The 56,250-nt window shown below is 58.3% G+C and carries 53 protein-coding genes and 3 pseudogenes (1 of these 56 only partly in view); 27 read left to right on the top strand and 29 right to left on the bottom strand.

Features of this window, described 5'->3' with window-relative positions; translation table 11 throughout:
• Together ACIPIN_RS22110 and ACIPIN_RS22105 are read left to right on the top strand one after the other, a co-directional pair.
• Positions 1 to 129, top strand: partial view of a M20 aminoacylase family protein gene (locus ACIPIN_RS22110; protein WP_401122088.1) — the 3' portion only. Its footprint begins 1,041 nt before the window's first position; the window shows 129 of its 1,170 coding nt (coding positions 1,042-1,170); its start codon lies off the left edge, out of view; its stop codon occupies positions 127 to 129.
• Between the two features lie 95 nt (positions 130 to 224).
• Entirely contained in the window at positions 225 to 1,013 is a 789-nt protein-coding gene (locus tag ACIPIN_RS22105; protein WP_401122086.1) for an ABC transporter substrate-binding protein, read from the top strand.
• Positions 1,014 to 1,277: 264 nt separating this feature from the next.
• On the opposite strand, the gene ACIPIN_RS22100 is transcribed toward ACIPIN_RS22105, so the two are convergent.
• Complete coding sequence (locus ACIPIN_RS22100) at positions 1,278 to 1,556, bottom strand: DUF3303 domain-containing protein (protein ID WP_123425555.1); 279 nt, start codon at positions 1,554 to 1,556, stop codon at positions 1,278 to 1,280.
• Between the two features lie 262 nt (positions 1,557 to 1,818).
• On the opposite strand from ACIPIN_RS22100, the gene ACIPIN_RS22095 reads away from it, so the two are divergent.
• A complete protein-coding gene (locus ACIPIN_RS22095) occupies positions 1,819 to 2,160 on the top strand; it encodes a DUF190 domain-containing protein (protein WP_401122083.1) in 342 nt (113 codons plus the stop codon).
• Between the two features lie 165 nt (positions 2,161 to 2,325).
• Positions 2,326 to 3,237, top strand: a complete 912-nt coding sequence (locus ACIPIN_RS22090) for a pyridoxal-phosphate dependent enzyme (protein WP_401122081.1) — start codon at positions 2,326 to 2,328, stop codon at positions 3,235 to 3,237.
• Between the two features lie 63 nt (positions 3,238 to 3,300).
• On the opposite strand, the gene ppnN is transcribed toward ACIPIN_RS22090, so the two are convergent.
• Entirely contained in the window at positions 3,301 to 4,674 is a 1,374-nt protein-coding gene (gene ppnN / locus ACIPIN_RS22085; protein ID WP_401122078.1) for a nucleotide 5'-monophosphate nucleosidase PpnN, read from the bottom strand.
• A 271-nt stretch (positions 4,675 to 4,945) separates the two neighbouring features.
• Here ppnN and ACIPIN_RS22080 point away from each other — a divergent pair, with 271 nt between their 5' ends.
• From ACIPIN_RS22080 to ACIPIN_RS22060, 5 genes are all read left to right on the top strand, one after another.
• The gene (locus ACIPIN_RS22080) at positions 4,946 to 5,524 is read left to right on the top strand and encodes a hypothetical protein (protein WP_401122075.1); all 579 of its coding nucleotides are present in this window, start codon (positions 4,946 to 4,948) and stop codon (positions 5,522 to 5,524) included.
• A 1-nt stretch (position 5,525) separates the two neighbouring features.
• Complete coding sequence (locus ACIPIN_RS22075) at positions 5,526 to 6,215, top strand: ABC transporter ATP-binding protein (protein WP_401122073.1); 690 nt, start codon at positions 5,526 to 5,528, stop codon at positions 6,213 to 6,215.
• On the top strand, positions 6,196 to 6,873 hold the full coding sequence (locus ACIPIN_RS22070) for an ABC transporter ATP-binding protein (RefSeq protein ID WP_401122071.1): 678 nt from the start codon (positions 6,196 to 6,198) through the stop codon (positions 6,871 to 6,873). Before ACIPIN_RS22075 ends, ACIPIN_RS22070 begins: the two co-directional genes overlap by 20 nt.
• Positions 6,870 to 9,527, top strand: a complete 2,658-nt coding sequence (locus ACIPIN_RS22065) for an FtsX-like permease family protein (RefSeq protein WP_401122069.1) — start codon at positions 6,870 to 6,872, stop codon at positions 9,525 to 9,527. Before ACIPIN_RS22070 ends, ACIPIN_RS22065 begins: the two co-directional genes overlap by 4 nt.
• A gap of 112 nt (positions 9,528 to 9,639) precedes the next feature.
• A complete protein-coding gene (locus tag ACIPIN_RS22060) occupies positions 9,640 to 10,353 on the top strand; it encodes a class I SAM-dependent methyltransferase (RefSeq protein WP_401122067.1) in 714 nt (237 codons plus the stop codon).
• Between the two features lie 117 nt (positions 10,354 to 10,470).
• Here ACIPIN_RS22060 and ACIPIN_RS22055 read toward each other — a convergent pair whose 3' ends face one another.
• A complete protein-coding gene (locus ACIPIN_RS22055) occupies positions 10,471 to 11,343 on the bottom strand; it encodes an undecaprenyl-diphosphate phosphatase (protein WP_401122114.1) in 873 nt (290 codons plus the stop codon).
• Positions 11,344 to 11,677: 334 nt separating this feature from the next.
• On the opposite strand from ACIPIN_RS22055, the gene ACIPIN_RS22050 reads away from it, so the two are divergent.
• From ACIPIN_RS22050 to ACIPIN_RS22030, 5 genes are all read left to right on the top strand, one after another.
• Entirely contained in the window at positions 11,678 to 12,445 is a 768-nt protein-coding gene (locus ACIPIN_RS22050; protein WP_401122065.1) for a hypothetical protein, read from the top strand.
• Between the two features lie 29 nt (positions 12,446 to 12,474).
• Positions 12,475 to 12,921 (top strand): hypothetical protein, encoded by a 447-nt coding sequence (locus ACIPIN_RS22045; protein WP_401122063.1) that lies wholly within the window; start codon positions 12,475 to 12,477, stop codon positions 12,919 to 12,921.
• 148 nt (positions 12,922 to 13,069) lie between these two features.
• On the top strand, positions 13,070 to 13,735 hold the full coding sequence (locus tag ACIPIN_RS22040) for a response regulator transcription factor (protein WP_401122060.1): 666 nt from the start codon (positions 13,070 to 13,072) through the stop codon (positions 13,733 to 13,735).
• The gene (locus ACIPIN_RS22035) at positions 13,711 to 15,084 is read left to right on the top strand and encodes an ATP-binding protein (protein WP_401122058.1); all 1,374 of its coding nucleotides are present in this window, start codon (positions 13,711 to 13,713) and stop codon (positions 15,082 to 15,084) included. Before ACIPIN_RS22040 ends, ACIPIN_RS22035 begins: the two co-directional genes overlap by 25 nt.
• Positions 15,085 to 15,168: 84 nt before the next feature.
• The gene (locus tag ACIPIN_RS22030; protein ID WP_401122055.1) at positions 15,169 to 15,609 is read left to right on the top strand and encodes a hypothetical protein; all 441 of its coding nucleotides are present in this window, start codon (positions 15,169 to 15,171) and stop codon (positions 15,607 to 15,609) included.
• A 21-nt stretch (positions 15,610 to 15,630) separates the two neighbouring features.
• Here the strand turns inward: ACIPIN_RS22030 and ACIPIN_RS22025 are convergent, their stop codons facing one another.
• Positions 15,631 to 16,293 carry a BPL-N domain-containing protein gene (locus tag ACIPIN_RS22025; protein WP_401122053.1) on the bottom strand — a complete coding sequence of 221 codons (663 nt, stop codon included), beginning with the start codon at positions 16,291 to 16,293 and terminating at the stop codon, positions 15,631 to 15,633.
• A gap of 575 nt (positions 16,294 to 16,868) precedes the next feature.
• On the opposite strand from ACIPIN_RS22025, the pseudogene ACIPIN_RS22020 reads away from it, so the two are divergent.
• A pseudogene (locus tag ACIPIN_RS22020) lies at positions 16,869 to 16,961 on the top strand (LysR family transcriptional regulator); the annotation flags it as partial.
• Positions 16,962 to 17,352: 391 nt separating this feature from the next.
• Here ACIPIN_RS22020 and ACIPIN_RS22015 read toward each other — a convergent pair.
• From ACIPIN_RS22015 to ACIPIN_RS21975, 9 genes are all read right to left on the bottom strand, one after another.
• The gene (locus ACIPIN_RS22015) at positions 17,353 to 18,042 is read right to left on the bottom strand and encodes a response regulator (protein WP_401122051.1); all 690 of its coding nucleotides are present in this window, start codon (positions 18,040 to 18,042) and stop codon (positions 17,353 to 17,355) included.
• Positions 18,039 to 20,738 carry a two-component system sensor histidine kinase KdpD gene (gene kdpD / locus ACIPIN_RS22010; protein WP_401122049.1) on the bottom strand — a complete coding sequence of 900 codons (2,700 nt, stop codon included), beginning with the start codon at positions 20,736 to 20,738 and terminating at the stop codon, positions 18,039 to 18,041. The genes ACIPIN_RS22015 and kdpD overlap by 4 nt, the downstream gene beginning before the upstream one ends.
• 20 nt (positions 20,739 to 20,758) lie before the next feature.
• On the bottom strand, positions 20,759 to 21,331 hold the full coding sequence (kdpC, locus tag ACIPIN_RS22005; protein WP_401122047.1) for a potassium-transporting ATPase subunit KdpC: 573 nt from the start codon (positions 21,329 to 21,331) through the stop codon (positions 20,759 to 20,761).
• 12 nt (positions 21,332 to 21,343) lie between these two features.
• Positions 21,344 to 23,422: a potassium-transporting ATPase subunit KdpB gene (gene kdpB, locus ACIPIN_RS22000; protein ID WP_401122045.1), complete on the bottom strand. Its 2,079-nt coding sequence runs from the start codon at positions 23,420 to 23,422 to the stop codon at positions 21,344 to 21,346.
• 10 nt (positions 23,423 to 23,432) lie between these two features.
• Positions 23,433 to 25,205 carry a potassium-transporting ATPase subunit KdpA gene (kdpA, locus tag ACIPIN_RS21995; protein ID WP_401122042.1) on the bottom strand — a complete coding sequence of 591 codons (1,773 nt, stop codon included), beginning with the start codon at positions 25,203 to 25,205 and terminating at the stop codon, positions 23,433 to 23,435.
• Positions 25,202 to 25,294, bottom strand: a complete 93-nt coding sequence (gene kdpF, locus ACIPIN_RS21990) for a K(+)-transporting ATPase subunit F (protein WP_262116928.1) — start codon at positions 25,292 to 25,294, stop codon at positions 25,202 to 25,204. The genes kdpA and kdpF overlap by 4 nt, the downstream gene beginning before the upstream one ends.
• Before the next feature lie 380 nt (positions 25,295 to 25,674).
• Entirely contained in the window at positions 25,675 to 27,141 is a 1,467-nt protein-coding gene (locus ACIPIN_RS21985) for a heavy metal sensor histidine kinase (protein WP_401122039.1), read from the bottom strand.
• Positions 27,138 to 27,809, bottom strand: coding sequence for a heavy metal response regulator transcription factor (locus ACIPIN_RS21980; RefSeq protein WP_401122037.1), 672 nt, complete (start codon positions 27,807 to 27,809; stop codon positions 27,138 to 27,140). The genes ACIPIN_RS21985 and ACIPIN_RS21980 overlap by 4 nt, the downstream gene beginning before the upstream one ends.
• A gap of 143 nt (positions 27,810 to 27,952) precedes the next feature.
• Positions 27,953 to 28,225: a DUF2790 domain-containing protein gene (locus ACIPIN_RS21975; RefSeq protein WP_401122035.1), complete on the bottom strand. Its 273-nt coding sequence runs from the start codon at positions 28,223 to 28,225 to the stop codon at positions 27,953 to 27,955.
• Between the two features lie 272 nt (positions 28,226 to 28,497).
• On the opposite strand from ACIPIN_RS21975, the pseudogene ACIPIN_RS21970 reads away from it, so the two are divergent.
• Positions 28,498 to 28,623, top strand: a pseudogene (locus tag ACIPIN_RS21970) (IS110 family transposase); the annotation flags it as partial.
• A gap of 89 nt (positions 28,624 to 28,712) precedes the next feature.
• On the opposite strand, the gene ACIPIN_RS21965 reads toward ACIPIN_RS21970, so the two are convergent.
• From ACIPIN_RS21965 to ACIPIN_RS21935, 7 genes are all read right to left on the bottom strand, one after another.
• On the bottom strand, positions 28,713 to 29,804 hold the full coding sequence (locus ACIPIN_RS21965; RefSeq protein WP_401122033.1) for an alkene reductase: 1,092 nt from the start codon (positions 29,802 to 29,804) through the stop codon (positions 28,713 to 28,715).
• 36 nt (positions 29,805 to 29,840) lie between these two features.
• Entirely contained in the window at positions 29,841 to 30,323 is a 483-nt protein-coding gene (locus ACIPIN_RS21960; protein ID WP_401122031.1) for a nuclear transport factor 2 family protein, read from the bottom strand.
• Between the two features lie 103 nt (positions 30,324 to 30,426).
• Positions 30,427 to 31,416, bottom strand: a complete 990-nt coding sequence (locus ACIPIN_RS21955; RefSeq protein ID WP_401122029.1) for a quinone oxidoreductase family protein — start codon at positions 31,414 to 31,416, stop codon at positions 30,427 to 30,429.
• Between the two features lie 208 nt (positions 31,417 to 31,624).
• Complete coding sequence (locus ACIPIN_RS21950) at positions 31,625 to 32,509, bottom strand: LysR family transcriptional regulator (RefSeq protein WP_401122027.1); 885 nt, start codon at positions 32,507 to 32,509, stop codon at positions 31,625 to 31,627.
• A 107-nt stretch (positions 32,510 to 32,616) separates the two neighbouring features.
• Entirely contained in the window at positions 32,617 to 33,384 is a 768-nt protein-coding gene (locus ACIPIN_RS21945; RefSeq protein ID WP_401122025.1) for a metallophosphoesterase, read from the bottom strand.
• Between the two features lie 123 nt (positions 33,385 to 33,507).
• Positions 33,508 to 36,336, bottom strand: coding sequence for a 2-oxoglutarate dehydrogenase E1 component (locus ACIPIN_RS21940; protein WP_401122023.1), 2,829 nt, complete (start codon positions 36,334 to 36,336; stop codon positions 33,508 to 33,510).
• Between the two features lie 250 nt (positions 36,337 to 36,586).
• On the bottom strand, positions 36,587 to 37,639 hold the full coding sequence (locus tag ACIPIN_RS21935; protein WP_401122021.1) for a GlxA family transcriptional regulator: 1,053 nt from the start codon (positions 37,637 to 37,639) through the stop codon (positions 36,587 to 36,589).
• A 394-nt stretch (positions 37,640 to 38,033) separates the two neighbouring features.
• Between ACIPIN_RS21935 and ACIPIN_RS21930 the strand changes: the two genes are divergently transcribed.
• A complete protein-coding gene (locus ACIPIN_RS21930; protein WP_401122019.1) occupies positions 38,034 to 39,116 on the top strand; it encodes an NAD(P)H-dependent flavin oxidoreductase in 1,083 nt (360 codons plus the stop codon).
• Positions 39,117 to 39,378: 262 nt separating this feature from the next.
• Here the strand turns inward: ACIPIN_RS21930 and ACIPIN_RS21925 are convergent, their stop codons facing one another.
• The gene (locus tag ACIPIN_RS21925) at positions 39,379 to 40,299 is read right to left on the bottom strand and encodes a LysR family transcriptional regulator (RefSeq protein ID WP_401122016.1); all 921 of its coding nucleotides are present in this window, start codon (positions 40,297 to 40,299) and stop codon (positions 39,379 to 39,381) included.
• 156 nt (positions 40,300 to 40,455) lie between these two features.
• On the opposite strand from ACIPIN_RS21925, the gene ACIPIN_RS21920 reads away from it, so the two are divergent.
• The 4 genes from ACIPIN_RS21920 to ACIPIN_RS21905 all read left to right on the top strand — a co-directional run bounded on the left by ACIPIN_RS21920 (position 40,456) and on the right by ACIPIN_RS21905 (position 43,358).
• Entirely contained in the window at positions 40,456 to 40,671 is a 216-nt protein-coding gene (locus ACIPIN_RS21920; protein WP_401122013.1) for a 4-oxalocrotonate tautomerase family protein, read from the top strand.
• Positions 40,668 to 41,324, top strand: a complete 657-nt coding sequence (locus ACIPIN_RS21915; RefSeq protein ID WP_401122010.1) for a DsbA family oxidoreductase — start codon at positions 40,668 to 40,670, stop codon at positions 41,322 to 41,324. Before ACIPIN_RS21920 ends, ACIPIN_RS21915 begins: the two co-directional genes overlap by 4 nt.
• Before the next feature lie 41 nt (positions 41,325 to 41,365).
• Positions 41,366 to 42,076 carry an SDR family NAD(P)-dependent oxidoreductase gene (locus ACIPIN_RS21910; protein ID WP_401122007.1) on the top strand — a complete coding sequence of 237 codons (711 nt, stop codon included), beginning with the start codon at positions 41,366 to 41,368 and terminating at the stop codon, positions 42,074 to 42,076.
• Between the two features lie 193 nt (positions 42,077 to 42,269).
• Positions 42,270 to 43,358, top strand: coding sequence for an NAD(P)H-dependent flavin oxidoreductase (locus ACIPIN_RS21905; RefSeq protein ID WP_401122006.1), 1,089 nt, complete (start codon positions 42,270 to 42,272; stop codon positions 43,356 to 43,358).
• A gap of 43 nt (positions 43,359 to 43,401) precedes the next feature.
• Here the strand turns inward: ACIPIN_RS21905 and mug are convergent, their stop codons facing one another.
• On the bottom strand, positions 43,402 to 43,914 hold the full coding sequence (mug, locus tag ACIPIN_RS21900; protein WP_401122112.1) for a G/U mismatch-specific DNA glycosylase: 513 nt from the start codon (positions 43,912 to 43,914) through the stop codon (positions 43,402 to 43,404).
• Between the two features lie 55 nt (positions 43,915 to 43,969).
• Positions 43,970 to 44,593, bottom strand: a complete 624-nt coding sequence (locus ACIPIN_RS21895) for a TetR/AcrR family transcriptional regulator (protein ID WP_401122004.1) — start codon at positions 44,591 to 44,593, stop codon at positions 43,970 to 43,972.
• A gap of 253 nt (positions 44,594 to 44,846) precedes the next feature.
• On the opposite strand from ACIPIN_RS21895, the gene ACIPIN_RS21890 reads away from it, so the two are divergent.
• The 3 genes from ACIPIN_RS21890 to ACIPIN_RS21880 are packed head-to-tail and all read left to right on the top strand — an operon-like array spanning position 44,847 to position 48,992.
• Positions 44,847 to 45,986, top strand: coding sequence for an HlyD family secretion protein (locus ACIPIN_RS21890; protein ID WP_401122002.1), 1,140 nt, complete (start codon positions 44,847 to 44,849; stop codon positions 45,984 to 45,986).
• Complete coding sequence (locus ACIPIN_RS21885) at positions 45,983 to 47,482, top strand: DHA2 family efflux MFS transporter permease subunit (protein ID WP_401122000.1); 1,500 nt, start codon at positions 45,983 to 45,985, stop codon at positions 47,480 to 47,482. Before ACIPIN_RS21890 ends, ACIPIN_RS21885 begins: the two co-directional genes overlap by 4 nt.
• A gap of 19 nt (positions 47,483 to 47,501) precedes the next feature.
• Positions 47,502 to 48,992, top strand: coding sequence for an efflux transporter outer membrane subunit (locus tag ACIPIN_RS21880; RefSeq protein ID WP_401121997.1), 1,491 nt, complete (start codon positions 47,502 to 47,504; stop codon positions 48,990 to 48,992).
• 24 nt (positions 48,993 to 49,016) lie between these two features.
• Here the strand turns inward: ACIPIN_RS21880 and ACIPIN_RS21875 are convergent.
• Together ACIPIN_RS21875 and ACIPIN_RS21870 are read right to left on the bottom strand one after the other, a co-directional pair.
• Positions 49,017 to 49,103 (bottom strand): annotated as a pseudogene (locus ACIPIN_RS21875) (DNA-binding response regulator); the annotation flags it as partial.
• A 143-nt stretch (positions 49,104 to 49,246) separates the two neighbouring features.
• Entirely contained in the window at positions 49,247 to 49,501 is a 255-nt protein-coding gene (locus ACIPIN_RS21870) for a DUF2790 domain-containing protein (protein ID WP_401121994.1), read from the bottom strand.
• Between the two features lie 338 nt (positions 49,502 to 49,839).
• Between ACIPIN_RS21870 and ACIPIN_RS21865 the strand changes: the two genes are divergently transcribed.
• Entirely contained in the window at positions 49,840 to 50,535 is a 696-nt protein-coding gene (locus ACIPIN_RS21865) for an epimerase (protein ID WP_401121992.1), read from the top strand.
• 71 nt (positions 50,536 to 50,606) lie between these two features.
• Here ACIPIN_RS21865 and ACIPIN_RS21860 read toward each other — a convergent pair whose 3' ends face one another.
• Both ACIPIN_RS21860 and ACIPIN_RS21855 read right to left on the bottom strand, forming a co-directional pair.
• Positions 50,607 to 51,290 carry a hypothetical protein gene (locus ACIPIN_RS21860; protein WP_401121989.1) on the bottom strand — a complete coding sequence of 228 codons (684 nt, stop codon included), beginning with the start codon at positions 51,288 to 51,290 and terminating at the stop codon, positions 50,607 to 50,609.
• 509 nt (positions 51,291 to 51,799) lie between these two features.
• On the bottom strand, positions 51,800 to 52,687 hold the full coding sequence (locus tag ACIPIN_RS21855; RefSeq protein ID WP_401121987.1) for a LysR family transcriptional regulator: 888 nt from the start codon (positions 52,685 to 52,687) through the stop codon (positions 51,800 to 51,802).
• A 237-nt stretch (positions 52,688 to 52,924) separates the two neighbouring features.
• On the opposite strand from ACIPIN_RS21855, the gene ACIPIN_RS21850 reads away from it, so the two are divergent.
• Together ACIPIN_RS21850 and ACIPIN_RS21845 are read left to right on the top strand one after the other, a co-directional pair.
• Positions 52,925 to 54,124, top strand: coding sequence for an MFS transporter (locus tag ACIPIN_RS21850; protein WP_401121984.1), 1,200 nt, complete (start codon positions 52,925 to 52,927; stop codon positions 54,122 to 54,124).
• A 244-nt stretch (positions 54,125 to 54,368) separates the two neighbouring features.
• The gene (locus ACIPIN_RS21845) at positions 54,369 to 55,304 is read left to right on the top strand and encodes an alpha/beta hydrolase (RefSeq protein ID WP_401121982.1); all 936 of its coding nucleotides are present in this window, start codon (positions 54,369 to 54,371) and stop codon (positions 55,302 to 55,304) included.
• A 405-nt stretch (positions 55,305 to 55,709) separates the two neighbouring features.
• On the opposite strand, the gene ACIPIN_RS21840 is transcribed toward ACIPIN_RS21845, so the two are convergent.
• Both ACIPIN_RS21840 and ACIPIN_RS21835 read right to left on the bottom strand, forming a co-directional pair.
• Positions 55,710 to 56,060, bottom strand: a complete 351-nt coding sequence (locus tag ACIPIN_RS21840) for a hypothetical protein (protein ID WP_401121979.1) — start codon at positions 56,058 to 56,060, stop codon at positions 55,710 to 55,712.
• The coding region (locus ACIPIN_RS21835) for a hypothetical protein (protein ID WP_401121977.1) at positions 56,033 to 56,250 on the bottom strand (218 nt) is incomplete at its 5' end. The genes ACIPIN_RS21840 and ACIPIN_RS21835, both read right to left, overlap by 28 nt.

The raw sequence follows: 56,250 nt of genomic DNA, 5'->3' as shown, positions 1-56,250 counted from the left end.
CTGGTGATCGGCAATGGTCAGGGCGATGGCAGCTGTTTGCTGCACAATCCCGGTTACGACTTCAATGATGCCTGCCTGCCAGTGGGCGCAAGCTATTGGGTGAAGTTGGCCGAGGGGTTTCTGCGTTAAGGCGCACAGTTTTTGAACATCAATATTTTCGAGCATCACGGTTGTAAAAAAACGGTCGGTAACCCGACTCGGCGAACCCCTGGAGGAAAATAACAATGAATAAGATGATCGCGGCGGTTTCACTGGTTTTCTTGACGGCATCCGGCCTGGCCGGCGCGGCCGATTGGTCCGGCAAAGTGCTGAGACTGGGTGTCGACCCGACGTATCCACCGCTGGAATTCAAAAACCAGGATGGCACGCTGACCGGCTTTGGCGTCGACATCGCCGACGCGCTGTGTGCGGAGTTGCACGCTAAATGCGTCTGGGTTGAAAGCAGTTGGGACGGGATGATTCCGGGGCTGCTGGCGCGCAAGTTCGACGCGATCGCTTCGTCGATGACCGTCACCCCCAAGCGTCAGGAGCAGATTGCGTTTAGCGACAAGGTCTCCAACGCGCCGGCACGCCTGGTCATCAAGCGCGGAGCGGATGTGCAGCCGACCGTCGAGTCGCTCAAAGGCAAGCGTGTAGGCGTGGAGCAGGGCTCGACTCAGGAGGCTTTTGCGAAAGCCGTCTGGGGCAAACAGGGCGTGGAAATTCTCTCTTATCAAAATCAGGACCAGGTCTACGCCGACCTCGTGGTGGGCCGGCTCGATGCGGCTTTGCAAGGCTCGATTCAAGCCAGTTACGGGTTTCTGAATAAGCCGGTGGGCAAGGACTACGAGTTTGCCGGTGGTACGCTGGATAATCCGGAATTCTTCGGCGTCGGCGACGGTATTGGCGTGCGCAAGAATGATGTTGAACTGCGTGAAGACCTGAACAAGGCCCTGGCGACGATTCTTGCCAACGGCACGTACGCGAAGATCAACAACAAGTACTTCGACTTTGACGTCTACGGCGCGAAGTAAACCCCCCGCTCGACACACCCCCCGTAGCAGCTGGCGAAGCCTGCGTTCGAGGACGAAGTCCTCGCAAATCCCGTGCACACGGTTTGCCTGGAAGAACGCGTTGCCCGACTTTACGACTGCTACGCAGCCGAACGCAGCCTCGCGGGCTCGGCAGCTGCTACGGATTGAGTACTGGCTTAATGTTCATTGAAAAAGAGACAGGTTCATTCTGCGAAAAAGCGAAAGAACCTGTCCTTTTTTGCTCTGCGCCTTTTCAGGCGTCGACTACTTGCCCAGCGCCGCTGCCAATAGCGGAGCCGCCTGCTCATCCGTTAGCGCGGGGAGAATCTCCATGGCCAGGAGGTCACTCCATTCGAGCACCCATTTCTGTATCAGTGTGACATCACTGGCCTCTGCAACACCAAAACCGGTCATGCGTCCTACGGCATGCCAGCGTCCCAGCATGGTGACGCCTGCTGGTGGAGCCCCACCTGTCTTGAGAAAACGTTCGATCGCGCTATTACGGCGTTCCGGAGTGATTGACCAACTGACGATGTAGAGCATCTGCCACCTCCTGTCAGGGATTGGCACCGGTTTTTCTCTGCGCGCGCGAGGTTGGCGCCGCGACCATGGCCACGCATCGGTTTGCAGCTTGTCCCTTGGCTGGCTTGATCGAAAACTCCCATGAGAAGGCATAGCAGCCCCCCGAGCGTTGCGTATGACCGCTGATCCTCTTTCCCATCTCTAGAACAAATCCTGGGCACTTCAATATTTAGCAAGGCAGGTTTATGTTGAGTGATTGAGGTCATAAAAGAGGAGATCAGCCATGCAAGGTTTTCTGGTGATTTTCTTTACCCAGCAAAACCGTCGTCATCACGGAAAGATGCTCGGTGACTGGCTCATTGATCTGGCGAAAGAAATGGGCCTGCACGGGGCCACCCTGGCCACCGGCATCGAAGGCTTCGGGCATTCCGGGAAACTGCATTCCGCGCATTTTTTCGAGATGGCCGATCAGCCCGCCGAGATCCGTCTGGCGATTACCGAAGAGGAGTGCAATCGCCTGTTTGAGCGACTTGAGGCCGAAGACATCGCCTTGTTTTACATCAAGGCACCGGTTGAATTCGGAACTGTCGGCAAAAGGGCCGAGCCGTCCGGTCACCAGCCTTGATATCTCTGGCCCAAGCCGAATCAGCACGAACGTGGGTGAGGGCACCTACGTCTAAACTCAGGTGTACAGCCCGGTCCAGGGGCATTCCTCGAATGTGTCTTTGCCTGTTCGAATCAGCGACTGTGCCGGGTTTCCATTCATCCGTTTTTTATCAGGAAGCCTGTGATGCTGCATATAAGAACACCCTTGGTGCTACATCCGGGGCTCTCGACGCCGAGCAGGCGCATCTGGCTCAAGCTGGAAAACCTGCAACCCAGCGGTTCATTCAAATTGCGCGGCATGGGCCTGCTCTGTACCCGAGCGGCCGAGCAAGGCATGAAGAAAGTGGTCTGTCCTTCCGGCGGCAATGCCGGATATGCGACGGCAGTGGCCGCCGCAGCGTTGGGCCTGGAGGCGAGCATTATCGTGCCGCACACCACCCCTGAAAGCACTCGAGCGCGGATCGCCAAAACCGGGGCGCAAGTGATCGTGCACGGTCAGGTGTGGGACGAGGCCAACCAGTTGGCGCTGGAGCTCGCCAAAGAGCCTGATACCGAATATGTGCCCGCGTTCGACCATCCGACGCTTTGGGAAGGGCACAGCACGATGATCGATGAAATCCTCCAGGACTGCCCTCAGGTCGACACGATGGTGGCGTCGGTTGGCGGTGGTGGTTTGCTGGCCGGGATCCTGACCGGTCTGGAACGCCACGCTCGGCTGGATTGCCGGATCATCGCGTGTGAAACCGAGGGCGCAGCCTCATTCGCCGCAGCGGTCAAAGCCGGACATCCGGTCAGGCTCTCCGAAATCAACACCGTCGCCAGCTCACTCGGAGCGCTGCAAGTCGCGCAATGGCCGGTTGAGCACATCCAGCGCTTCCAGCACGCCTGTGTGGTGCTGACGGATGCCGACGCCATCATGGGCGTCGTTCGGTATGCCGATGACCTGCGCCAATTGGTGGAACCGGCGTGCGGTGTCTCGCTGGCCGTGGCGTATCTGGATCTCCCGGCGATTGCCGGTGCCCATGATGTGGTCATCGTTGTGTGTGGCGGGATCAGCATCAGTGCGCAGAAGGTTGCCAAGTGGGCGAAGTCTTGACGTGACGTCTGAGGGAAAGGCCCGGAACCGTACGGTCCCGAGCCTGTCGACACGAAGCTGCTTTTAACTGATGACCTGATAGCAGGGCACATACTCCGCGCCACCTGGCAGTTTCATGCGGTGTTGCGCGACAAATGCTTGCAGCAGTTTGTCCAGCGGTTGCATGACCGCTGCGTCGCCGTGGATCTTGTAAGGACCATGTTTCTCGATCAGGCGGATGCCCTTGTCCTTGACGTTACCGGCGACGATGCCAGAAAACGCGCGGCGCAGGTTCGCTGCCAGTTCGTGTGGTGGCAGGTCGTGGCGTAGTTGCAGGCTGGCCATGTTTTCGTGGGTTGGATCGAACGGACGCTGGAAGCCTTCGTCGATCTTCAGCAGCCAGTTGAAATGGAACGCATCGTTGCGTTCGCGGCGGAACTGCTTGACGGCCTTGAGCCCCGCAGTCATTTGCCGGGCCACCTCGGCCGGGTCGTCAATGATGATCTCGTAATGACTTTGCGCTTCTTCGCCCAGTGTGGCTCCGACGAACGCGTGCAGCTGCAGCAAGTACGGCTCCGCGCTCTTCGGTCCAGTCAGAATCACCGGGAAGGGCAGGTCGCGGTTGTCCGGGTGCATCAGGATTCCGAGCAGGTAGAGGAACTCTTCGGCGGTACCGGCGCCCCCCGGAAAAATGATGATGCCGTGGCCAACGCGCACGAAGGCTTCCAGGCGTTTCTCGATGTCCGGCAGGATGACCAGTTCATTGACGATCGGGTTCGGCGCTTCGGCCGCGATGATTCCCGGCTCCGTCAGCCCCAGGTAGCGGCCGTGGGTGATCCGTTGCTTGGCGTGGGAAATGGTGGCGCCCTTCATCGGGCCTTTCATCACCCCAGGCCCGCAGCCGGTGCAGACATCCAGGCTGCGCAGGCCCAGTTCGTGACCGACTTTCTTGGTGTACTGGTATTCCCCGGAGCTGATCGAGTGACCGCCCCAACACACCACGATCTTCGGCTCCACGCCGGGACGCAGAGTGCGGGCGTTGCGCAGCAGGTGGAAGACGTAGTCGCTGATGCCTTGCGAAGAGCTCAGGTCGATGCGCTGGCTGTCCAGCTCGTTCTCGGTATAAACGATGTCACGCAGGGCGCTGAACAACATCTCGCGGGTGCTGGCGATCATCTCGCCGTCGACGAAGGCGTCCGCGGGTGCATTGAGAAGCTCCAGGCGGACACCGCGATCTTGCTGATGAATGCGAATCTCGAAGTCCCGATAGGCTTCAAGGATGGTCTTGGCGTTGTCGACATGGGCGCCGGTATTGAGGATGGCCAGGGCGCACTGGCGGAAGAGTGAGTAGATGCTGCCCGATCCGGCGGCGCTCAGTTGCTGAACTTCGCGTTGGGACAGCGTCTCCAGGCTGCCCTTTGGGCTCACCGAAGCATTGATTACTTGTCTTGCGGTCATTCGATATTCCCTGAGAACGATGTTAGCGAGCCCGACAGGCTCAGTTACATCAGGATAGTCAGTGCTAGAGCGATCGTGCTGCGGTCATCTTCTCCGGCGACCGGGCGAGAATGCAAACTTCGCGGGCCGGTGCGAGCCAGATTGTTCGTTTCATGATGCACCGGACGGCCATCAAACAGGATTCCTGGCGGGCGGGCAATCGAAAGTCACCTACGCTTAGTCAGGTGACACGTGCTGTCACCTGCCTAGCAGATCGCGCGCCGAGGCCAGCATGAAAGGCACTGTTCGAGACTTTCCACAATTCGCCGTTAGCCAGCGTCTCACCGCGCTCATGGTGGCCGTTTGGTTATCAATTCCCGGTGTTTTCGCTGCTCAGCAGGAAAAGAATCCCCCCGGCGATATTCCTGACTCTCAGGTTTTTGTCAGCTACCAATCACCGCTTGGGCTTTCACTGAAGGTTCCAGAAGGCTGGGCGCGAACCGAGCGTGCAGACGGCGCGCGTTTCGCGGACAAATACAACGTGGTTGACGTGAGCGTTACTGCGGCAACAGTCGCGCCCAGCGAGGCGTCGGCCAGGTCTGTCGAATTGCCGGCACTGGTCAAGGCCGGAAACAACGTTGAACCGGGCAAAGTGGATAGCGTCACGCTGAAAGGCGGGCCGGCCATCCGCATTCGCTACAAAACTGACTCAGAACCTAACCCCGTGACCCACCGTCAGTTGCGTCAGGAACATGAACGCTATCTGCTCTTTCGCGATGGCCGGCAAGCCGCCCTCGATCTGTCGGCCCCGGTGGGCGCTGACAACGTCGATCAATGGCAGCTGATGGCCAATTCGCTTCGCTGGAACTGACATGCTGCCGCTCTCGGCCCGTGGGCTCTACCGCTTCTACCACAACGGTGATGTGGAGACAGCGGCGCTCAAGGGCGTGTCCCTGCAGATCGCTGCAGGCGAGTTTGTAGCGGTCACGGGACCTTCCGGCAGCGGCAAGTCTACGTTGCTGGCGTGCCTGGCCGGGCTGGACGACCCGGATGGCGGCATCGTCGAAGTGATGGGGCAGCGCATTTCCCGGCGCACCGAGCGCGAGCGCGCGGGTTTGCGTGCGCGGCATATCGGCATTCTGATGCAGTCAGGCAATCTCTTCGAACACCTTACCCTGGAGCGCAATCTGCGCTTGCAACTGAAGCTTGCAGGCTTGCGCGAGCGGACCGGGATCGATGCCATGCTGCAGGCCCTAGGGCTTGTTCAGCGTTTGCAGGCTCGCCCGTCGCAGCTTTCCGGCGGGGAGGTGGCGCGCGCAGGACTGGCGCTGGCGCTGTGCACTCGACCAGCGTTATTACTAGCGGACGAGCCGACCGCTGAAGTCGATGAGGCGACTGAGTCGGGCATCCTCGACTACCTGAAAGGACGTTGTCGTGAAGGGGGCTCGATGTTGATCGCGACCCACAGCCCGGCACTCGCGAGCAAGGCTGATCGCCTGCTGCGACTCGATGATGGACGGTTGCTTGAAAATGGATTGATCAATGACCTCGCCACTGGTTGAGGCCAACGGCCTGGGGCGTCGTTACCAGCAGGCAGGGGAGGCCGTGGTAGCGCTGAGTTCAGCGACGCTACGCATCTGGCCCGGCCAGCGGATCGCACTGGTCGGGCGTTCCGGCAGCGGTAAATCGACGCTGCTGCATCTGCTCGCCGGACTCGATAAGCCCAGCGACGGCAGCCTCACGTGGCCGACACTGGGGCTGGTCGAGTCGTTGCTTCCGGAAAAAATTGCTCTGGTATTTCAGGCACCGAGCCTGCTGGACTCACTCAGCGTGGCCGAGAACGTTGCCTTGCCGCTGTTGATGGCTGGCCGCAGTCAGGATTGCGACGCCCGCGTGACCTTTGCGTTGAACACCTTTGGCCTGTTGTCGCTGGCCGACAAATTGCCGCAGACGCTGTCCGGCGGACAGATGCAACGCGTTGCCATGGCTCGGGCTATCGTCGGCGAACCGCAGCTGATCCTCGCCGACGAACCCACCGGGCAACTTGACCAGGTCAGTGGTCATGCGCTGATTGACGCATTGCTCCGGCACCTGGCCGGGAGTGAGTGCGCCTTGCTGATTGCCACTCACGACCCGGTGATCGCCTGGAGGATGGAAACTCAGTGGCAGATGGAGCATGGCCGGCTGAGCGGCTGCGAGCGATCTGGAGGTTCGCGATGATCTGGCTCTGGCTCGGCGGCCTGCTTCGTGCGCGCAAGGCGCGCCTGGCTGGCAGCGTGGCCGGCGTCGGTCTCACGGTTGCGCTGCTGGCCTTGTTGGGGGCTTTTCTGACGCAGAGCGGTACCAGCATGACCGCCCGGGCGGTCAGGGAAATTCCCGTGGATTGGCAGCTTCAACTGGTACCAGGGGAGGCGGTTGCGGAGATCTCCAGCGCCGCCGCCAAAGCCGCTCGCATCGACCGTCAACAAACGGTCGGTTATGCCAGCGTGGAAGGCTTTCAGGCGCAAACGGGTGCAACGGTACAGACCACGGGGGCCGGTAAAGTGCTCGGGTTGGGCGAGGGTTATGGCCGGGACTTTCCGGGTCAAATCCGTCTACTGACAGGGACCGACGACGGTGTGCTTATCGCTCAGCAAACAGCCGCCAACCTGCACGTGGCACCAGGCGACAGGGTGACGATCCAACGGCCTGGGCTGACACCTGCTGAAGTGCAGATTAGCGGAGTGATCGATCTGCCCACCGCCGACTCGCTGTTCCAGGCCATCGGCGTACCGCCCGGCGCGGCACCTCAGGCGCCGCCGGACAATGTGCTATTGCTCGCGCTGCCGCTCTGGCATGCGTTGTTCGATCCGCAAGCGCATGTCCGGCCGGACTCCGTTCGGCTGCAACTGCATATCGCACTCGAACGTAGCCAACTGCCGGACTCCCCGGAAACGGCCTTCATCTTCAGTCAGCGTGCCGCGCACAATCTGGAAGCACGCATCGCCGGGCGTGGGGTTCTCGCCGACAATCTGGCCGCGCGGCTTGATGCGGTGCGCGGCGATGCGCTTTATGCGCGCGTGCTGTTTCTGTTTCTTGGCGTGCCGGGCTGTGTGCTGGCGATGTTTCTCACACTGGCGGTCGCCGCGTCTGGCAGTGAACGACGTCGGCGCGAACAGGCGCTGCTGCGCATTCGCGGTGCGGTGGTTGCCGATATTCTCTGGTTGGCTGCCGCCGAGGCAGTCATGGTGGGCATCGGCGGTTTGTTCGTCGGCGTGGCATTGGCCGTGGTGTGGGCACCGCTGCTGTTGACGGGCGGCTTATTGCAGTTGGCGAGTGTTGTCTGGCTGGGCATCGCCATGCTGATCGGCTTGCTGCTGGCGCAGCTGGCCATTGTGCTGCCTGCCTGGCACGACCTGCGGCAGGTGACCGTCCAGCAGGCACGCACGGAGGGTGTGCAAGGGCGTCCACGGATCTGGCAGCGTATCGGTCTGGATTTTATCTGTCTGGGGCTGGCGGGAGTGACCCTCTGGCGCACCTCAAGCAGCGGCTATCAATTAGTGTTGGCGCCGGAAGGTGTGCCGACCGCCCAGATCGATTACCAGGCCTTCCTTGCGCCGCTGCTGTTCTGGCTGGGCATGGGGTTGCTGATCCTGCGGCTCTGCGAACTTGCGCTCAAGCATGGCCGCCGACGCTTGGCGTACCTGTTGCAGCCGCTGGCCGGGGCCCTGGCGGATCTGGTGGCGGCGTCCATCAGCCAGCAGCGCCGACGTGTGACGCAGGGCATTGCTCTGGTCGCGCTGGGCTTTGCCTTCGCCACGTCGACGGCAATCTTCAATACGACGTACAACGCTCAATCGCGGGTCGATGCCGAATTGACAAACGGCTCCGACGTGACCGTCACCGGAACGATGCAGGCACCGGCCTCCAGTCGTCTGCCCGAATTGGCTCGGCTGTCAGGTGTGAAGGCTGCTCAGCCGTTACAGCATCGCTATGCATACGTGGGCAACGATCTGCAGGATCTGTATGGCATCGATCCCTTGCATATCGGCGAGGCAACACGGCTGGTCGATGCCTACTTTCAAGGCGCAAGCGCCGCGGCGCTGCTCGGCCTGTTGGCGACGACGCCGGACGGTGTGCTGGTCTCGGAGGAAACGGCACAGGATTTTCAGCTGCAGCTCGGCGACGAACTGAACCTGCGACTGCAGAGCAGCGTCGACCAGCAGTACCACAGCGTAGCCTTCCATTTTATCGGCCTGGTGCGGGAGTTTCCGACCGCTCCCCATGACTCCTTCCTGGTCGCAAATGCCACGTATGTCAGCCAGCAGACAGGGGCGCAAGGGGCTGAGATCGTCCTGCTGCGCAGCGATGCGGCGGATCTTGAGGGGCTGGCCAACGCTGCCCGAAAGGTGGTCGCCGACCTGCCGGGCAACAAGGTCAGTGACCTAGGCGAAGCGCGCCGATTGATTGCCTCCGGCCTGACGGCGGTCGACCTTCGCGGGCTCGCGCTGCTGGAATTGAGTTTCGCCGTGCTGATGGTGACCGGCGCCAGCGGGTTAATGCTGGCCCTCGGTCTGGCTGAACGGCGCCGAACGTTCGCCATTCTCTCGGCATTGGGCGCCAAGCCTCGCCAGCTCGGCGCCTTCATCTGGAGTGAGGCGCTGCTGCAGTTTGTTGCCGGCGCCAGCCTGGGGGCGCTGACGGGGTTCGGTCTGGCCTGGATGCTTGTCAAATTGCTGACCGGCGTTTTTGACCCGCCACCCGAGAGTCTCGAGATCCCGTGGCGCTATCTGATCGCCCTGATTTTTCTCGCGCTGCTGTCTATCGTCCTCGCGGTCTTGGGGGCTTTGCGCGATACGCGAGTGCCGGCGGTACAGCGAATGCGCGAACTGTAGGATTCTCAAAGTCGACGTATATTCCTTGCAGGAATGTGGTTTATAAAATTAATGAATTTTTATTATGGGAATGTGTGATGTAGCTTGATTTGAGGCCACATGGAGAATCGCCTTGAACTCATCCCCGCTCAATTCTGCTGCAAAATTTGATACGTCGCGTGCGACTGAATACGCCCAACAAAGCCGCATTGCATTGGCTGGATATGACGCCTGCCATGACTTGTCTGCGTGCATGCTGGCGGCAAGCCTCGCAGGTATCCGTTCAGTGAAAGTACTGGTGGTCGGCGCGGGCGGCACCGCCCAGGAAATTCTCGCAATGGCAGCGCTGGAGGCCAACTGGCGCTTTACCGCCGTCGATCCGTCAGAGCCCATGTTGGCGGCAGCGACGCAGCAGTTGATGGCGAGCCATTTGCTGGAACGAACGGATATCCATCTTGGGACAATCGACGACCTGCCTTCGGGCGAGTTATACGATGCCGCCACGGTGATCGGCGTGCTTCATCACCTCGAAGGGGATGATGCCAAGCGCCATCTGCTGCGATCGGTTCTGGACCGTCTCAAGCCCGGCGCACCGATGATTCTGGCGGGGAATCATTATGCTTACGCCAGCCAGCCCTTGCTGCTCGATGCGTGGGCGCAGCGATGGCGGCAGCAGGGTGCCCGTCCGGATGAAGTCAAAGCCAAGCTGGATAAAATTCTTCAAGGCGCAGACCCACCTCATTCAGAGGCCGCTGTTCAACAGCTGTTGCACGACACGGGATTTGGAGACGCCACTCGCTTTTTCTCCAGCCTTTTCTGGGGCGCGTGGCTGGTCCGGAAAATTTAACTAAAGGTGGAGCTGAATGTTCGTCTATGGCCGGATGCATTCGATCAACTGGACCGGTCCCTCGTTTAATAAAAAAGCCCGGCGCTGGGCCGGGCTCTATTAGCGTTTGAACGTTGTTTAGCTCAGAAGCCCGGTACTGACCGCGACAATCAGGAAAATACCCAGTGCCGCCCGGTAAATAACGAAGGGCCAGGTGGAAAACTTTTCCAGGAACTTCATCAGGCCCCAGATGGCACAAAATGCCGACACGCTGGCGATCACCAGCCCGAAAATCAGGTGCGACCACGCTTCGGCCGGGATCTGTGCATGAAACAGTACCCACAGCTCTTTCAGGCCGGCCAACGCGATAGCGGGAAGCCCAAGCAGGAAGGAGAAGCGTGCGGCTTCTTCGCGTTTGAAGTTAAGAAAAAGCGCTGCGGTGAGTGTGGAGCCGGAGCGGGAAACACCCGGTATCAGCGCGCCAACCTGCGCAATGCCGACGATCAATGCATCCCGCAGGCGCATCTCTCCCACGACACGCTGATGGCGGCAGCTGAGTTCGGCCGCAGCCAGCAGAACGGCCATCACCACGCATGAGATACCAATCACCATCAGACCTCGCAAGGGTGAATTGCAGGTATTGAGTAGCGAGGACAAGGCCAGGCCCGCGATGCCAATCGGGATGGTTGCCAGCACAATGGCAACGGCCAGCTTGAACGACTGGTTGCTGTAATCACGTTGTCGTACGGCACCGATGCTTCCAGTGACGACTTCCCGTACGTCACGCCAGAAATAGCTGACGACCGCGGCCAGTGCGGCCAATTGCATGGCAGCGGAAAACGCCGAGCCAGGATCGGGCCAGCCGAGAAGGGCAGGTACGACTCGCATGTGCGCAGTGGATGAAATGGGTAATAGCTCGGTGATGCCTTGAATGATGCCCAGGATGCCAATTTGCATGTAATCCAGAGAAGCAAAGCCAATATCAAGGCCGCTGGTACAGACGTTTGTCAAAATACTTTCCTTAAGAAGTAAGGCTTCTCCACTACCCCGAAACCACGCTCGGAAAAGCTCGGCAGTGGACAAAAGATCCTGGACTGAACCGCTCTATCAGACGGTCGTTCATGGTGACTGCGAGCTGAATGATGGCCTTATTTGTAACGGTTTGCTACCGGCTGTTGACATCATTTTTCTAACAAAGAGCACCCACGAAGCCCTTGTGCATTGGTCTGGACGGGCTTTTATGTTCAGTTCATGGACGACATTCGACGTTCCTCAGTCCCAGCTAAGTTTGCCTGCGTAGTCTCTCCTTACGCCAATTGCAGCACCGTTAAGGAGAAGCACCCACATGAAGCCGCTTACAAAAGCCGACTGGCTCAACAAAGTCCCCGAAGTGACGCTGTCATTCTGGGTCATCAAAATCATGTCCACCACCGTGGGTGAAACCGGCGCCGACTTTCTCGCTGTCGATGCAGGTCTGGGGCAGAGTGTCACCAGTATCGGCATGGCCGTACTGCTGGCGATCGCACTGTTCGGCCAACTTCGCACACGCGCCTATACCCCCTGGATTTACTGGCTAACGGTGGTGCTGGTAAGTGTCGTCGGGACGCAGATTACCGATGTGCTCACCGACAAGCTGGGCATCAGCCTGTATGCCAGCACGGCGGTATTTTCCGTATTGCTGGCGATCAATTTCATGGTCTGGTACAGGTCGGAGCGCAGCCTGTCCATCAATGAAATCGTCACGCCGCGCCGGGAGTTGTTCTATTGGACGACGGTGCTTTGCACCTTTGCGCTGGGCACGGCAGCCGGCGATCTGGCCACCGAGGCACTGGGCCTTGGCTTCACACTGGGCGCGGTAATTTTCGGCACACTGATCGCCGTGACGCTCGCCGCCTGGCGCCTGGGTGGCAATGCGGTCCTGACCTTCTGGATCGCCTACATCCTGACCCGTCCGTTCGGTGCCTCCCTGGGCGACTTGCTGACTCAAGCCAAGACCTATGGTGGCCTCGGCATGGGCGCCATGTGGACCAGCGCGATTTTCCTCAGCGTCATCCTGATTTTGGTAGCCGCCGCGCAGATGAACGTCGGCAATCGCAACCTCGTCACTGAATAACTCGTTCAAAAGCCTATCAAGGAAAAATTATGTTTTGCATTCAAACCGCTATTCGTAAAGCCGCCATCCTTTCCACCATCGTCGTGTTGGGTCTGGCCGCCGGGTGTTCGAAGCCTGCTGACGCTCCTAAAGTGAGCGCTACTTCGGGCGCGGCCAGCGTTCAGACTGCTACGATCCAGAGCTCGGCCTCGAAACTGGGCGACCTGTCGGCGTTCCAGAGCATTGCAACCAGCGTTGCCGGCCTCGTCGACAAGAGCGACTTGCCAGGCGCGAAAGCCCGGATCAAGGACCTGGAATTGTCCTGGGACTCCGCCGAAGCCGGCCTCAAGCCTCGTGCTGCCAGCGACTGGCATGCACTGGACAAGTCCATCGACAACGCACTTGAGGCCTTGCGCGCCAGCAGCCCGAAACAGAGCGACTGCAAGGCGGCAATGGATGTATTGCTGAAAACCTTCAACTCGCTGCAAGGGAAATAATGACGGCAAGCCGCGAAGCGGACGGCTTTCAATACCAATAAATAGCTTCGCGCACGCTTGAACAGGTGATTCAATGCAGGCTCGATACTCATTGCGCAGGTGTATACCCGCGTGAGTGTCGAGCCTCACTTATTCACCGGAGAGGGACATGCGGATATTACTGGTCGAAGACGACCCCATGATTGGGGACGCGATCCAGGGCGCATTGAAGGATGCCAGTTACGCCGCCGACTGGGTCACGGATGGTCTGACCGCCCTTACTACGCTGGACACTCAACATTATGACCTGGTGCTGCTTGACCTCGGCCTGCCCGGCAAGGACGGACTGTCGGTACTGAGCAGCATTCGTGCCCGCAACAACGGCGTTCCGCTGCTGATCATCACGGCCCGTGACAGCCTCGATGATCGCTTGCGCGGTCTCGATGGCGGCGCTGACGACTACCTGCTCAAACCCTTTGAAATGGCAGAGTTGCTGGCCCGTATGCGTGCCGTTCTGCGCCGCAAAGGTGGCAGCGCGCTGCCCGTGTTCAGCAACGGCGTGGTGTCGCTGGACCCGATCTCGAAACAAGCCAGCACCGAAGAAAATCCTGACATCCAGCTCTCCAGCCGCGAGTTCTCGCTGCTGCAGGCGCTGTTGATCAGGCCGGGCGCGATTCTTTCGCGCAGCGAGCTCGAAGACCGTATCTATGGCTGGGGCAATGAAGTGGAGAGTAATGCGGTGGAGTTCCTGATCCATGCGCTGCGTCGCAAGCTGGGTAGCCACGTCATCAAGAATGTCAGGGGTATGGGATGGATGGTTTCAAAAAGCGACTGAGTGAGTCGATCCAGGTCAGGCTGTCTGTTTCGCTGTCGCTGGCCATCCTGATCGTCGCTATCGTGGCCGGTATTTTCGCCTTCGTCTCGGCATTTGATGAAGCCCTGGAAATGCAGGACAACACCCTGCATCAGGTGGCCGTGCTGTTCGAGCGTCAGAAGATGACCCTGGCCTATCCGCAGCATGGCGAGGGTATCGAGGGCGACGATGAAGAATCCAGGGTCATCGTTCAGTACCTGAACGATGGCAACAAGGCGTCGGGCACCGTTGACGCCGGCGCACCGTTGCCACTGCCGACCACGCTGGCCGACGGCTTGTCGACGTTTGAGGTCGGTGGCGAACCGTTTCGTGTGCTGGTCAAGACCCTGGCCAGTGGCGAACGCATAGCCGTTGCGCAGGAAACCGGCGCGCGCGACAAGGACGCCCGCGAGAGCGCCTGGCGCGGCCTGCTGCCGTTTCTCATCCTGTTTCCCGTGCTCTTGCTGGTGGTTGCCGATCTGGTACACAAGCTATTTCGACCCATTGCGGTACTGGCTTCTGAAATCGATCAGCGCGGCGAGCAGGAACTTCACCCCATCGACGAAAACCATCTGCCCGCGGAAATCCGCCCCTTCGTGCTCGCCATCAATCGACTACTCAACCGTGTGGATCAGTCGATGGAAACCCAGCGCCGCTTCGTCGCCGACGCCGCCCACGAACTCCGGTCGCCGCTGACGGCCCTGTCCCTGCAAGCTGAACGCCTGGCTGCCGCAGACATGTCGACATTGGCCCGGGAGCGTCTGTTTCCGTTGCGGCGGGGAATTGAGCGCGGCAAGAATCTGATTGATCAACTGTTGGCGCTGGCCACCGCACAATCGACCTCGATGCTGCCCGCATCGCCGGTCTCCGTGCATGGCGTCTATCGTCGCGTGCTGGAAGACCTGCTGCCCCTGGCCGAGATCAAGCAGATCGACATCGGCGTCGAGGACGAACAGGATGTGCAGGTGCTGATCAATGAGATCGATCTGCTTGCGGTGGTCAAGAACCTGGTCGATAACGCCATTCGCTATACACCTGTGGGCGGGCGGGTGGATCTTTCGGTGGGCATGGAGGAGGGCGGGGCGCTGTTGCAGGTCAAGGACTCCGGCCCCGGGATTGCCGCTGAGGAACGGGAGCGTGTGTTCGATCCGTTTTATCGCAGCCTGGGGAGCCATGAGGTGGGGTCCGGGCTGGGGCTGTCCATCGTCAAGGCGATAGCGGATCGCAACGGGGCACGGATCCGCCTGGGATTTTGCGATGAGGTGGAAAGAAGCGGGTTGTGTGTCTCGGTGTGGTTACCGTCAGCGATTTCCCGCAGCACTCCACCGTAGGTGCGGATTGATCCGCGGAAAGAACACATAGCTGGCTCATACATACCCCTTGGCCAGCCATGGATACTCATAAAAGGATCACCCATGCTTTTAAGCAAACGCGATCAGGCGCGAATCGAGCGTCGCCTGGTGGTTACCCTGACCGAGGCTTGCGAGACGGCCAAAGCGGAAATAGTGGGGTTCTCCTGGCTGACCCACGAGGTGGATTACACGGCGTTCCCCGCCAGCCTGATGGTGACCTGGGTCTTTGATACGCTGGCCAACAAGAACCAGGCCCTGGCCAGTGGGCAAGCTGAACGCATGGTCGAACTGACTGCCGTGGCGTTAAGTGAAGCGGATATTCTCGTCAGTCCGGTCTCGGCCCATGTGCAATTTGATACTGAAGAGCAATGTCAGCGCGCCAATGCCGGAAACTGGCAGCAACGCTTGGCACGCACGCACGCACGCGCTCGACTCGGGGTTGAACCATGGCCAAGGATATCGAAAACCCGTGTATCGCCGTCAACCGCTCGTGCGGGCATCTAACGTGCCTGAGTGGGGCAAGCGCTAGTTCGTATTTTTCCTCATTGTGGCGCTGATCAGATCATAAGCAAGATCCTGATTGACGCCGTCGGGGTTTTCCAGATCCTCACGTTTATACCATTCTTGATCTGCCTCGGGATGCGGGCCTACAAGGCCGACAGTGCCTTCCCCGAAGTTATATATTGCTGCGGCGATATCGTTGTTGGGGTATCTGGCAAGAACGAGTGGGGTGGATCCTTGCGGATCAGCAGGAAGAGCCGGGCCATCCTGGAAATACATCCATCGTTTCTTACCACGCCAAATGACGGGTGTAACCGTATCAGCTGAGTTGTGGACGAGCGAATCAGGTCGATTCACTTCGGAATCAACCTTTGCATTGACCAACCCGAAACCCACGTTCCCGGCCAGATAGGCCCCCATGCAAACCCCCAGGTAATGCCCGCCATTGCGGACATAATTCTGCACGGCAGCCAGCGATGCATTACCAATGCTGTAGCTGGCAGAAACGTCATCATCGCCACCGCCCGGTTGGGCATACAACGCCGCCTTAGCCAAGTTGGCTTCAGTGATTTTCAGTTTCTCGTTCGGGCCGACATACTGAATTCGGAAATGGTACTTCGAGGTTTTCAGCACCTCGACCACCGCCTCAGAGCAGCCCTCACACCCCGCCGGACCGCGATAGACCAAGGCGAGGGGGCTGAGTCGTCTTGCTGAATGTCCACAGTCGATTGCGCCTGGATGCCGATTGACAGGCCCATCAACATGGCAAGGGTCGTGACGGTGAGGAGGAGACGTTGACGCTTCATTGATGTGTCCAGTCTTTGTGGCGTATCGCCAGTCGGGTGCCGCTTTTCTTTCGGGGCGGCGCTATCCTGCTCCGCAGCCATAGGTTTGCGCAGCAGGAATATGATATTTGATTAGCCGGTTAACGATGGGTTAAGGCCGATCACACTGGAGACGCTCGAGTATAGGGAGGGGGGGCAGAAGGCGGTTGCAGGACTGAGTGCAACACCTTAACTGTGATCCGCAGCATCTGGCCGGGGGTGGTGCATCAAAGGAGTTTGTATTACCCGAATCTTGACCGTTAGGCATCGTCCTGGGCTCTAGTTAAGGCGCGTGTCCCTGCCTGTTACGTCTGACCGAAATCGACCCGGAGTGTGTAAAAACTCTGAGGGATTGCCGCGGATTCGCTACACCGCACTGCACTGCACTGCACCGCACTGCACTGCACTGCACTGCACTGCACCGCACTGCACTGCACCGCACTGCACCGCATCGACCGCCAGTTCGGGCTGAACCAGAACGTGGCGCAACTGGCGCTGGAGTGCTGTGATTTCTCTCGGCTGTTGCTTTAGGCAGGCGTAACGCTTTTTCGAGCTGAGCCTTCGCCGTCATGGCTTCAATCAGTGAGTTGTTGCTCAGACCTACACAACGCTCTGCTTTGGGCGACAGTGGCGGGCCCTCATCGAGGCAAGCAGTGATAGACGGTATCGGTGTGTTGAACTGATCCGTATTTTTCTTTGCTGTCTGCTTCTGTAACGAATCCAGCCCCCGCCTCACAATGACGGTGCGACCATAGACTGATGATTCTGGAGGGCTGATGTTGAAGATGGCAATTTTTCTGGGTGGATTTCTGGCGTTAACCATCGTGATTGGTGCCCTTGCCACAATCTCTCCGATTTAACCGGAAGAAAGCGAGTCAACTGATTGAGGATGTCTTTGTCGTCAGCATTCCGCTCGATGGCTTCAAGGAATAAACCGGTAACCAATCCCCGTTTCGGTAACGAGGTGTCGTGGCTGCGACGGGTCTGCTTCGATTTTTTTGCGCAGGCCTCCCATGAAGACCCGAAGGTACGGCGTATCGGTGGTGTGCGAAGGACCCCATACGGCTTTGAGTAGCTGCAGGTGCGTCAGCACCCGGTCCGGATGCGAGCACAGATGAACCAGCAAACGGTATTCCAGCGGTGTGAGGTGCAAAGGAGCACCGGCGCGTTCCACGACGCGTCGATCCAGATCAATTTGGATGTCGGAGAAGGCCAGAACCGCGCGGTTCTCGGCATCTTTCACGCGCCTGCGTAACAGGGCGCGGACGCGGGCGAGCAGTTCTCCGGTGCCGAAGGGTTTCACCAGGTAGTCGTCAGCCCCGGTGTCCAGGGCGAGGATCTTGGCGGACTCGGCGCCACGGGCAGACAGGACAATGATCGGCACCTCTGACCAGGTCCGCAGATCCCGGATGAGGTCAACACCATCACCGTCAGGAAGTCCCAGGTCGAGCACGATCAGGTCCGGCCGGCGCGTCCCCGCGTCGATCAGGCCGCGCTGAAAGGTATCGGCTTCATGCACTTCCAGGCCATCGGCTTGCAGGGCCATCCGCACAAAACGGCGGATTTCCTTCTCGTCTTCAATCAGCAGGACACGCAGTACGGGCTCGCTCATGGTGGGTCCTCGTCAGTCTGCTGCGCAAACGCTTCGATGATCGGAGGCTCTTCGCGAGGCAGACGCAATGTGAAGCGCGCACCGCCTTCCGGGCGTGTGATACCCAGCATGGTTCCTCCATGAGCCTGGGCAATGGCCCGGCAAATGGCCAGGCCCAGCCCGACACCGGGAATCGAGCTTTCCTTTTTGCCACGCATGAATTTGTTGAAGATCGCTTCTTCGTGACCGTGGGGCAATCCCGGCCCCTCATCGGCGACCCATAATTCGATGCTCTCGGGCGTAGCGCTGGCTCCCAGAGTGATGGCGGTGTCGGGCGGGGTGTACTTGACGGCGTTCTCGATCAGGTTGATGAGGATGCGCTCGATCAGTACGGCGTCGATGCGCACCGGTGGCAAGTCATCTTCCAGTGCTACCTGCACCGAGCGCTCTCCCAGAATCGGATGGATAGCTCTCAGGGCGCTGCCGACCACGTCTTCGATGGGTTGCCACTGACGATTCAACACCACCTTGCCAGATTCGAGGCGAGCCATGTCCAGCAGGTTATTGACCAGCGTATTCATGCGCAGCGCGGATTCACCCACCGCCGTGGCGATCTCGGCGGCGTCTCCGGTCAAGGGCGGCCTGGTCAGCTTGAGCGCTTCGGCGAGCCCGACCATGACTGAAAGAGGCGTCCGCAGGTCGTGGGAAATAGCCGAAAGCAACGAGTTACGTAACCGCTCGGACTCCATCTGAACCGTCGTGTCCTGGGCTACATGGATGTAGTGAATCCGTTCGAGCGAGATGGCCAGCAACGACGCACAGGTGTCGAGCAGGCGTCGCTGTTCTGGCACCGCTAGCCGGGTTGCGTCTAGCGGTTGCACGGCCAACACCCCGCGTACCCGCATGGGCGCCGACAGGGGCAGGTAAAGCGTTGTGCTTGAGGGCAGCGTATCGGTGCCGTATCCGGCCGGTTCGGTTTTATCGAACGACCACTGGGCAATGGCAAAGTCGACTTGCGGTGCGTCCCCAGTGACCATGGGGGCTTGCAGTTTATTGTTGTCGTCAGCGACCAGCAGTGCCGACCTCGCGCCAAACTCGGCGGTCAGAAAGCGTGCGCCGATTTCGGCGACCTGCTCGGTCATCAGCGCGGCGGACAACAGGCGCGACATCTCGTACAACGCCCGCATGCGGTCTTCGCGCCGTTGCGCAACCCGCGCCTGGAAGGTCAGGCCGGCGGTCATTTGCCCGATGACCAGAGCGACAACCAGCATGACACTGAAGGTCACCAGGTACTGGATATCGGCAATGGCGAACGAAAAACGCGGCGACACAAAAAAGAAGTCGAAGGCCCCGACTGACACAAAGGCCGCCAGAATCGCCGGGCCGCGCCCAAAGCGCACCGCGACGGCGACGACGGCCAACAGAAAGATCATGACGATGTTGGCCTGTTCCAGCACCTGGAACAGGGGCATGGCCACCAGGGTCGTCACCGCACAGAGCGCCACGCTCCATAGATAGGCCTGCCACGCGACCGGGTTCTCGTTCGCCGTGGACGTGGTTTCGGCCTGCGTGCGCTGGCTGCTCGGCAGCGAGACCTGAATCACGTCGAGATCGGCACCGAGCACACCAATCTGATCGGCAAGCACCCGCCGCCAGAGTCGGTGACGCGGACGTTCGTCACGGCCCAGCACGACTTTAGAGAGGTTGTACTGCCGTGCGTACTTGACCAGTGTTTCGGCAATGTCCTGACCGGCCAGGGTCGAGATCTGTGCGCCCATGTTCTGGGCCAGTTTCAAGGTCGCCAGAACACGACGACGCTTTGCCTCGGGCAGGCGCTGCAACGCTGGGGTTTCGACATACACGGCGTGCCACGGCACGCTGAGTTGAGCGGCCAGGCGCGCCGTCGAGCGTACGGTTTTTTCTGCCTGTTCATGGGGGCCGATACAGGCGAGCAGCGAGTCGCGGGTTCCCCAGACCGGTTTGACCGCACTGCTTTGGCGGTACTGCAGCATGTCGCTGTCGACACGGTCGGCAGTTCGGCGCAACGCCAGTTCGCGCAGGGCGATCAGGTTGCCTTTGCGAAAGAAATTCTGCACCGCACGCTCGGCCTGTTGCGCCAGATAGACCTTGCCTTCCTTCAGGCGCTGCAACAGGTCGTCGGGTGGCAAGTCGACGATGACCACTTCATCGGCGGTGTCGAAGACATGGTCGGGCACGGTCTCCCAGACGCGAATGCCGGTAATGCCGCCGACAATGTCGTTCAGGCTCTCCAGGTGCTGAACATTCATCGTCGACCAGACATCGATACCGGCGCTGAGCAGTTCCTCTACGTCTTGCCAGCGCTTTGGGTGCCGGGAGCCAATGGCGTTGGAGTGCGCCAGTTCGTCAATCAGGATCAAGCCCGGTTTGCGCGCGAGGGTGGCGTCCAGGTCGAATTCGGTCAGTGTGCGGTTCTTGTCGACGATCTGTTTGAGGGGCAGTTGTTCGAGACCCGCTGTCAGTGCCTGGGTTTCGGCGCGGCCGTGGGTCTCGATCACGCCGATCAGCACATCGATGCTTTGCAGCTTCGCGGTCTGGGCGGCCGCCAGCATCGCGTAGGTTTTGCCGACACCCGCACTGGCGCCGAAAAAAATCTTCAGCCGACCGCGTTTGGCTTGCGCTTCTTCTTCGCGAATCTGGGCCAGTAGCTGGTCCGGATCAGGACGTTCTTCGGCCATCAAGCTCACCGTGTTAGTGCTCAGTGTGCGGCGTCGAGTGCCAGGTTCAGAGCCAATACGTTGACCCGAGGCTCGCCGAGGAACCCGAGCAGCATGCCGTCAGAGTGTTCGTTGATCAGATCACGAACCTTCTCGATGGGCAGGTTGCGTACCCGCGAAACCCGGCCCGCCTGATACAGCGCTGCGGCAATGCTGATATGCGGATCAAGACCACTGGCGGAACTGTAGACCAGGTCGGCGGGGACCGTGGCGGTGTTGCCCGGATCAGCTGCGCGCAACGCGTCGATGCGACCCTTGATTGCATCTGCGAGTGCCGGGTTCAGCGGTCCCAGGTTCGAGCCTCCCGAGGCCAGCGGGTTGTAGGCCATGGGGCTGGTGGCGGAAGGGCGGCTCCAGAAGTATTTCGGATCACTGAAGCCCTGACCGATCAACAGCGAGCCCACGGTTTTGCCATCTCTTTCGACCAGGCTGCCGGCGGCCTGATGGGGAAAGACCAGCCTGGCGATCCCGGTGGTGACCAGCGGATAGGCCAGTCCGGTGATCAGTGACAGTGCAATCAACAGGGTCAGCGCCGGACGCAGCAGAGATACCATGACAGTGCTCCCTCAAGTCAGACCGACAAGGGTTAACGCCATGTCGATCATCTTTATGCCAATAAATGGAACGATCACCCCACCCAGCCCGTAGATCAACAGGTTGCGGCGCAGCAGCAGGGCTGCACCGACCGGGCGGTATTTCACGCCTTTGAGCGCCAGGGGAATCAGGAAAATGATAATCAGCGCATTGAAAATCACCGCCGACAGCACCGCTGAGTTCGGGCTCGTCAGGCCCATGATGTTGAGTGCCGCGAGCTGCGGGTAGGTGGTGACGAAGGCCGCCGGCACGATCGCGAAATACTTGGCGATGTCGTTGGCAATCGAGAAGGTGGTCAGCGAGCCACGGGTCATCAGCATCTGTTTGCCGGTTTCCACCACCTCGATCAATTTCGTCGGGTTGCTGTCCAGGTCCACCATATTGCCGGCTTCCTTGGCAGCCTGAGTCCCGGAGTTCATCGCCACGGCAACATCCGCCTGCGCCAGTGCCGGGGCGTCGTTGGTGCCGTCGCCGGTCATGGCCACCAGCCGGCCTTCGGCCTGATAGCTGCGGATCAGCTGCAACTTTTGTTCGGGTGTCGCTTCGGCAAGAAAGTCGTCGACACCGGCCTCGGCGGCGATGGCGGCGGCGGTGACCCGGTTGTCGCCCGTCACCATGACCGTCTTGATCCCCATGCGACGTAGTTCGACGAAGCGCTCCTTGATGCCGCCTTTTACGATGTCCTTGAGTTCGATGACACCCAGCACCTTGGCCCCGTCGGCGACCACCAGCGGCGTACTGCCCCGACGCGCCACTTCTTCGACGACGGTCTGTACCGCCTCTGGAAACTGCCCGCCCAGACTCTGGACATGCCGCACGATCGCTTCGCCGGCACCCTTGCGCAGTTGCCGGTCATCCAGGTTGACACCGCTCATGCGGGTCTGCGCTGAAAAGTGTACGAAGTGCGCGTGGAGCGCAGCGATATCGCGTTCTCGCAGGTTGAACCGTTGTTTGGCCAGGACCACGATGCTGCGCCCTTCAGGCGTTTCGTCGGCCAGGGACGCGAGCTGCGCCACATCCGCCAGTTCCGCCTCCTTGATGCCCGGCGCCGGTAAAAACGCCGAGGCGTGACGGTTGCCGAGGGTGATGGTCCCGGTCTTGTCGAGCAGCAGCACATCCACATCACCGGCGGCCTCCACGGCCCGGCCGGAGGTGGCGATCACGTTGGCTTCCATCATGCGACTCATGCCCGCCACACCGACCGCTGACAGCAGCCCGGCGATGGTTGTGGGAATCAGGCACACGAGCAGTGAGATGAGCACGGTGATCGACACCGGCGCCCCGGACTTGGCTGCCGCAACCCCGAACAGGGAGAAGGGCAAGAGTGTCACCGTCACGCCGAGGAACACGATGGTCAGCGCGACCAGCAGGATCGACAGGGCGATTTCATTCGGGGTCTTTTGCCGTTTGGCGTTCTCGACCATCGCGATCATGCGGTCGACGAAGGTTTCGCCAGGGTTGGTGGTCACGCGGATGACGATCCAGTCCGAGAGCACCCGCGTGCCGCCGGTCACTGCCGAGAAGTCGCCGCCAGACTCACGTATCACCGGGGCCGATTCGCCGGTAATGGCCGACTCGTCCACCGAAGCGGCACCTTCGATCACTTCGCCGTCGGCGGGGATCACCGAGTCCGCTAGATCGCCAGCCTCAACGACCACCACATCGCCTTTGCACAGGTCACTCGACTGAGCCAGTTGCCACTCGGCGCCGTAGTGCGGTTCGTGCAGTTTCTTGGCCCAGGTTTGCTTTTTCAGGTCGCGCAGGGAGGCCGCCTGGGCCTTGCTGCGGCCTTCAGCCAGCGCTTCGGCGAAGTTGGCGAACAGCACGGTGAACCACAGCCATAAGGCAATCGCGAGGATGAACCCGGTACTGGCCTCACCCTTGCCGCTGAGGGCCTGGACCCACAGGCCGGTGGTGATGATCGCGCCGATGTAGACGACGAACATCACCGGATTGCGCCACTGGATTCTGGGGCTGAGTTTGCGCACAGACTCGACCATGGCCGGAGTTATCAGTTTCGGGTCGAACAAGGAGAACGCTTTGCGTGTCATGTTCGTGGTCTCACTTGATCATGATGAGGTGTTCGACGACGGGCCCCAGCGCGAGCGCCGGCACATAGTTCAGCAAGCCGACCAGCAACACCGTGCCAATCAACAGAACAACGAACAGCATCCCGTGGGTGGGCATCGTTCCGCCGGTCACCGCCAGGCGTTTCTTCGCGGCGAGGCTGCCAGCGACCGCGAGCACCGGCACGATGACGCCGAAGCGGCCAAACCAGCTGACGATCGCCAGCATCGTGTTGTAGAACGGAGTGTTGGCCGACAGACCGGCGAAGGCACTGCCGTTGTTGTTGGCCGCCGAGGTGAAGGCGTAGAGGATTTCCGAAAAGCCATGGGCGCCGGGGTTGGCGATCCCCAGCTTGCCGGCCTCGGCCATGACCGCGATGGCGGTCCCGAACAGCACCAGCAGCGGCGTCACCAGAATCGCAATGGCGACCATCTTCATCTCGAAGGCTTCGATCTTCTTGCCCAGGTATTCAGGTGTACGGCCGATCATCAGGCCGGCGATAAACACCGCGAGGATGGCGAACACCAGCATGCCGTACAGGCCCGAGCCGGTGCCGCCGAACACCACCTCACCGAGTTGCATCAGCACCAGCGGCACCGCACCGCCCAGCGGAGTGAACGAGTCGTGCATCGCATTGACCGCACCGCATGAGGCTGCTGTCGTCACGGCTGCGAACAGGCTTGAGGCGCTGATGCCGAAGCGCAATTCCTTGCCTTCCATGTTGCCCGCCGCCGTATCGATGCCCAGCGCGGAAAACTGTGGATTGCCGAGTTGTTCGTAATGAGTGACGGCCACCACGGCGATCACGAAGATGATCGTCATCGTCGCCAGCAGCGCCCAGCCTTGGCGTATGTCACCGACGACGTGGCCAAAGACGAAACACAGTGCCGTCGGGATCAGGAAGATCGCGATCAGTTGAAGGAAATTGGTGAGCGCTGTCGGGTTCTCGTAGGGGTGTGCCGAGTTGGCGTTGAAGAAGCCGCCACCGTTGGTGCCGAGCATCTTGATCGCCTCTTGCGAGGCGACCGGCCCCATCGCGATGGTCTGCTTGTCAGTGCTGCTGGCTACAGTCACCGGATTGCCCTGAGCATCGAGGGTCGGCAGGCCGGCGGCATTGAGCACGGGCGCCTGGTACTGCATGACCTCCATCGTCGTGACTTCCTTATAGGGGTCAAGATTCTGGATCGCCCCCTGGCTGACGAAGAACAGCGCGAATATCAGCGACAGCGGCAACAACACCCACAGCGTGATGCGGGTGAGGTCGGTCCAGGCATTGCCAATGCTGTCCGCGCTGTGGCGTGCGAACCCGCGAATCAGGGCAATCGCCACCACAATGCCGGTGGCGGCGGACAGAAAGTTCTGCACCGTCAACGCGAGCATCTGGGTCAGGTAACTCATCGTTGATTCGCCGCTGTAGCCTTGCCAGTCGGTGTTGGTGACAAAACTGGCCGCAGTATTGAACGACGAGTCGGGCGTGACGGCAGCAAACCCCTGCGGATTGAACGGCAGGACACCTTGCAACCGTTGCAAGGCATACACCGCCAACAATCCGAGGGCGTTGAACAGGATCAGGGCGAGTGCGTACTGAAGCCAGCCCATCTGCGTTTCAGGCTTGACGCCAGCCAGGCGATACAGCGGCGACTCGATGCGTGAACCAAAGGCAAATTTGCCCTCCATCACGGTGGTCAGCCAACGTCCAAGGGGCCAGGCCAGAATGCCCAGCGATAGAAGAAAGGCCCCGAGCAGGACCCAGGCTTGAATAGTCACAGGAAGTCCTCCGGAAACAGCAGCGCGGCGATGAGATAAACCAGCAAACCGGCTGCTATCAGGCCGCCGAACAGATAGAAACCCGTCATGACCGTCTCCTGTTAAGCGCCGCACAGCCATGCGCCAAGCCGACCAGAATGATGAAAAACAGTGCACCGAGTAGCAAAAAATAGAAGTCCATGGCGTTCCCTCCTGCGATGAGGCAAGCCTAGTTGGACGTTTAGTAAGTTGTTAAAAGAATTGGGGGGCGGGAAATAAAGATCTGATAAAGACGCCATTCAAGTACGACGACCCGATCGAATGCCGGCAGATGAAAGGTCCAGGACTGCATCAACACAGGTCCTACATCAACCTAAGAGTCCCTCACCTCGACCTGCAGACACAACAATTGAGTGCCAGTGTCGGCCTCGTCAAAGTGCTCGGTGGGGGATGGGTCTCCACCGAGCTTGCTGTGGAAGTTCGATGAAGGTCAACCGGGGGAGGGGCGCTTCGCAACGATGCCGAGGCGAGGGGCGTCTGGGCCGGTTTGAAAGCCGGCCTGAGGCTCTTGATGATCCCGCATGGGGAAAAACAGCTCGAAACAGGTCACGCCATTCTCGCTGGTGACGCTGTAGCGGCCACAATGCAGCTGCATGATAGTGGCTACGATCGAAAGCCCCAGGCCATTGGACAGGGCGGAGCGCTCGCGTGATTGATCAACGCGGTAGAAACGCTCGAATAATCTTGGAAGGTGTTCCGCCGGGATGGTTGTTCCGTAGTTGCGCACGCGCAGATTGATGCCATCCTCGGACGGCGTGGCCTGGATCAACAGTTCGGAATGAGGTGCACCATATTTAATCGCATTGGCACACAGGTTAGCCAAGGCGCGGCGTAGCAGCGTTGGCTCGGCCCAGATAAGGCCCTCGCCCTCCGTGCGGATGGTGATATCGACGTCCGCGGCCAGACCTTCAAAGTAATCGGCTACGCGTTCCAGCTCGTCGGCGGCGCTCAGTTCCTGGCGCTGATCACGAGCGCTACCGGGGTCAGTACGAGCGAGGAACAGCATGTTGTCGAGCATGCGTGTCAGGCGTTCGAGTTCTTCGACGTTGGAGGCGAGCAACTGCTGGTAATGTTCCATGCTGCGGTTCTGCTGCATGGCGACCTGGGTTTCACCCAGCAAGTTGTTGATGGGCGTGCGTAGTTCGTGGGCCATGTCAGTTGAGACCTGGCTCAGTTGCGCAAAACCCTTGGCGAGTCGCTCAAGCATGGTGTTGAAAGAGTCGATCATCGGGAGCAACTCCTTCGGGGCGCCTCGGCCGTCGAGTCGCTCTGTCAGATTGCCAATGCCGATACCGTGGGCTTGATGCGCCAGGCGTCTGAGGGGCAGTAAACCGCGGTGAACCATTAGATATCCAGCCAGCGCCAGGACAATGGCCGCGAGACCGGCGAGGACGTATACGCTGAGACGATAACTGGCGAGCACTGCGGTTCGCTCGGTCATCAGGCAGCCAATGGTCATTTTCAGTTTGCCCGAGTCGATACTCGCGGAGATGGCCGCGAAGGGGGTACCGTTCACGGCAGGTAGATGCTGTACATCTGTCAGTGCCAGGGAGTGGTCCATTGCCACGGGAGTGAGGTCGGGAATCTCGATATCTCTGGGATTGACCTGTAGTAAAGGGGCTTCCCCTGAAACGCCAACAGTGAGTACGTACTCGCGATTGCCCAGCATGTTCTGAAACAGCACAGGTTTGGTCCTGATCAGTTCCAGCGTATTGCTGCCATTGAGAAAATTACGCAGCTGATCTACGCGGTAGACCAGGGTGGACTCGTCGCGTTGTATCAGTTCGCGTTCAAGATCGCGGTACAGTGCGACGCCGGTGGTTGCCAGCAGGGCGAAGGCCAGCAAGGCAAACACCACAGCCAGGCGCAGCGTCAGGGAGTAATGGCGAAGGTTCATGGTTGCGTATCAAAGCGGTAGCCAATGCCCCGCACACTGTGGATCAGCTTCAGCTGGAAAGGGTCGTCGATTTTCAAGCGCAGGCGTCGCACAGCCACGTCCACCACGTTGGTGTCGCTGTCAAAGTTCATATCCCAGACCCGGGAGGCGATCAGTGAACGAGACAGCACCTGATCCTGATGCGTGGCGAGCAGGTGCAACAATGCAAACTCCTTGTTTGTCAGCGTTACTCGCACGCCGGCGCGGGTGACGCGGCGTTTGATTACATCAATCTGCAGGTCAGCGATCTGTAGTTGCTCTTCTTCCCGGGTCGGACCTCGGCGGGTCAGCGTGCGCAGGCGTGCGACCAGTTCGGCGAAAGAAAAGGGTTTGATCAGGTAGTCGTCGGCCCCCAGTTCCAGGCCTTTGATTCGGTCGGCGATGTCATCCCGCGCGGTCAGGAACAGTACCGGCGTGTCGGCTTCCTTGCGCAGGCGGCGCAGCACTTCCCAGCCGTCCATCTTCGGCATCATCACATCCAGCACGATGACGTCGAAAGACATTTCCAGGGCCTGGTGTAAACCATCAACGCCATCGCGGGCCAGGCTGACGGAGTATCCCTGCTCCTGCAGACCATTGAGTAAGTAATTGCCCGCCTTGGGTTCGTCTTCCACTACAAGGATGTTCATAAGAATTACCCTGGTTCAGTTTCGGTATTCGATCCACAAAAAACGGACCTGAAAGCCGCGAGCAGGCTACACGCAAGTTTAGCCCAGTCATCAGGTTGTGTTGCGTATTGCCCGCTCCCGGACAGTCATATGAAAGCATCTCATCAGTTTTCGTTCGTGCAGCGTCCTTGAACCCGATAGTCCAGCACATGTTCCCGACCCTGATGATCCAGGTAATCGAGACGGGCCGGAATTACGCCGCATTGGTCCGAGATGTCAGTCATGGATATGACTTTCGCAATGTCCATGTGGACGAAGAATCCGGTCTCGTCGTGGATCACCGCCGAGGTGTCGGTGGTGCCGGTAGTGCCGGTGGTATCGGCGAAGGCTGAACCGGCGGCGAGGAGGGTGGTGAACCCGAGGATGAACAGTTTCATGGCAGTATCTCCCTGGTTACGGTGGGCTGCCTGTTGTTTGGCAGTGAGTTCACAGTAACAAGGCAACTCAAACAGCCGACGAACAGCACAATTACAAAGTTGTAATGCAATCTTGTCCGAGCTAAGGCTAAGGCTGATGTGCTCCAGCGGCATGTCGCTGAGGTGATCAAGTCTGCTTTGCAGCGCTGGATTGATCAGCACCGGTAGGAGCGAAATGGCGTTACCTCGTCGAGCAACGCGCTGATAGGGGCGAGTCCACAAGCGTGGATTGTCTGAAAGCCAAAGGGAAGGCTCCCAAACAGATCATCTGTGCTGCGATGCGCAAGCTGTTGCATCTGGTTTATGGCGTGCTCAAATCAGTCATACCGTTTGACCCAAACATCGCTATTGCGCGATGAGGTTCAAGACGGTATCTACAGGTCTAGTGTCATGCCCTTACCGACCGACCGACTGACCTGCACAGCGTCAGTCGGCCTGCATGCAGGATTTAAACCGTAGCGAACGGGTAGTCGTTGTAGCCGCGGTGATCGCTGGTGTAGAACGTGCTGCGGTCGTAGGCATTCAGCGGCAGGCCGTTCTGCACGCGATGCGGCAGATCAGGGTTGGCGACGAAGTCTCGGCCAAAGGCGACCAGGTCGGCGTCTCCATCTCGGACCGCAGCGGCAGCCGACTCGGCATCAAAGCCACCGGCGGCGATGATCGGGCCGTTGAATATCGCTCGCAGATGCTGTGCAGCCACCGGCGCTCCGCCTTCGCGAATATTCACCTCGCCTTTTACGCGGGGCTCGATAATGTGCAGGTAGGCGACGCCCAATGGGTTGAGTTGACCGGCAGCGTAGCCGAAGGTCGCCATCGGATTGCTGTCCGCCATGCCTCCGAATTCGCCGGCCGGCGAAAGGCGCACACCCACGCGATCTGCACCGAACACCGAGATGGCTGCCTTGGTCACGTCGAGGAGGAAACGGACACGGTTTTCCACCGGGCCACCGTAGGTGTCGGTACGCAGGTTCGTACCATCCTGGATGAACTGATCGATCAGATAACCGTTCGCACCGTGGATCTCGACGCCGTCGAAGCCGGCAGCGAGTGCGCGCGTGGCGCCCAGGCGAAACTCTTCGATCGCGACGCTGATCTCGTCCAGGGTCATCTCACGAGGCATCGAAACCGGCTGCCAGCCGCTCTTGGTAAGAGCCATGCCGTCAAAGGAGAGGGCGGAAGGTGCAAGTGGTTCATCGCCACCGGGCTGGAGGTCGCGGTGCGACTGACGGCCTGAGTGGCACATTTGCAGGAAGATTCGGCCGCCTTTTGCATGAACCGCATCAACGACGTTCTTCCAGCCGGCGACCTGTTCGTCGGTATAGATGCCGGGCGCGCCCAGATAGGATCGACCGCGAATCGACACCGCTGTGGATTCGGCAATGATCAGACCGCCCTGGCTGGCGCGTTGTGCATAGTGTTCGACCATCAGGTCGCCCGGGATACCGCTTTCCATTGCACGCAGGCGGGTGAGCGGGGCCATCACGACGCGATGGGCGACGGCATAGGGGCCGATGTGGACGGGTGAAAAGAGTGCAGACATGTAAATCACCAAATAACAAAGACAGCGTGGAGGAGGTCAGGACGGCAGCACGAGGCCGTTGCCGGGTTCACCACCAGCGATGTCGGGCTTTGGCCAGATGACGTCCAGGCGTGTGCGGCTGATCAGCCATTGACCATCGACCCGGCGGTACTCGTCGGCATAGATGCCCATGAGTATCAGTGGGTTTACCTCGACGGCTCGTTCGGTCGCCAAGAACTGCATGTGGCAGCGTCCCTCGGCGTGGTTTTCGTCCAGTAGTTCAACCCACTGGTTGGAAACCAGGTGAACGAACGGGTAGGCGCCGCGCAGTTCGACGTCGTACTCGGCGAAGGCTATAGACAGGCCGGCGTGGATCTCTTCACGACCTCTCCAGCAGCCTCGATCCACTTGGAGAATGCCATCTTCGGTGAATAGCTTCGTGAGCGAGTCGATCCGGCCACTGTCCAAATGGTGGCAGTAGAGGACTCGTAAATTTCTGATGGCTTCCAGCGAAATCAGTTGGTTCAGTTTGGTGTTCATGGGTGCCCCAGGGACATAACTCAAGGTGTAGCTGCAGCCTCATGATTGAGTAGGGGCTGCCGCGTCGTTTGCACATCTTTACTGGCGGGTGATCCGTGATCGGCTAAACGCGCATCACCACAGAACCGGTCGTGCGTCGTTCTTCAAGATCCTGGTGCGCTTGCACGACCTGTTCGAACGCATAGACGTGGCTCGGATCGACTTTGAGGATGCCCGATTGAATGGCCCCCAGCAGGTCGGCGGCAGCCATTTTGAAATCCTCCACTGACGAGGTGTAGTGCGGCAGGATCGCCCACGTCAGGTACAGTGCTTTTGGCATCAGCAAGAAAGGGTCGAACGGTTCCGGGAAACCAGACGCTTTGCCAAACTGCACCAGCGTACCGCGTGGTTTGAGTACGGCCAGTGAGCCGAGAAAGGTGTCCTTGCCCACGGAATCGAATACCGCGTTCACACCTACGCCGCCAGTCAGCTCGAGAACACGGGCAACGAAGTCTTCCGTGGTGTAGTTGATGACCTCATCGCAACCCGCATCGTGCGCGACTTGAGCCTTGCTGTCAGTGGACACCGTGCCGAATACGCGCAGCCCCAATGACTTGGCCCACTGCACGAAGATCTGCCCAACGCCGCCAGCGGCCGCGTGGTAAAGAATGGTGTCGCCCGGCTTGAGTGCCACGACTTCTTTCACCAGATAACGCGCGGTCAGGCCCTTGAGAAAACTGGCTGCAGCCTGCTCGTCGGTGACGCCTTCGGGGATGACCATCACCCGATCGGCCAGGTGCAGCTTTTTGCTGGCATAGGCGCCGAAGTTGATGTGGCTATCGCCATAAATCACTCGGTCTCCGACCTTGACCGAGGTGACATTTCGGCCAACGGCTTCGACGATCCCAGCGGCCTCGTCACCGACAATCATAGGGAACTGCGGTACAGGCAGCGTGCCACGACGGAAGTAGACGTCAACGAAATTCACGCCGATTACGGTGTTGCGCACCAGTACTTGATCGTCGCCCGGTTCGGCAATCTCGATCTCTTCAAACTTCAGGGCTTCTGGGGCACCGTATCCGTGGATAACGGCGGCTTTGGCGGTAACTGGCATGATCATGTTCCTCAGTAGGGTTACGAGCTAACCCGATTTAATGAGGTACAGTTTCAGGTGTTTTTGGAGGGACGATAAGCCGGTCAAAGTCGATATCACCTTTCGCGATTTGCGAAAAATAAAATCAGTTTTGAAGATGAGAAAAGGTACCGAGTAAATGGATTTGTGTTCCCAAATGAATGGAATCCACGGATTGGAATAAGCCGGGCTACGCAAATCCTGCCAATTCCCGCGCGAGAAAGTCGAGGAACGCGGTGACCCGACGACTCGCCACACCTTCAGCGGTAACGGCATACAGGTTAGCCTCATCGGGAAGAAACCCCTCCAGGGCAGTCGACAGCACACCGGCTTGCAGTTCTTTGCGGATATTCCATAACGGACTCATGACAACACCGTAGCCTTTGATGGCCCACTGTCGGAGCACTCCGCCATTGTTGGCCATCCGATTCCCCGACACCTTCACCCTCAGCCGTTTACCGCCCTCGGTAAATGACCAGGTTGAAAATGAGCGGTCTGGTCGCGAGATCACTAAGCAGTTGTGACGCGGCAAATCCTGAGGGCAAGTCGGTTTGCCATGAGCGGCCCAATAGGTCGGAGCCGCAGAAATCACTCGACGTCCTGAAACCAGTAGTCGAGCCCTGAGCGAAGAATCGGACAAGGGGCCGTGACGTAACGCGAAGTCCAGATGGTTCTGAACCAGATCAAGCACGTCTTCGGCCAATAGCAGGTCGAAACGAATGCCGGGATGCAACTCCAAAAAACTGTCGATCAAGGGAGCAACCACTTCGCTGCCAAAATCCTGAGTGGTCGTGAAGCGGATGAGTCCTGTCAACGGCCCCTCTTTGACGCCCTCAAGTGTGGCGTCCCACACGGCCAATATCTTTCTTGCCTCACACAGGAATTGTCGGCCCTCGTGAGTGAAGCTCAGTCGCCGAGTGGACCTCGTGATCAGCCGCACCCCTGCGTTCTGCTCCAACTGCTGCAAGGCACCACTGACTGTCGAGGTTGCCAGCGAATGTTGGCGTGCTGCACCACTCAGACTGCCGGATTTATCGATACTGACAAAGATTCGCAACGCGTCGATCGTGTCCATATTTCGCGAATCCAGAATAATGGGTGGCCAGAGCGGTTCGCTCTGTTTCGTCGGAAAGGATGTTGAACTGTTTGATACGCTGGATCTGTTGATCTGATGGTGTTGCCTCAGATATCCAGATCAATCACGTATGAGTCATCAAAATCAGGGTTTTCATTAACGCCGTTTTTTGCATAGCCCCGGGCATTGCAAATGACGCGGGTGTTGCCCACCCGATAGTCAAAGCTCCCGTGGGTGTGACCATGTAGCCAAAGTGCCGGCTGCCAGTCTTTGATCCGGTCTTCGAGGTCTGAAACAAAACTCGAATTAATCGGAGAACGCCTGAAAAGCGGGCTTATGCTCAACCGTGTCGGTGCGAAATGGGAAACCACCACGGTGGGCATGGTTCTGTTTTTGGTGAAGCAGTCTTCCAGCCAAGCGACTGTCTGTAAAAAAACCAGTTGGGAAATCGCTGGAGTGAACAGGTCTTGAAAATCAGGGGAGATTTTTATGTGGGTGAAGTCCCGAATGACCTTCGTCGCCAGATCAATGCCCTGTGCCCGATCCTCTGCGGAATCGAAAAGACGATAGTCAGACCACAGGGTGCAACCCAAAAACCGCACACCGTTGTGGACATACTCCGAACGTTCCAATACGTGGATCTGTGTGCCTTCCGACAACCTGTTCAAGTGCTCGTAGGTAGAGATCAGGTCACTGCCATAAAACTCGTGATTGCCTGCCACGTATACGACCGGAGCAGGGCAGGATTTGGCCCACTCAATGGCCGCTGCCGGTCGGGAGATGTCTCCGGCGAGCACTACAACATCGGCATCCACATCGGGAAAAGGTAATGCGTTGACGGACAAGTGGATATCGGACAGCAAGGCGATGCGCATTGATCAACTCCTACCGGTTTTAAATGGCAGCCCATCCAACTTACGCGTTGATCACCTCTTGCGACAAGCCTGGCGACTCCCTCTCGACACCACGATGGCGACGAGAGGGCGCGAGAGTGTTCCCTAAGAAAACGCGCTTTGAATGACCAGCCGTTGTTGCTCAAGGTGCATCGTCATATTGCCAGGCGCCGTGGATGCACCCGGTGGTGGTCCCGCGTAACGAAGCGAGGCCGATTCCGGGGTAATGTCACGCAGATAATCATCGACGAAACTCCACGCACCCTGATTGCGGGATTCCTCCTGGCACCACACCATCGATTTCAAGTTGTTGTAACGACCGAGCTCATCAGCCAGCGCCTCGTAAGGAAAAGGAAAGAGCTGTTCCAGTCGAACCAAAGCGATATGTTCAGCATTGGCAGCACGGCGGTGTGCCAACAGTTCATAGTAAATTTTTCCGGAACAGGCGATCACACGGGTCACCTTTTCCTGTTCCGCAGGAGTGGTATGCATCTCTCCAATGACTTCCTGAAAAGATCCCTGAGAAAACTCTTCTAGCTCGCTCACAGCTTCGGGATGCCTCAACAAGGATTTCGGAGTCATCACAATCAATGGCCTAGGGGCGGAATGCAAAGCCTGACGTCGTAGCAAATGGAAGAACTGAGCCGGCGTCGTCGGCTGACAAACCCGCATGTTGTCTTGCGCACATAATTGCAGGTATCGCTCCAGTCTGGCTGAAGCGTGTTCCGGACCCTGACCTTCTTGCCCGTGAGGCAACAACAGGGTCAATGCACTTTGCTGACCCCATTTGGCAGCGCCAGCGGCAATGAACTGGTCAGTGACGACCTGCGCGCCGTTGGCGAAATCTCCGAATTGAGCTTCCCACAGAACAAATGTGTCGGGACGAGCAATGGTGTAACCGTATTCAAAGGCCAGGACCGCAGCTTCGGATAACACCGAATTGATGACCGTGAAATTGCCTTGCTGCCCTGGGGCAACATGATCCAGGGGCCGATATTTACCCTGTCCACGTATCTCACGATTCTGCGGATTCAAGACGGCGTGCCGATGGCTGAAAGTGCCTCGCTCGCAATCCTCCCCACTCAGTCTGACATCGACACCAGCGGACAACACGGATGCGAAAGCAAGGTGTTCCCCCATGCCCCAATCCAACGGCTTTGCGCCTATTGCCATCTCGTGCCGGCCATTGATGACCTTGGAGACAAGAGGGTGCAACTTGAAATCCGCAGGAAGCTCGGAGATTCGGGCAGCCAGCGCTTTAATTTGCTCGAGTGTCGGTGCCGAGTAAAAGCTGGTAGTCGGACTTTGTGAGTGATGTTGAGCCGTGTGTACGGCCAGTGAGGTGTCTTCCGTACTTTCATTTATCGCGTCAGACTGAGCATTTTCCAGACCGTCGCGGTAAGCGTGCGCGATGGACAAAACCTGCTCGTCAGTCACCAGTCCTGAAGCGACCAGCTTATTTGCATAGATTTGACGGATGCCCGGATGGGCACCGATCGATCGGTACATCAGTGGCTGAGTAATGTTGGGTGTGTCTTGCTCCTGATGGCCGTGCCGCCTGAAGCAGACCAGGTCGATGACTACGCTTTTGCCAAACTCTTTGCGGAAATCAAGGGCGAGCTGTACCGCATTGACAACGGCCTCAGGATCATCACCGTTTACGTGCAAGACCGGCGCCTCAATCATTTTTGCAATGTCAGTACAGAAAAATGAGGACCTGGTTTCTTGTGGGTCAGAAGTGGTAAAGCCAATCTGATTGTTCACAACGATATGCACCGTTCCTCCGGTGCCATACCCTTTGGTGTAACTCAGACTCAGGGTTTCCATGACAATACCCTGTCCGGAAATCGCCACATCGCCATGGATTTCCACCGGCAGCACGCGCCCACGCTGGGAGGCTTCAAACTCCTCGCTTTGAGCCCGAGCCATTCCTTGAACAACCGGGTTGACGATTTCCAGGTGAGAAGGGTTGAAGGCCAGCACGACTTTCACCGCGCCGTTTTCCGTCTTTATGTTCCCCGTGAACCCCTTGTGGTACTTCACGTCACCCGCCGGCAGAACATTCGCAGCCTTGTTATCAAACTCATCGAACAGATAAGCCGGTGGCTTACCAACCGTGTTCACCAGAACATTTAAACGACCACGGTGGGCCATGCCCATGACGACATTGCATACACCATTTTTAGCACCATGGCTGATGAGCTCATCCAGAAGGACGATCAAGGACTCACCGCCTTCCAGAGAAAATCGTTTTTGCCCGGTGTACCGGATATGTAGATATTTCTCGAACCCTTCCGCTGCCGAAAGGCGCTCAAGAATGCGAAGTTTTTTCTCGGGACCGAGCGCCGGTTTTGATCGTGTGGACTCAAGACGGTTCTGCCACCAATCGCGTTGCAACGGGTCGCTCAGGTACGTGAACTCTGTGCCTAACGTTCCGCAGTACGTTGCCTCTAACGCGGATACCAGGTCAGCGATAGACGCTTCGCCTTTCCAGAATGGATTGCCTGGTAGCTCGATTTTTTTTGCCAAGTCGGCGCTATCCAGTCCGTGAAACACCGGCGACAGCTCCGGCATGGGAGGTAATGGAGCCCATCGCAGAGGATCAAGGTCGGCCCGACGTGCGCCGACCATTCGAAAGGCTGCGATTAATGATTGAGCTGCCAACTGTCTGCGAGCAGTTTCCAGGTCTGGCGCAGCTACCGACAAAGCCTTGCGCCCGGCACGTCGCGCAAGCTGCACAAATTGCTCAATTATCGGCGCGTGTGCGATGTCATCTATCTGAAGCCCGCCCTCTCCGAGGGGCAGACGAAGTGATTCAAAATAGGTGCGCCATTGATCTGAAACGGCCAAGGAGTCAACGAGAAACCGCTCATATAACTCTTCGACATAGGAGGCGTTGCCGCCATGTAAGACTGAAGTTTTTTGGCTTTGCATCGTTAACTCCTCGTTTCTCTGTCCTCGAATAGTTAGAGCAATGCTAACGAAAAAGTAACTTCAGACAGGTAGTAGGTGTTGCTGTTCAAGGCCAATAAAAGTCGATTTTCGGCCAAGCGTCCGCACGAACAAGACCCGCTCGTATTTGACCGGAAAGTGATTGAGTCTGGCCTGAAATCGATGCTTTATAAACTTGATGTGAATGAGTGTCGGTGCCATCGTTGTGTATCGAGCGCCGCCAAATGGGTGATTATTCGCTGGCGATTGCTATTTTATGCCGCTTCGATTTTTTTGTGGTATGTGTGATCGATTGCGAGATCTCCATGTCTATTGTTTTTGCGCTTTTCTCAGTACTTCTGAAGTTGCTCCGATATTCTTTCGGTGTGGTATTCAAGCGCCGTGAAAAAATCATGCGCATATGAGTTGAATTATGAAAGCCACAATTAAATGCAATGGTTTTTAGTGGGGTGTCTGTGTCTTCGAGCATTTTTCGAGCGTGATCAACCCGCACTTGTTCGACGAAAACAGCAGGCGTAACAGCCGCGTATTTGGAAAATATTCTCGAAAAAGTGCGGCGGCTCACCGATACGGCATCTGCCAGTTGGTCCATCGAAAACGCTTCGCCGATGTGATCGGTTACATAGCGCATCACCGTAGTGACGATCGAGTTCTCTTCGGGGCGCAAGGCCAGGAATGGGCTCGATTGTGACTGTCCGCCCTCCCTGTGGATATACACAACCAGGCGTTTTGCGACGGTTACCGCCAGTTCGTTGCCCCAGTCTTCAGCGACCAAAGACAGGCATAAATCAATGCCTGCCGATACGCCTGCAGAGGTGAAAAGATCTCCATCGCGTACGAAAATTTTGTCCGGCCGGATGAAGGTAAGAGGGAATTGATCTTCCAGCCGCTGAACATCATTCCAGTGTGCGGTCACTTCGCGTCCATCCAGCAAGCCGGCATGACCTAACAGAAACGCGCCATTGCACACCGATCCAAATCGCCGCGAACCGTCCGCCTGACGCCGAAGCCAATCCAGAAAACCTTCCTCTGGCCGTGCGTCCGGCATCCTCGGACCACCGGCCACGAGCAACAGGTCGCAATGGCCCGGATAGTTTTGATAGTGATAGGGAACGGCAATCTCCATCCCGTTCGAGCACCGTACATTTCCTGGCTGAACCCCAACCATTGAGACGTCATAACGCTGACCTTCCGGCAGGAATGAATTCGCTTCCGCGAAGACATCGAGTGGACCTGCTACATCCAGCGCCTGGACCCCATCAAAAACAACCAGTGCAAGTCTCATCTGAACCTTCCTTTTCGGCCTCCGTGGGGTGGGTGACAGTAGTGCTCCAGGATCTACGGCGTTTTCACGGCGGGTCGCAAACAGTTTCTCGCCGTTAGCGCTTGTTGTCTCTTTCAATCTGGCCCATAGCTCGCACAATTGGAGCCAGGGAGTCTCGATGATTATAGGGGCACACTATCGGTCGCCGGAAGCTGATTAATAAGTGTCTCGCTATCTCGTCAGAAAATGGCCAGAAATCGCTATTAATTGGCTCTAAAGTTGATCAGCAAAACATCGGCGCTTCTCGGTTTTCCTCTACGCTAGTGACGCTCCGAACAGGTCCACGTATTAGAAGTAGTCCAAGCCAAATGAACTTTCCCGACGGTGAATACGTCGGTAAACGGAGTTGATGTCGATGTGGTACAACACGCCCGCAACAAAACTGTTGGGTATTAAGATTCCCATTGTTCAAGGTCCCTTTGGTGGCGGTCCCTCGTCCGTTGAACTGGTCAGTACTGTATCCAATGCCGGAGGCTTAGGGTCATTTGGTATGCAGTCACTCGAGCCTGAACAAATGATAGAAGTGGCACGGCGGATTCGTACTGCTACGGGTAAACCGTTTGCCATCAACCTTTGGATGTCTAACGGTGAAGAGATGGGATCAAGCCCCGAAGACGTTCATCAAGCAGGTGAGCTTTTGCGTCCGTATTATGCGGAACTTGGAACGGAAGTTTCGGCCAAGCCTGAGCGCTTTATCCCTGATCTGGGCGAGCAGTTAGATGCAATGCTGGAAATCAAACCACCCGTCTTCAGTTTTGTTTTCGGCATTCCGCCTGCCGCCATTATTGCTGCCTGCAAGTCATTGGGTATTTTGACGATGGGGACGGCAACCACTGCGCAGGAAGCAATAGCATTGGAAGCTGCGGGCGTCGATTGCATTGTTGCGTCAGGGTTCGAAGCCGGTGGACATAAAGGGTCGTTCTTGAGACCGGCTGAAGAGTCGCTTACGGGCACTTTTTCCTTGATTCCCCAGGTCGTCGACCAGGTGAGGATCCCCGTAATCGCTGCCGGTGGCGTAGCGGATGCGCGCGGTGTGGCGGCAGCCTTGGCGTTGGGGGCTCACGGCGTTCAGATAGGCACTGCGTTTCTTGCCTGCAAAGAGTCAGCGGCGAGTTTGCCGCATCGCAAAGCCCTATGTGCAAGTCATTCGGAATCCACGACGCTGACGAAAGCCTTCACTGGGCGCTTGGCGAGGAGCCTTCCAAACAGAATGACTTCCGAGATGAGTGGCGGGAGCTCAAAAATCGCGCCTTATCCTGTCCAGGCTTGGTACATGGGGAATCTCGGAAAAGCGGCGTTGATTCAAGGTCACGATGATTTCGTTTCTCTGTCAGCAGGGCAATCCGTTTCTCTGATTCGTCACGACAGCGCGCGCGAGTTGATGGAGGAACTCGTCAGAGAAACTCCGAAGATTTTGTGCAAATACTGTTCCTTTTGAGATGACATAGATCTTCATGCCCGTTTTACCTGCTACATGTCATCCGCCGCCGTGCCCGATCGGCACGGTCGGAGGATGTGCAGCTGTTTGATGCGCCGGTTCTGCTATTTCAGATACCCCAACAACAAGGGTGTGCTGATCGAACGCGTTACTTATCGCGCCCGAAACATGGGGACGAACATCGTCGCCAACGTCTTCAAGCCGGCCGAGTCGACAAGAGTAAAAAGTAGGTGAAGTGGACAATGAGGACACACCGCAACCCTCAGACATTCCAACCTTTCAGCTTCTCCATCAAAAAGTCGATAAACGCCCTTAGGCGCAGCGGCACGTGGCGCCCATGTGGATACAACAGGTTGAACGGCCGTGATCGTCCGCCGTAGTCGGCCAAAACCTCCACCAACGTACCATCCGCCAGCTCGCGCTCGACAATAAAGCGGTAGGTCTGGAACAGGCCGGCACCGTTCTTGGCGAGGGTGACGCCGCCCAGCACGTCGTCCGAGCAGACATAGGCACTCTGGGCGAGAATTTCGCAGGGGGCGCCCTGGTCGTTGAACAGCCAAGGGATGCGTCGGCCGTTGCTCGGCAGCTCGTATTGGATGCAGTCGTGCCGCGCCAGATCGTCGAGATTTTGCGGTACGCCGGCCCGGACCAGGTATTCGGGCGTCGCCACCACCACCAGCGCGGCGTCTTCCAGGTGCCGGGCAACCAGACCGGAATCCGGCTGGGCACGCACGCGGATGGCCATGTCATAGCCTTCGTCGACGAAATCGATGTTGCGGTTACTCAGATGAATGTGCACCTGCACCTGAGGATGACGCCGACGGAACTCTGGCAGCAAAGGCAAAATGCGGTGATGCCCATAGGTGGTAGGGATGCTGATGCGCAAGATACCGGTGGGCACCTGCTGCTGCCCCATCAGCTCACGCTCGGCTTCGACCATCTGATTCAGCGCACTGCGACATTGCCGGTAGTAAACGCGGCCACCCTCGGTCAGGCGAATGCTCCGGGTCGTACGCACGAATAGCCGCGCACCGAGGCGCTCCTCCAGGCGCGATATGGATCGGCTCACCGCCGCCGGCGTGACTCCGGCCGTCAGGGCTGCGCCAGTGAAACTGCCAACCTCCGCCGCCAGGCAAAACAGCTCGATGCTGCCCAGCAGAACATCGTCGAATTGGCGTCGCATGATTGATTACACCATGTATCAAGTGAAGTGCAATATAACGTATTTATCAGTGTTTCAAGCACAAATATAGTCCTGTCCAACAGCGTGGAATAACCCGCTTGGTAACCGCGGGGGGGCTGTGCGCCTCCCGTTTAATTTGATCTGAGGAGTACAGCCATGCCCTTCGTCAACGTGCGTATTACCCGCGACGGCGTCACTTCGGAGCAGAAAGCTCAGGTGATCGCCGAAATCACTGAAACCCTGGAGCGGGTTCTCAACAAACGCCCGGACCTGACCCACATCGTGATCGAAGAAGTCGACACCGATAACTGGGGCTATGCCGGGATCACCACCACCCAATACCGAAAACAACTGGCGGAGGGGCAGTCATGACTCAGTCCGTCACCATCGATTTCGTCTCCGATGTGGTCTGCCCGTGGTGCGCCTTGGGCGCGACGGCACTGGAGCAAGCCATCGACAACCTGGCCGGTGAGGTCCCGGTCGAACTGACCTTCAAGCCCTTCGAGTTGAACCCGGACATGCCGATCGAAGGCGAAAACGCGGTCAAGCACATGATGCGCAAATACGGGCGCAGCGCCGAGGAAGTCGCCTCCGGTAAAGAGATGCTGATGGCCCGTGGTCAGGCCATCGGGTTCCAGTTCGAACTGGAAAAACGCAGCCACTTCTACAACACCTTTGATGCTCACCGTCTGTTGTTTTGGGCGTTGCAGGAAGGGCGTCAGATCGAGCTCAAGAAACGCTTGCTGCGCGCTTATTTCACCGACGGCCAGAACCCGAGTGATCGCGAGACGCTGGTGCGTCTGGCCGCTGAAGCGGGGCTGGATGCGGCCCGTTCGCGTGAGGTGTTGGCGTCCGGAGAGTTTGCCAACGAAGTGCGTGAGCTTGAAGCGTTTTACCGCGAGCACGGCATCAATTCGGAACCGGCCATGATCCTCAACGGTCGTCACCTGGTTTCCGGTTCGCAATCGGTCGAGTACTACGAACAAATGCTGAGACAAATGGCCCAGGCCCCAGCCGAAGCCTGATTGATCACTTTTCAAACCCCAATATTCAGTAGAGGTTCATCATGAGCAATTCGAAAAAAGTCATTGTTATTACTGGCGCATCCCAAGGTCTCGGCGCAGGTATGGTCAAAGCCTTCCGTGATCTCGATTACCGGGTGGTTGCCACCTCGCGTTCAATCAAACCGTCCACCGACCCGGACATCCTCACCGTAGCGGGCGACATCGGCGACCCGGCGATCGCCGAGCGCGTGATTCGTGAAGCAATCGCACGTTTTGGCCGTATCGATACCCTGGTCAACAACGCCGGGATCTTCGTCGCCAAGCCGTTTACCGCGTATACCCACGAGGACTACGCCGCTGTGCTGTCGGTGAACCTGAATGGTTTCTTCTACATCACCCAACTCGCCATCGCCGAGATGGAAAAACAAGGCAGCGGCCACGTCGTCAGCATCACCACCAGCCTGACGGACCACGCCATCGACGGCGTGCCTTCGGTACTGGCGTCGTTGACCAAAGGGGGCCTCAACGCGGCGACCAAGTCCCTGGCCATCGAATACGCCAAGCGTGGCATCCGTGTGAACGCGGTCAGCCCCGGAATCATCAAAACTCCGATGCATGGCGAAGAAACCCATGAAGCGCTGGGGAGTTTGCACCCGGTCGGGCACATGGGTGAGATCAGCGATATCGCCCAAGCCGTCGTGTATCTGGACTCCGCCGGTTTCGTCACAGGCGAGATCCTGCACGTCGATGGCGGTCAAAGCGCCGGTCACTAAGACCGGTCCGCAGCGTCGTCGATAAACGTCGACGGCGCTGCCACTTTTCCAGCGGCACGCTGCTCAAGGGTTTACGGCCATGAACAGTACCTCTGCGGCTTCCGAAAAACCTTCCCAGCGAATCACCCAAGGCACGCCCTCGTATCGACGGATTTCGACTGATCGAAAACCCTACCGCATAAGGATTCAAACCATGACTTCCAGTCAGGTGCTTTTAGAATTGCTCGATATTCAGCTGCCGATCATCCAAGCGCCGATGGCGGGGATTTCCTCGCCGGCTATGGCCGCTGCCGTGGCGAATGCTGGCGGCCTCGGTTCGATCGGAGTGGGTGCAATCAACGCGGCCAGTGCCCGGGCGATGATCAACGCGGTGCGAGAGTTTTCCAGTGGCTCGCTTAACGTCAACGTGTTTTGTCATGAACCGGCCCGCGTAGACGCGGCAGTCGAAGCTGCGTGGCTCGACAAGCTGCGACCGCTGTTTACCCAGTACGGTGCAGAGGCACCGATTGTACTGACCGAGATCTACCGCAGCTTTCTTGAAGACGACGACATGCTTGCCATGCTGATCGAAGAGAAGCCCAAGGTCGTGAGTTTTCATTTCGGTCTGCCTGCGCCAGAGCGGGTTCGTGCCTTGCGTGAGGCCGGCATCGTGTTGCTGGGTTCGGCGACCAACCTGGCTGAGGCGCGGGTGCTGGCGAAAGGTGGGGTTCAGGCAATCGTCGCGCAAGGCTACGAGGCAGGCGGTCATCGAGGGATGTTCGATATTCATGCGCGGGATGATTGCCTGGGCACATTGGCGCTGACTCGGTTGATCGCCCGTCACATTGAACTGCCGGTGATTGCGGCGGGTGGGGTAATGGACGGCGCGGGCATTGCTGCTGTATTAAACTTGGGCGCTGCGGCCGCGCAACTGGGTACGGCGTTTGTCGTGTGCGATGAATCCTTGGCCGATGCCGGCTATCGAGCGGCGCTGTTCAGCGACGCAGCCCATCACACCACCATGACTCGCGCTATATCCGGGCGCATGGCGCGGTCCCTGGCCAACGACTTTACCCGCTGGGGCGCTGACGTTACGGTGGACGAGGTCCCGGCCTATCCGATTGCCTACGACGCCGGCAAAGCGCTGAATGCCGCTGCCAAAACCACGAAACACGCAGGTTACGGCGCGCAATGGGCAGGGCAGGCAGCGCCATTGGCTCGGGCGATGCCAGTGGCGAAATTGATGAAGGTGTTGGTTCAGGAGTTGAGGCAGGAGGGCTATTGCAGCGGTTCTGGAAGCTGATCATCTATATAACAAGCCCGGCCGATGCGTGGCTAACTCGTTGTCATTTCAATTCTGCCGCTACATAGAGCTGGCGATACGCGCCTACCAGTTGATCAAGCGTGAACGCGCGATTTCGCCCACTAGGATTGGGCAGGACCCATACCGAGGCATTGCCAAAGGTCTTTGCCTGAAGCCCCCACGTAATTTCTCGTTGGCCGGATAATGCGCAATACGCCGCTTTGCCGAGAAAAGCCACAAAGTGTGGCGCATAGCGCTCGATCTTTTGTTCAAAATCCGCAGCGGCAGCGATGAATTCATGTAAAGACAGCTGATCCGCTCGCGCCGTAGGCCGTTCAACCACTGCGGTTAATCCACACTGATACTGCAAGATTGTCCGATCGTTTTCCGGGCGCACCTCCTCCGGCGTAAAGCCGGCGAGATGGAGTGTGCGCCAGAAGCGATTGCCTCTGCCCGCAAAATGATGTCCCTGGGCGGCGGCAGTTACTCCCGGATTAATGCCACAAAAAATCACCGCAAGATGCTCAGCAACAATATCTTCGAGTCTTTCACCCACCATAAACCTCGCAAGCCCGGCAGGTGCCGAGGTCAATTATCCACTCTGTTCGGTCTCATCCGCAGATTACGCTTACCGCACCGCGTGCAAGCTCCGTCAATTCAGCGCGGGATTTGCCCGCCCGCGCACGTATCGAAATGCTATGCAGCAGGGATGACGCGAGTACGGCAAGGGCTGCCGGGTCGGCATCGCCTTTCAACTCGCCGGAATCGATTGCTGCTTGCAGACGCGTTTCGAGATCGGCATCGAGCCTGCTGAGCCGATCCGAAAGAACCTCTCGTATTTCAGAATCCTCGACGGCTTCGGTAGTCGCCGTGCCGATCGCAAAGCAGCCACGCGGTTGGCCTTCACCCGAGAAGTAGATCGACAACTGCCCCTCGTAGAAGCGCATCAACGCCTCGGTCAATGTCAGATCCTTGTCCGTTAGCGCCTCATGCATGGCGGCAGCCGCAAACTCCCAATACTGCTCAAGCGCCTTGATATAGAGCGCGTGCTTGTCACCGAATGCCGCATAGAGGCTCGGGCGGTTCATTCCGGCGGCAGTGGCGATGCTATCCAGAGACGCGCCGGAGTATCCGGTGCTCCAGAACACACCAAGCGCCTGCTGCAGCGCTGTCTGCGGGTCATACGCACGGGGGCGGCCTCGGCCTTTCCCCTCGGTAATCTTTTTTTGTGCCATGTTGTACAAAAACCTTGAGTGCGGGTTGGTTGGGAGATATTCTTACACAATCGCACAAAATTAAGGAACCAGAAATTCCTTGGCTTAAGGTTTGTTGTAGCGGAGCTCGAACTGAGTGTTGCGGCGACGAAACAGGTGCGGCGGAGCGATCCTCCTGACCGCGCACGGGCTTGATTCCTCACAGCAACTATTGACATCAGGGTCGCAGGCGATGTTCGCGGACCCGATTTCCCGGTTAAAGGTGTACTCGAAAATGACTAAACAGTTCGACATCCCAGCTTCGCAGACCTTCGAGCACCCAGGGCCGAACCAGACTGGCACGCCCATCAGGAGACCGCTCAAAGAGAAATTACGACCACTGCTTATGGTGGGTTTCCCTGTGCTCGTCGCTGCGGTTGGGTACGCACACTATGTGGCGGGCGAGCCCTATGTTTCGACCGATAACGCCTACGCCCGGGTGGCGAAGGCATCGATCAACGCGCGCATTTCCGGACAAGTCGTCGAAATCGCGGTCGAGGACAATCAGCCTGTTCACAAGGGCCAGATTCTGTTTCGGATCAACCCGGAGCCATTCCAGATCGCAGTCAACCGTGCAGAAGCACAGCTGAGCGTCGCGCGGCTTCGCATCGATGGACTCAAGGCCAGCTACCGGCAGCAGCAGGCTGAACTGCAATCGGCCAAAGAGTCGGCCGATTTCGACCAAAAGGAGTTTGCCCGGAAGAAGGCGCTGGTCGCTACCGAGTTCGTCTCGCGCGCCATTTATGAGCGCGCAGACACGGACCTTAAAGTTGCGCGGCAACGAATAGCGTCAATCGAACAGCAGATCGCCAGTACGGTCGTTGCATTGAACGGCAATCCAAACATCGAAGCCGACAGCCACCCGACGGTTCGTGAAGCCAAGGCTCAACTGGACGAAGCACAGCTTTACCTCTCGTACGCGACGGTGTACGCGCCTGACGATGGCATCGTGGCCAAGGTCGACGATTTGCAGGTGGGCAACTATGTCAACAACGGTGCGCCAGTCTTTGCTCTGCTATCTGATCGCCAGATTTGGGTTGAAGCCAACTTCCGCGAAACGGAGGTGACCCATATGCGTCGAGGTCAGGAAGCAACCATCAGTATCGATACGTATCCTGATCACGTATTCAAAGCCCACGTTACCAGCATGAGCCCTGGTACCGGATCGGACTTCGCACTGCTGCCGCCTGAAAATGCGACCGGTAACTGGGTCAAGGTTGTCCAGCGGGTACCGGTCCGCCTCGAACTCGATGAGGTGGATCCTGCTCTGCCACTTTTCTCGGGTACCAGCGCCACGGTCAAGGTCGATACCGGGTATCGCACGCCCTGGTGGCACCCGCTCAAGGCGCTGTTAACCGCAGGTACCGACCGATGAACGCCAACCTTGTTGGAGCCCCGGCGGGAGAGGGTGCGCGCACGCTAAGGTTCGCGGCTCTGCTGGCGACCTATATGCAGTCTGCGAACCTGCCTTTGCCGAATGCGGCACTCAGGTTTATTCAGGGCGCCTTGTCGATGACCGATGACGAGGCTGGCTGGGTATTCACTTCATACCTCGCTGCGAGCGCCATCACCCTGCCAATTGCGCAGTGGCTCGCCGGACGCTATGGCTTGAAGGTTGTGTATCAAGCCGCGATAGCCTTCTTCGTCCTTGGCTTGTTGCTCGCAACAAAGGCAACGACCCCGCTGGAGTTCGTCGGTGCGCGCATTATTCAAGGCGCCGCGAGTGGCGTGCTGGCACCGCTCTCGATGGCCATTGCAATGGAGGCACTGCCACCTGCGCGGCGTGCGAAATTTGGCTCGATGTGGACGGCCATTGTGCTCTTCGGCATCGTCAGCGGCCCGAGTATCGGTGGTTGGATCAGCGAACATTACGAATGGCGCTCGATCTTCTACATCAGCCTTCCGGTATCGGCGTTTATCTTCCTGGTGGTGACGCTTTTGCTTCAGGAGAAAAAGGCCGAGAAAAGTCCGTCTTTTGACTTCTTCGGCTTCGGCACCTTCACGCTAGGCATGATCGGACTGCAAATGCTCCTCGACCGCGGTGAGCGCCTGGAGTGGTTTGCCTCGCCCGAGATCTGGCTGGAAGCGCTGGCCTGCACGGCGGGGCTCTACCTGTTCGTTGTGCATGTGCTGACCGCGAAGGTGCATTTCCTCAACAAGAGTTTGTTCAGAGACCGCAACTTCGTGCTGTCGACGATCATCTTTTTCGCACTCGGTTTCGTGCTGTTGTCGACGATGGCGCTGACGTCCCCGATGTTGGATGAGCTGATGGGGTTCCCTCCGAACACGACAGGCTACCTGACGATACCGCGAGGTGTAGGGCTCGTAGGTGCATTCATCCTGATGGGCCGCATTCCCGATCGTATCGACCGTCGACCCTTCGTTGCGGCAGGCGTAGCCGTGGTGGTTTATGCCAACTGGCTGATGCTCGGTTATTCGCCTGGGATGGACTGGTCGCCCGTGGCGATTGCCGGTGCAATCCAGGGTGTCGGCCTCGGTGTCTTGATGCCGTCGATCACCAAGGTGGCGTTCAGCACACTCGACCCCAAGTTCCGCCCGGAAGGTACCGGTCTTTTCAATCTGGCACGTGTTTATGGGAGCACGATCGGCGTTGCGGTCGTGCAAACCTTCTTCTTCAACAATACGCAAGCGATGCACATGGCGCTGGCAAGCAATCTGACGCCCTATCGCGCCGCTGCGCATTCGGTGATGGCGTCGGCGTCCTTGCCAGCGCTTGGAGCGCTCAACGAAATGATCACCGGCCAGGCGGCTTTTATCGCACTTATCGACCAGTTCAAGGTTTTGATGTTGGCGATGCTGGTGGTGAGCCCGCTGGTTGTGTTTCTTCGCAAACCCGTTCCGACCAACTAGTTTTCGTGGAGTCTGCCAAATGAAATCCAATGCGCTGGTAATCAACAGACATTTGTTCCAAACGACGGTCGGTGCGGTGTCGGCTCTTATGTTCCTGTCCGCCTGTACCGTCGGCCCTGACTATCAAACGCCCCCGGCGAGCCTGTCGCAGCACTATGATCAACAAGCCGAGCAGCGTCTTGGCGAGAGCGGTAACAGGCTCGGTGAGCAGCACATTGAGCTTGGCAAAAAAGTCAGCGGTGACTGGTGGTCTGTCTTTCACTCGAAGAAGCTCGACAAGGTTGTACGGCGGGCAATTGACGGCAATCTTGAGCTCGTGGCTGCGGATGCAACGATCCGGCAAGCGGCATCCTCCGTCTCCGCGGCGGAGGGTGCACTTTATCCGCAGGTCGATTTTGGTGCTCAGGCTGGCCGCCAACGGGTACACAACGGGCCCGAGCCATCCGTGTCCAATTTCTATTCGATTGGGCCGCGGGTCGGTTTCGACCTTGACGCGTTTGGCGGTAACAAGCGGCTAGTCGAGCAGCAGGAAGCATTTACCGATCTGCAGAAACATCGATACGAAGCGGCGTACCTGACCCTGACTGGCGATGTTGCGAGCCAGGCGTTGTTGGTTGCCTCTGCAAACGCGCAGATGGAAGCCGTCGAGAAGCTGCTTGCCAATGACACAAAGAACCTCGAACTCGTGCGCATGGCGCACAGTAATGGCAGCATCACGCAGATCGATGTTTCGCTGGCCGAGACGCGCCTCGCTCAGGACCGCACGCTGTTGCCGCCCCTCGCTCAGCAGCGTGATTCGGCACGACACGCTCTGTCGATTCTGACGGGAAAAGGTCCTGGGGACTGGATCGCGCCTGACTTCGATCTTGCCGAGTTTGTCTTGCCGTCAAGCGTGCCAGTCAGCTTGCCCTCGGAAATGGCCCACGGCCGGCCGGATGTACTGCAAGCAGAGGCTGAGCTGCACATGGCCAGCGCCGCCGTTGGAGTCGCGACAGCGAACCTCTATCCCCATGTAACGCTGTCCGCGTCTCTTGCACAGGCCGCTTCAGGCAATGGCGGCGCCGCACTCTGGGGCTTGGCTGCGGGGCTGGCGGGTCCGATCTTCGATGGTGGAACGCTCAAGGCTGAACGTCAGGCTGCAGTCGACGGCTACAAGGCGACTCTCGCCGGCTACCAGCAGACGGTCATTAATTCGTTCGGCCAGGTCGCAGACACTCTGCAGGCAATCAATCATGACGCTGAGGAAAATCTGGCGCAGGAGGACGCGTTACGAGCGGCCGAAACGAGTTTTCGGTTGAACCAACAAGCCTACGCGCAAGGCGAGAACAGCATTCTCCAGGTGCTCGAGGCAGAACGTGCCTATGAGCAGGCGTTACTGGGCCGAATCAGAGTGAAGACGGCGCAGTATCTCGACACGGTGCGGCTGTATGTGGCACTCGGTGGTAATTCCGTCGGTGCGTTTGAGCAAAGAGTGGCCAGTCGCGAAGAGCGGAAAACTTCCTTTCAATAGCAGCTGCGTTTTTCAATACTTGTCTAGTGTCGTTAGGTATCCCTGTTCCTGCAGACCATTGAGTAAGTAATTGCCCGCCTTGGGCTCGTCTTCCACTACAAGGATGTTCATGAAAATTACCTTGGTTCTTCGGTATTCGATCCACAAAAAACGGACCTGAAAGCCGCGAGCAGGCTACACGCAAGTTTAGCCCAATCATCAGGTTGTGTTGCGTATTGCCTGCTCTCGGACAGTCATGTACATAAAGCATCTCATCAGTTTTCGTTCGTGCAACGTCCTTGAGTCTGATAGTCCAGCACATGTTCCCGCCCCTGATGATCCAGGTAATCGAGACGGGCCGGAATTACGCCGCATTGGTCCGAGATGTCAGTCATGGATTTGACTTTCGCAACGTCCAGATGAACGAAGAAGCCGGTTTTGTCGTGGATCACCGCCGAGGTGTCGCTGGTATCGGCGAAGGCTGAACCGGTGGCGAGGAGGGTGGCGAACCCGAGCATGAACAGTTTCATGGCAGTATCTCCCTGGTTACGGTGGGCTGCCTGTTGTTTGGCAGTGAGTTCACAGTAACAAGGCAACTCAAACAGCCGACGAACAGCACAATTACAAAGTTGTAATGCAATCTTGTCCGAGCTAAGGCTAAGGCTGATGTGCTCCAGCGGCATGTCGCTGAGGTGATCAAGTCTGCTTTGCAGCGCTGGATTGATCAGCACCGGTAGGAGCGAAATGGCGTTACCTCGTCGAGCAACGCGCTGATAGGGGCGAGTCCACAAGCGTGGTGTGTGGAAGATCTTGGAAATCAACACGTGAACTGGGCAATATTCCAAATAACCGAGGCCAGCTTATCTCCATGAAAATATTGATATTTGGTGCATCTGGTATGGTCGGTAGCGGCGTCCTGCGCGAATGTTTGGGCGCGCAGGATGTCGAGTCTGTTCGTTCGATCAGCCGAACACTTCTGGATATTCAGCACGCCAAGCTTGAGCAAGTGATAAGACCAGACTTCGCAGCAGAGCCGTCCACCTTGGGCGACGATGACTTGCGCGATGTTGATGCATGTTTTTTTTGCCTTGGCGTCACCGCTGCCGGTTTGACGGAGGAGCAGTATACGAAGGTGACTTACCGTTTGACGGTGGCCATTGCGCAGCGTCTTTGCCAGCTCAATCCCGAAGCGACATTCGTTTACGTATCGGGAGCAGGTGCCGACAGCACCGAAAACAGTTCAACGATGTGGGCCAGGGTACGCGGCATGACGGAGAACAGTTTGCTTCGTCTTCCATTTAAGCGAGTGCACGTACTGCGCCCCGCGGTTATCCAGCCGTTGCACGGAGCGACATCAAGGACCAGGTCTTACCGACTCTTTTACCGTCTGACGGGGCCATTCCTCACGTTTGCGCGGTATGTCTTTCCCGAGAAGGTGCTAAGCACAGAGATAATTGGCCAAGCAATGCTATCGATTACGCGCTATGGCACCGCTGAAGCCGTGCTTGAGTCAGCGCAAATTTACCAACTGACGCGAGGTGAAAGGTCCGGCCCTGGGGTTTGACTGTAACGGTTGGTGTGCCATCTTATTGTCTTAAACAGAGCGGGTTCATGGTGTGGCTGTCTGTTGGAGAGCTACCAAACTTTCCACCACGGTTTTCTTACTTTCATTCCTGGTGCACTAGTACACTGGACTGACTCTTCATTCAGCTGCAAATACCAGATATTCGGCTTTAGGTCTGACTCCCATGGGCAAACGCCGAAATTTTCAGTCAGCGCTTCGTACGCCAAACGACTGGTCAAGTAGTACTCCGGCACAGTCACCTTGCGATCATCAAGGTAATAGACCTTTTGCCACTCTTCTTCCGGGCAATCGTCTTCATCCAAATAGAATTCAGCCGTTTCCCACTTTTGCTCGAATGGCTTTGTTACGCCGAACAGCCGCACGTCAGATCCGCTGGCCTGAAGTCGTGATCGAGTCAGAACACCGTCTTCGATGAGTGCATAACCATAGCTGTCGCCGGAGTCGTACTGACAGAAAGCAATCATCAACGCCGGCTTATCAAGTATTTCGTGCAAGCCGCAAAGATCATGTTCAGGGTTTTCGAGAATGGGCCAAACCAGCGCGTGATTGCTGATGATCCAGATGTCGCCAAACTGCTGTACGAGAACATGGTGGTCATGACGGCTGTCAAAGGAGCGGTCAATGGGGGCCGATAATCTGTTTACAGACTTCCCAAAAAGGCTCGCAACGGCCAATTCCGGGGTGAAGCTCTCTTCGCCTGAGCGAAAAGCGATTCCTGCTTGCGCTACGCCCACGTTAATTTCCTTCTGCACAGGATCAATTTTCGGGAACGGTCATCTAGAGATAAGCGAAACCTGAATCCCAGAATGTTATCGGCATGATCGAAAAAAACTGCATCATAGCGCGCATCAAATAAAGCCCTGATTTCAGAATGGGCGCCGAGTCTGGATACACTGCACCGGACCGCAGACATTCAACATTACAACCACTCGTGCATCTTTAGGCCTGAGGCTCTTCATTATTGTGTCGGAGTCCGCTAACTGGGCGGATCCGACGCCTGAACGTCCACGCAACGGTATGGGCGACTGACCGCTCCTGGCCGAAAGAAGTCCTTGCCGAGCGACCGCTTAGGGGCGAAAGCGGTCCTTCGGTGTTCCATGGATAGATGGTAGCTACGCAGTGGGAGCAGTTTCTTTGCTGACCACCTTAACAAGGAGCCTTGGAAATCGGCAGTAACCCAACGTGATCCTCGTGCCTTAAGCGCTGTTTTATGCAAACAGGCCCAATAGCCGCAAATACGTTCTTATGTGCTGCTACCGAACATTCCCAGAATGAAATCTCGCACATGGACGATGCGTGGATTGCGCATAACGGTCTTTTTCCAAACCAGATACAGGTTGTTGGTGGGGGCGTCTTGACTCGGAGTGATCGACACCAACCGGCCTGATTCCAGCGCCTCGGCGCACTGGTAATCCGGTAGAACGCTCCATCCGTGCCCCTTCACGACCAGGTCCTGAATGATGCGCAGGTCGGCGATTGTCAGCGCGGCCTGCAATGTTGGCGCAAACTGGAACAGCGCGGTCCACACCGGCCGAATCAGCGGCAGGTCTTCATCGAACGCGATAAGCGGGAGCTTCGCCAGCATTTCCGCAGTCGGACGCTTGCCCAATTGCTTGGCCATCTCCGGAGCGAGGACGAGCAAAAAACGCTCGGTCAACAGCCGTGCGAATCCGTGCGAATGCTCATCCGGCATGGAGGCGGTGATGGCCAGGTCCGCGGTCGAGGCATTGAGGAGGCTGTAGATGCGGTCGCGGTTGCCCGTGTGCACGCGGATCTGAAACCCCTGCGCCATCAGCGGTGCCAGTCCCGCCGCGATCTTGGAATAAATGAAGTCGGAAGGCCCGGCGATATGCACGGTGCCACCCATCTCACCGCCCAGACGGTATGAGGCCATCCTCATCTCCAGCCCGTCCAGCATCGGGCCGATCGCCCGCGCCAGTTCGTCAGCCGCTTCCGTCGCCGTGACGCCACGGGCACGCCGCACGAACAACGGCTTGGCCACAAAAGCTTCCAGCGCCTGGATGTGCAGGGATGCCGCGGGTTGTGTCATGCCCAGGGATTCGGCCGCCCGGGAGAACGACTGCAGCCGGTAAGCCTCGATAAATGTGCGCAGATGATCAAGATGGCTCATGGATAGTGTCACGCCGCTGCTGGCGACGCCCCCCGGAAGGTTCTGGTGGCGATAGCGACCTGTTCGGCACCGGAGCGCCGTTCGCCGGCCGATCTGCATGAAGAAAGTATCTCAGCCATAAATATATTTATCCATAGACCATTAAATGATAATTCCTCATATCCATCGACCTTCTCTACGATTCATGGCAATTGCGGCCCAAGGCTGTTCATTCCTGAATGATCGAGAGAGATTCTCATGCCACTCATCGTGTACATCTTTACGCTCAGTGCCTTCGCACTGGGCCTTGCCGAGTTTGTTCCCATTGGCCTGACCGATGTCATGGCGCAAAGCTTGGATGTCAACATCGAACAGGCCGGCAGCGCCGTGACCCTGTACGCATTGGGGGCGACCTTCGCGGCGCCCGTCCTGACCGCCTTGACCGCCTTGACCGCCGGATGGTCACGCAAGCAAGCCATGCTGGTGACAGTATTGGTCTTCACCGTTGGCAGCCTGCTCGCGGCGATTGCCACCAACCTGTCAACACTGCTGATTGCGCGCTTTGTGGCCGGCATGGGCCACGGCCTGTTCCTCGCCGTGGCCTCGAGCACGGCGGCACGTCTCGTCGGGCCGAAGAAGGCCGGCAGCGCCGTGGCTGTGGTGTTCGGGGGGTTCACCATTGCCATGGCGATTGGCGTGCCGATCAGCACCTACCTTGGGGGCGTGATCTCCTGGCGTCCGGTGCTCGGCGCGATCGCGGCGTTCGGCGCACTGGGCTTCCTCGGCCTGCTGCTGGGCATGAAGGAGCCACCCAAGCAACAAGGGCACATTGGAGCCGACTCGGTCGGGCAGGCGCTGAAGGCGATCTTCCATCCGACCTTGCTGGTTGCTGCGCTCGTCACGGTGCTGGGCTATGCCGGCTCGTTCACTGCCTACACCTACATTGCACCGCTGCTCACGGACGTCACCCACGTCAGTGGCACCACGGTCAGCATCTTCATGCTGATCTATGGCGTGCTCGCCGCGATTGGCAACGTGATTGGCGGCAAGATGACCGACCGGATCGGCGTGGATCGTTCAAGCGTGATCGTGATCAGCGGTATCGCCCTCGTTGCGCTGGGTATGTGGGCTTTCGCCTCCTCGGCGCTTGCCATGGGCGTACTTGTCGCATTGCTGGGCCTATTCACCTTCGCTGCCGTGCCGGCCTTGCAGGCGCGCCTGATCGGCATCGCCGAACAGCATGCGCCGCACGCCCATGGCGTGGCGGCCGGCCTGAACATCGCCGGTTTCAACTTCGGCATCGCCTTGGGCTCGGTATTGGGCGGCGTGACCATCGGTACCGTCGGCGTTTCTTACATGGGTATGGTCGGTGCCGTCGTCTCGGTACTGGGGTTGGTGCTGCTGATGGTGCGCAACCGGGGAGGCGACTACCGCGCGGTCGTGGGTCCTGCCGCATGACGCGGCCGGGCGGTAGGGGTGAAACCGAAGCAATCCCTATTTTTCCCATCTCCATTCTTTTACGTGAGGCACTTATGACCACACTGTTCGATTTATTTGACCTATCAGGCCTATCTCGCGTGGCCTACCGACAAGTCGATGAGCCGCGCGTCGGTGCCGTCGGCACAGCCGTTGGCCGAGTCCTGGCTCGCTGCCTGGCACCCCTCCATGCGACTGAAGCCGCAATGATTGAAAGGGAATGACCATGACGACGCCCAACAACTCCTCCGCCAAGCGCCTCACCGTGCAGATTCCGACGCCATCGGGTGATGCGATCGAAGCGTGGGTCTACCTGCCCGAGGGCAGCGGCCCCCATCCCGCCGTGGTGATGGCCCACGGTATCGGCGCCATCAAGGCGGGAGGACTGGCTCCGTTTGCCGAGCGCTTTCGCGAGGAGGGTTTCGCCGCCATCGCCTTCGACTACCGCAACTTTGGCGGTTCCGGCGGACAGCCGCGCGAAGTGCTCTGCGTCCCACGCCAGCGCGAGGACTACAGCACCGTCATCGGCTGGGCAATTGAACAGCCCCACATCGACCCGAGCCAGATCATTGTTTGGGGCACGTCATTCGCCGGCATGCATGTCGTCGAACTTGCTGCCTCCGACACTCGACTGGCTGGGGCCGTGGCTCAAGCCCCGCTCACCGATGGCTTGGCCGCGGCGATGATGGCTCCGCCCAGGACCGGGATTCGACTCTTCGGGCTGGCACTGCTCGACCTCCTCGGCTCCGTTTTCGGTCGCCAACCGATCTACATCCCCGGTCACGGAAAACCAGGGGACCTGTCCATCGGCGCCACACCGGACGGCCTGTTCGGGGAGAGGCTCATGACGCCGAAGGATGGGACGCGGTGGCACGACCGTGTGGCCGCACGGTCTTTGCTTAGTTTCTCGTGGCGTCGCCCCGTGCGACGCGCCGCCTCCGTACGTGTCCCCCTCCTGCTCGTCGTCCCCGAGGCAGACACCATTGCGCCGGTGCCTGCCGCACTCGAGGTTGCCCGCAAGGCACCGCGGGCTGAATTGTTCCGAAGCGCCGGTGGTCACTACGACGTCTACGAAGGCGGAGCAGGGTTCGCCGACGTGCTGCGAGCAGAGGTCGATTTCCTCCACCGTCACGTCAAAACGGCAGCCAAAAAGGGTTCCTGAAGCCCCTCCCGGATGGGGCGGTTCACTTGAGGATACGTCGACTTACCTAAGCCAGACCCCGAATTGGCCGCCTCTTCGCGCTGCTACAGCATCAGCAGGAGTTGGGCGTCGGCCAAGGTACCAGGATGGTCAACAACAGTTATGACAAGGCCCTGGCGGAACATATGCCATCGCCAGCGGCGCCGCCGACCTGGTGGCATTCGACAAGCTCTTCATAAGCAATCCCGATCTGGTCAAGCGCTTGCGCCAGAGTGCGGCGCTAAATGCTGGGGGCAGCAGCACGTTCTGTGGTGGTGGCGAGCGAGGTTTCTACGACTACTCAACTCTGACCAGTTCAAGGTAAATGTCCCCTCCTGGCCGATAGGAGCATGTCGCCACCGGGAGCATTGGATCGTAAGTGGGTTTTCAGGCATACCCCGGTGGGAGCCGGTTTGCCACTTGCCCCCAGCATCTACTGATTTCCTTGATAATGCCGCTGTCACCCATCTTGGTCGCAAAGGTATCGCATACCGAGAGATGCTCTAACAACCAATCATCCGTCCATCCCGCCCATTCACCAGCAATGGATCTGAGGTTTCCTTCAAGCACCGGGAAAACTTCGCCCCACAGGATGCTGTGAATTTCTTGTGGTGAATAGCCGGTTTCGAGGACTACGCGAGCGACATAGTCAAAGGTTGCGTCAGTGATCTCGGTATCGAGGAAAAACTCTGAAAGTGCTTGCCAGATCTTCAGGCGGTTTGTGTCGACAGCTTCCATGCAGTATCCCGAAGCATTAATGGCGCCAAGCGGCCGATGGATGGAGTAGCTTGCGGAGGTTCAGACGGATAGCCGCTGGAGGCAGGGCCGTTTTCGGCCCAGAGTGTGTAAAAACGCTGGATGAGGCTTTCACCTTCAAATCCAGGGCCTTTCTCACGCTTTGGCGCCCACGCACGGTCAGGATGCCCTT

Source organism: Pseudomonas sp. NPDC087697, from assembly GCF_044743155.1.
Classification (GTDB): Bacteria; Pseudomonadota; Gammaproteobacteria; order Pseudomonadales; family Pseudomonadaceae; genus Aquipseudomonas.
Note: the sequence above shows the minus strand (reverse complement) of the source record. Positions and strands in the feature narration are given on the sequence as shown.

Excerpts from the sequence above, each read along its gene's own strand:
- ACIPIN_RS22105 (WP_401122086.1), top strand. The coding sequence starts at position 225 with ATGAATAAGATGATCGCGGCGGTTTCACTGGTTTTCTTGACGGCATCC.
- ACIPIN_RS22100 (WP_123425555.1), bottom strand. The coding sequence starts at position 1,556 with ATGCTCTACATCGTCAGTTGGTCAATCACTCCGGAACGCCGTAATAGC.
- ACIPIN_RS22095 (WP_401122083.1), top strand. The coding sequence starts at position 1,819 with ATGCAAGGTTTTCTGGTGATTTTCTTTACCCAGCAAAACCGTCGTCAT.
- ACIPIN_RS22090 (WP_401122081.1), top strand. The coding sequence starts at position 2,326 with ATGCTGCATATAAGAACACCCTTGGTGCTACATCCGGGGCTCTCGACG.
- ppnN (WP_401122078.1), bottom strand. The coding sequence starts at position 4,674 with ATGACCGCAAGACAAGTAATCAATGCTTCGGTGAGCCCAAAGGGCAGC.
- ACIPIN_RS22080 (WP_401122075.1), top strand. The coding sequence starts at position 4,946 with ATGAAAGGCACTGTTCGAGACTTTCCACAATTCGCCGTTAGCCAGCGT.
- ACIPIN_RS22075 (WP_401122073.1), top strand. The coding sequence starts at position 5,526 with ATGCTGCCGCTCTCGGCCCGTGGGCTCTACCGCTTCTACCACAACGGT.
- ACIPIN_RS22070 (WP_401122071.1), top strand. The coding sequence starts at position 6,196 with ATGACCTCGCCACTGGTTGAGGCCAACGGCCTGGGGCGTCGTTACCAG.
- ACIPIN_RS22065 (WP_401122069.1), top strand. The coding sequence starts at position 6,870 with ATGATCTGGCTCTGGCTCGGCGGCCTGCTTCGTGCGCGCAAGGCGCGC.
- ACIPIN_RS22050 (WP_401122065.1), top strand. The coding sequence starts at position 11,678 with ATGAAGCCGCTTACAAAAGCCGACTGGCTCAACAAAGTCCCCGAAGTG.
- ACIPIN_RS22045 (WP_401122063.1), top strand. The coding sequence starts at position 12,475 with ATGTTTTGCATTCAAACCGCTATTCGTAAAGCCGCCATCCTTTCCACC.
- ACIPIN_RS22040 (WP_401122060.1), top strand. The coding sequence starts at position 13,070 with ATGCGGATATTACTGGTCGAAGACGACCCCATGATTGGGGACGCGATC.
- ACIPIN_RS22035 (WP_401122058.1), top strand. The coding sequence starts at position 13,711 with ATGGATGGTTTCAAAAAGCGACTGAGTGAGTCGATCCAGGTCAGGCTG.
- ACIPIN_RS22030 (WP_401122055.1), top strand. The coding sequence starts at position 15,169 with ATGCTTTTAAGCAAACGCGATCAGGCGCGAATCGAGCGTCGCCTGGTG.
- ACIPIN_RS22015 (WP_401122051.1), bottom strand. The coding sequence starts at position 18,042 with ATGAGCGAGCCCGTACTGCGTGTCCTGCTGATTGAAGACGAGAAGGAA.
- kdpD (WP_401122049.1), bottom strand. The coding sequence starts at position 20,738 with ATGGCCGAAGAACGTCCTGATCCGGACCAGCTACTGGCCCAGATTCGC.
- kdpC (WP_401122047.1), bottom strand. The coding sequence starts at position 21,331 with ATGGTATCTCTGCTGCGTCCGGCGCTGACCCTGTTGATTGCACTGTCA.
- kdpB (WP_401122045.1), bottom strand. The coding sequence starts at position 23,422 with ATGACACGCAAAGCGTTCTCCTTGTTCGACCCGAAACTGATAACTCCG.
- kdpF (WP_262116928.1), bottom strand. The coding sequence starts at position 25,294 with ATGACGGGTTTCTATCTGTTCGGCGGCCTGATAGCAGCCGGTTTGCTG.
- ACIPIN_RS21985 (WP_401122039.1), bottom strand. The coding sequence starts at position 27,141 with ATGAACCTTCGCCATTACTCCCTGACGCTGCGCCTGGCTGTGGTGTTT.
- ACIPIN_RS21980 (WP_401122037.1), bottom strand. The coding sequence starts at position 27,809 with ATGAACATCCTTGTAGTGGAAGACGAACCCAAGGCGGGCAATTACTTA.
- ACIPIN_RS21975 (WP_401122035.1), bottom strand. The coding sequence starts at position 28,225 with ATGAAACTGTTCATCCTCGGGTTCACCACCCTCCTCGCCGCCGGTTCA.
- ACIPIN_RS21965 (WP_401122033.1), bottom strand. The coding sequence starts at position 29,804 with ATGTCTGCACTCTTTTCACCCGTCCACATCGGCCCCTATGCCGTCGCC.
- ACIPIN_RS21960 (WP_401122031.1), bottom strand. The coding sequence starts at position 30,323 with ATGAACACCAAACTGAACCAACTGATTTCGCTGGAAGCCATCAGAAAT.
- ACIPIN_RS21955 (WP_401122029.1), bottom strand. The coding sequence starts at position 31,416 with ATGCCAGTTACCGCCAAAGCCGCCGTTATCCACGGATACGGTGCCCCA.
- ACIPIN_RS21950 (WP_401122027.1), bottom strand. The coding sequence starts at position 32,509 with ATGGACACGATCGACGCGTTGCGAATCTTTGTCAGTATCGATAAATCC.
- ACIPIN_RS21945 (WP_401122025.1), bottom strand. The coding sequence starts at position 33,384 with ATGCGCATCGCCTTGCTGTCCGATATCCACTTGTCCGTCAACGCATTA.
- ACIPIN_RS21940 (WP_401122023.1), bottom strand. The coding sequence starts at position 36,336 with ATGCAAAGCCAAAAAACTTCAGTCTTACATGGCGGCAACGCCTCCTAT.
- ACIPIN_RS21935 (WP_401122021.1), bottom strand. The coding sequence starts at position 37,639 with ATGAGACTTGCACTGGTTGTTTTTGATGGGGTCCAGGCGCTGGATGTA.
- ACIPIN_RS21930 (WP_401122019.1), top strand. The coding sequence starts at position 38,034 with ATGTGGTACAACACGCCCGCAACAAAACTGTTGGGTATTAAGATTCCC.
- ACIPIN_RS21925 (WP_401122016.1), bottom strand. The coding sequence starts at position 40,299 with ATGCGACGCCAATTCGACGATGTTCTGCTGGGCAGCATCGAGCTGTTT.
- ACIPIN_RS21920 (WP_401122013.1), top strand. The coding sequence starts at position 40,456 with ATGCCCTTCGTCAACGTGCGTATTACCCGCGACGGCGTCACTTCGGAG.
- ACIPIN_RS21915 (WP_401122010.1), top strand. The coding sequence starts at position 40,668 with ATGACTCAGTCCGTCACCATCGATTTCGTCTCCGATGTGGTCTGCCCG.
- ACIPIN_RS21910 (WP_401122007.1), top strand. The coding sequence starts at position 41,366 with ATGAGCAATTCGAAAAAAGTCATTGTTATTACTGGCGCATCCCAAGGT.
- ACIPIN_RS21905 (WP_401122006.1), top strand. The coding sequence starts at position 42,270 with ATGACTTCCAGTCAGGTGCTTTTAGAATTGCTCGATATTCAGCTGCCG.
- ACIPIN_RS21895 (WP_401122004.1), bottom strand. The coding sequence starts at position 44,593 with ATGGCACAAAAAAAGATTACCGAGGGGAAAGGCCGAGGCCGCCCCCGT.
- ACIPIN_RS21890 (WP_401122002.1), top strand. The coding sequence starts at position 44,847 with ATGACTAAACAGTTCGACATCCCAGCTTCGCAGACCTTCGAGCACCCA.
- ACIPIN_RS21885 (WP_401122000.1), top strand. The coding sequence starts at position 45,983 with ATGAACGCCAACCTTGTTGGAGCCCCGGCGGGAGAGGGTGCGCGCACG.
- ACIPIN_RS21880 (WP_401121997.1), top strand. The coding sequence starts at position 47,502 with ATGAAATCCAATGCGCTGGTAATCAACAGACATTTGTTCCAAACGACG.
- ACIPIN_RS21870 (WP_401121994.1), bottom strand. The coding sequence starts at position 49,501 with ATGAAACTGTTCATGCTCGGGTTCGCCACCCTCCTCGCCACCGGTTCA.
- ACIPIN_RS21865 (WP_401121992.1), top strand. The coding sequence starts at position 49,840 with ATGAAAATATTGATATTTGGTGCATCTGGTATGGTCGGTAGCGGCGTC.
- ACIPIN_RS21855 (WP_401121987.1), bottom strand. The coding sequence starts at position 52,687 with ATGAGCCATCTTGATCATCTGCGCACATTTATCGAGGCTTACCGGCTG.
- ACIPIN_RS21850 (WP_401121984.1), top strand. The coding sequence starts at position 52,925 with ATGCCACTCATCGTGTACATCTTTACGCTCAGTGCCTTCGCACTGGGC.
- ACIPIN_RS21845 (WP_401121982.1), top strand. The coding sequence starts at position 54,369 with ATGACGACGCCCAACAACTCCTCCGCCAAGCGCCTCACCGTGCAGATT.
- ACIPIN_RS21840 (WP_401121979.1), bottom strand. The coding sequence starts at position 56,060 with ATGGAAGCTGTCGACACAAACCGCCTGAAGATCTGGCAAGCACTTTCA.